The organism is Staphylococcus caprae, from assembly GCF_002902725.1.
GTDB lineage: Bacteria > Bacillota > Bacilli > Staphylococcales > Staphylococcaceae > Staphylococcus > Staphylococcus caprae.
Genome location: NZ_PPRT01000042.1, coordinates 1 through 42,233, shown reverse-complemented (window position 1 = coordinate 42,233; position 42,233 = coordinate 1). Strand labels below are relative to the sequence as shown.

General features: G+C 32.9%; 44 protein-coding genes. 30 read left to right on the top strand and 14 right to left on the bottom strand.

Annotated features, from left to right (window positions below):
* From CD155_RS09050 to CD155_RS09010, 9 genes are all read left to right on the top strand, one after another.
* Positions 1-643, top strand: a 643-nt coding sequence (locus CD155_RS09050; protein WP_103213123.1) for a Bax inhibitor-1/YccA family protein, incomplete at its 5' end; no start/stop codon positions are given.
* A gap of 293 nt (positions 644-936) precedes the next feature.
* Positions 937-3,102, top strand: coding sequence for an AraC family transcriptional regulator (locus CD155_RS09045; protein WP_044466939.1), 2,166 nt, complete (start codon positions 937-939; stop codon positions 3,100-3,102).
* 125 nt (positions 3,103-3,227) lie between these two features.
* Entirely contained in the window at positions 3,228-3,587 is a 360-nt protein-coding gene (locus tag CD155_RS09040; protein ID WP_037541163.1) for a transcriptional regulator, SarA/Rot family, read from the top strand.
* Between the two features lie 270 nt (positions 3,588-3,857).
* Positions 3,858-4,574 (top strand): YebC/PmpR family DNA-binding transcriptional regulator, encoded by a 717-nt coding sequence (locus tag CD155_RS09035; RefSeq protein WP_070832503.1) that lies wholly within the window; start codon positions 3,858-3,860, stop codon positions 4,572-4,574.
* A complete protein-coding gene (locus CD155_RS09030; protein WP_103213122.1) occupies positions 4,574-5,047 on the top strand; it encodes a cupin domain-containing protein in 474 nt (157 codons plus the stop codon). The genes CD155_RS09035 and CD155_RS09030 overlap by 1 nt, the downstream gene beginning before the upstream one ends.
* Positions 5,048-5,329: 282 nt before the next feature.
* A complete protein-coding gene (locus CD155_RS09025) occupies positions 5,330-5,935 on the top strand; it encodes a ribonuclease FAU-1 family protein (RefSeq protein WP_037541165.1) in 606 nt (201 codons plus the stop codon).
* Between the two features lie 92 nt (positions 5,936-6,027).
* Positions 6,028-6,882, top strand: coding sequence for a LysR family transcriptional regulator (locus tag CD155_RS09020; RefSeq protein ID WP_002441376.1), 855 nt, complete (start codon positions 6,028-6,030; stop codon positions 6,880-6,882).
* Between the two features lie 67 nt (positions 6,883-6,949).
* On the top strand, positions 6,950-8,158 hold the full coding sequence (locus CD155_RS09015) for a sugar efflux transporter (protein WP_103213121.1): 1,209 nt from the start codon (positions 6,950-6,952) through the stop codon (positions 8,156-8,158).
* Positions 8,159-8,164: 6 nt separating this feature from the next.
* On the top strand, positions 8,165-8,653 hold the full coding sequence (locus CD155_RS09010) for a DUF456 domain-containing protein (protein ID WP_103213120.1): 489 nt from the start codon (positions 8,165-8,167) through the stop codon (positions 8,651-8,653).
* Positions 8,654-8,730: 77 nt separating this feature from the next.
* On the opposite strand, the gene CD155_RS09005 is transcribed toward CD155_RS09010, so the two are convergent.
* The gene (locus CD155_RS09005; RefSeq protein ID WP_002441382.1) at positions 8,731-9,420 is read right to left on the bottom strand and encodes a DUF1129 family protein; all 690 of its coding nucleotides are present in this window, start codon (positions 9,418-9,420) and stop codon (positions 8,731-8,733) included.
* A gap of 145 nt (positions 9,421-9,565) precedes the next feature.
* Between CD155_RS09005 and CD155_RS09000 the strand changes: the two genes are divergently transcribed.
* The 4 genes from CD155_RS09000 (at position 9,566) to CD155_RS08985 (ending at position 11,669) form a co-directional block, all read left to right on the top strand.
* A complete protein-coding gene (locus CD155_RS09000; RefSeq protein ID WP_103213119.1) occupies positions 9,566-10,021 on the top strand; it encodes a GNAT family N-acetyltransferase in 456 nt (151 codons plus the stop codon).
* 57 nt (positions 10,022-10,078) lie between these two features.
* Positions 10,079-10,534 (top strand): SA0632 family lipoprotein, encoded by a 456-nt coding sequence (locus CD155_RS08995; RefSeq protein WP_002441386.1) that lies wholly within the window; start codon positions 10,079-10,081, stop codon positions 10,532-10,534.
* A 156-nt stretch (positions 10,535-10,690) separates the two neighbouring features.
* Positions 10,691-10,987: a hypothetical protein gene (locus CD155_RS08990; RefSeq protein WP_002441387.1), complete on the top strand. Its 297-nt coding sequence runs from the start codon at positions 10,691-10,693 to the stop codon at positions 10,985-10,987.
* Between the two features lie 121 nt (positions 10,988-11,108).
* Positions 11,109-11,669: a GNAT family N-acetyltransferase gene (locus tag CD155_RS08985; RefSeq protein WP_070832483.1), complete on the top strand. Its 561-nt coding sequence runs from the start codon at positions 11,109-11,111 to the stop codon at positions 11,667-11,669.
* Between the two features lie 275 nt (positions 11,670-11,944).
* Here CD155_RS08985 and CD155_RS08980 read toward each other — a convergent pair whose 3' ends face one another.
* The 4 genes from CD155_RS08980 to CD155_RS08965 all read right to left on the bottom strand — a co-directional run bounded on the left by CD155_RS08980 (position 11,945) and on the right by CD155_RS08965 (position 14,781).
* Positions 11,945-12,511: an LOG family protein gene (locus CD155_RS08980; RefSeq protein ID WP_037541529.1), complete on the bottom strand. Its 567-nt coding sequence runs from the start codon at positions 12,509-12,511 to the stop codon at positions 11,945-11,947.
* Between the two features lie 13 nt (positions 12,512-12,524).
* Positions 12,525-12,971, bottom strand: coding sequence for a YaiI/YqxD family protein (locus tag CD155_RS08975; RefSeq protein ID WP_070832480.1), 447 nt, complete (start codon positions 12,969-12,971; stop codon positions 12,525-12,527).
* Positions 12,972-12,977: 6 nt separating this feature from the next.
* Positions 12,978-13,664: a hypothetical protein gene (locus tag CD155_RS08970; protein ID WP_037541167.1), complete on the bottom strand. Its 687-nt coding sequence runs from the start codon at positions 13,662-13,664 to the stop codon at positions 12,978-12,980.
* 244 nt (positions 13,665-13,908) lie between these two features.
* Positions 13,909-14,781, bottom strand: a complete 873-nt coding sequence (locus CD155_RS08965) for an undecaprenyl-diphosphate phosphatase (protein ID WP_070832477.1) — start codon at positions 14,779-14,781, stop codon at positions 13,909-13,911.
* Between the two features lie 226 nt (positions 14,782-15,007).
* On the opposite strand from CD155_RS08965, the gene CD155_RS08960 reads away from it, so the two are divergent.
* Both CD155_RS08960 and cydC read left to right on the top strand, forming a co-directional pair.
* Positions 15,008-16,636 carry an ABC transporter ATP-binding protein/permease gene (locus CD155_RS08960; RefSeq protein WP_103213118.1) on the top strand — a complete coding sequence of 543 codons (1,629 nt, stop codon included), beginning with the start codon at positions 15,008-15,010 and terminating at the stop codon, positions 16,634-16,636.
* Positions 16,637-16,638: 2 nt separating this feature from the next.
* Positions 16,639-18,336 carry a thiol reductant ABC exporter subunit CydC gene (gene cydC / locus CD155_RS08955; RefSeq protein ID WP_103213117.1) on the top strand — a complete coding sequence of 566 codons (1,698 nt, stop codon included), beginning with the start codon at positions 16,639-16,641 and terminating at the stop codon, positions 18,334-18,336.
* Positions 18,337-18,477: 141 nt separating this feature from the next.
* On the opposite strand, the gene mgrA is transcribed toward cydC, so the two are convergent.
* Entirely contained in the window at positions 18,478-18,921 is a 444-nt protein-coding gene (mgrA, locus tag CD155_RS08950; protein WP_070832468.1) for a global transcriptional regulator MgrA, read from the bottom strand.
* 224 nt (positions 18,922-19,145) lie between these two features.
* On the opposite strand from mgrA, the gene CD155_RS08945 reads away from it, so the two are divergent.
* The 5 genes from CD155_RS08945 (at position 19,146) to CD155_RS08925 (ending at position 24,932) form a co-directional block, all read left to right on the top strand.
* Positions 19,146-20,072 (top strand): CobW family GTP-binding protein, encoded by a 927-nt coding sequence (locus CD155_RS08945; RefSeq protein WP_103213116.1) that lies wholly within the window; start codon positions 19,146-19,148, stop codon positions 20,070-20,072.
* 17 nt (positions 20,073-20,089) lie between these two features.
* Positions 20,090-20,386 (top strand): hypothetical protein, encoded by a 297-nt coding sequence (locus CD155_RS08940; RefSeq protein ID WP_002441409.1) that lies wholly within the window; start codon positions 20,090-20,092, stop codon positions 20,384-20,386.
* 135 nt (positions 20,387-20,521) lie between these two features.
* Positions 20,522-21,463 carry a malate dehydrogenase gene (gene mdh / locus CD155_RS08935; RefSeq protein ID WP_103213115.1) on the top strand — a complete coding sequence of 314 codons (942 nt, stop codon included), beginning with the start codon at positions 20,522-20,524 and terminating at the stop codon, positions 21,461-21,463.
* 203 nt (positions 21,464-21,666) lie between these two features.
* On the top strand, positions 21,667-23,217 hold the full coding sequence (locus tag CD155_RS08930; protein ID WP_103213114.1) for an SLC13 family permease: 1,551 nt from the start codon (positions 21,667-21,669) through the stop codon (positions 23,215-23,217).
* Positions 23,218-23,558: 341 nt separating this feature from the next.
* Entirely contained in the window at positions 23,559-24,932 is a 1,374-nt protein-coding gene (locus CD155_RS08925; protein ID WP_103213113.1) for a cryptochrome/photolyase family protein, read from the top strand.
* A gap of 76 nt (positions 24,933-25,008) precedes the next feature.
* Here the strand turns inward: CD155_RS08925 and CD155_RS08920 are convergent, their stop codons facing one another.
* The 3 genes from CD155_RS08920 to CD155_RS08910 all read right to left on the bottom strand — a co-directional run bounded on the left by CD155_RS08920 (position 25,009) and on the right by CD155_RS08910 (position 26,465).
* Positions 25,009-25,287, bottom strand: coding sequence for a hypothetical protein (locus tag CD155_RS08920; protein WP_002441417.1), 279 nt, complete (start codon positions 25,285-25,287; stop codon positions 25,009-25,011).
* Positions 25,284-25,901, bottom strand: a complete 618-nt coding sequence (locus CD155_RS08915) for a DUF1361 domain-containing protein (protein ID WP_172605875.1) — start codon at positions 25,899-25,901, stop codon at positions 25,284-25,286. Before CD155_RS08915 ends, CD155_RS08920 begins: the two co-directional genes overlap by 4 nt.
* Before the next feature lie 141 nt (positions 25,902-26,042).
* On the bottom strand, positions 26,043-26,465 hold the full coding sequence (locus CD155_RS08910; RefSeq protein ID WP_070832454.1) for a PPC domain-containing DNA-binding protein: 423 nt from the start codon (positions 26,463-26,465) through the stop codon (positions 26,043-26,045).
* A 246-nt stretch (positions 26,466-26,711) separates the two neighbouring features.
* Between CD155_RS08910 and norA the strand changes: the two genes are divergently transcribed.
* The 10 genes from norA (at position 26,712) to CD155_RS08860 (ending at position 38,602) form a co-directional block, all read left to right on the top strand.
* The gene (norA, locus tag CD155_RS08905; RefSeq protein WP_002441422.1) at positions 26,712-27,881 is read left to right on the top strand and encodes a multidrug efflux MFS transporter NorA; all 1,170 of its coding nucleotides are present in this window, start codon (positions 26,712-26,714) and stop codon (positions 27,879-27,881) included.
* 293 nt (positions 27,882-28,174) lie between these two features.
* On the top strand, positions 28,175-28,654 hold the full coding sequence (locus CD155_RS08900; protein ID WP_103213111.1) for a hypothetical protein: 480 nt from the start codon (positions 28,175-28,177) through the stop codon (positions 28,652-28,654).
* Between the two features lie 151 nt (positions 28,655-28,805).
* A complete protein-coding gene (gene ybaK, locus CD155_RS08895; protein ID WP_002441426.1) occupies positions 28,806-29,288 on the top strand; it encodes a Cys-tRNA(Pro) deacylase in 483 nt (160 codons plus the stop codon).
* A 215-nt stretch (positions 29,289-29,503) separates the two neighbouring features.
* Positions 29,504-30,262 carry a DeoR/GlpR family DNA-binding transcription regulator gene (locus CD155_RS08890; protein ID WP_103213110.1) on the top strand — a complete coding sequence of 253 codons (759 nt, stop codon included), beginning with the start codon at positions 29,504-29,506 and terminating at the stop codon, positions 30,260-30,262.
* Complete coding sequence (gene pfkB / locus CD155_RS08885) at positions 30,259-31,179, top strand: 1-phosphofructokinase (RefSeq protein WP_103213109.1); 921 nt, start codon at positions 30,259-30,261, stop codon at positions 31,177-31,179. The genes CD155_RS08890 and pfkB overlap by 4 nt, the downstream gene beginning before the upstream one ends.
* 5 nt (positions 31,180-31,184) lie before the next feature.
* Entirely contained in the window at positions 31,185-33,158 is a 1,974-nt protein-coding gene (locus CD155_RS08880) for a PTS fructose transporter subunit IIABC (RefSeq protein WP_103213108.1), read from the top strand.
* A 208-nt stretch (positions 33,159-33,366) separates the two neighbouring features.
* On the top strand, positions 33,367-34,542 hold the full coding sequence (gene nagA, locus CD155_RS08875) for an N-acetylglucosamine-6-phosphate deacetylase (protein WP_103213107.1): 1,176 nt from the start codon (positions 33,367-33,369) through the stop codon (positions 34,540-34,542).
* 234 nt (positions 34,543-34,776) lie between these two features.
* Complete coding sequence (locus CD155_RS08870; protein WP_002441437.1) at positions 34,777-36,129, top strand: hemolysin family protein; 1,353 nt, start codon at positions 34,777-34,779, stop codon at positions 36,127-36,129.
* 304 nt (positions 36,130-36,433) lie between these two features.
* Positions 36,434-37,273 carry an aldo/keto reductase gene (locus CD155_RS08865; protein ID WP_103213106.1) on the top strand — a complete coding sequence of 280 codons (840 nt, stop codon included), beginning with the start codon at positions 36,434-36,436 and terminating at the stop codon, positions 37,271-37,273.
* Between the two features lie 219 nt (positions 37,274-37,492).
* Positions 37,493-38,602 (top strand): glycosyltransferase family 2 protein, encoded by a 1,110-nt coding sequence (locus tag CD155_RS08860; protein WP_103213105.1) that lies wholly within the window; start codon positions 37,493-37,495, stop codon positions 38,600-38,602.
* Positions 38,603-38,671: 69 nt separating this feature from the next.
* Here the strand turns inward: CD155_RS08860 and CD155_RS08855 are convergent, their stop codons facing one another.
* The 5 genes from CD155_RS08855 to CD155_RS08835 form a co-directional block, all read right to left on the bottom strand.
* A complete protein-coding gene (locus tag CD155_RS08855; RefSeq protein WP_070873208.1) occupies positions 38,672-39,727 on the bottom strand; it encodes a sensor histidine kinase in 1,056 nt (351 codons plus the stop codon).
* Positions 39,728-39,729: 2 nt separating this feature from the next.
* Positions 39,730-40,419: a response regulator transcription factor SaeR gene (gene saeR / locus CD155_RS08850; protein ID WP_002441446.1), complete on the bottom strand. Its 690-nt coding sequence runs from the start codon at positions 40,417-40,419 to the stop codon at positions 39,730-39,732.
* Positions 40,394-40,867 carry a DoxX family membrane protein gene (locus CD155_RS08845; RefSeq protein ID WP_070832421.1) on the bottom strand — a complete coding sequence of 158 codons (474 nt, stop codon included), beginning with the start codon at positions 40,865-40,867 and terminating at the stop codon, positions 40,394-40,396. The genes saeR and CD155_RS08845 overlap by 26 nt, the downstream gene beginning before the upstream one ends.
* 53 nt (positions 40,868-40,920) lie before the next feature.
* A complete protein-coding gene (locus tag CD155_RS08840) occupies positions 40,921-41,358 on the bottom strand; it encodes a DM13 domain-containing protein (RefSeq protein ID WP_103213104.1) in 438 nt (145 codons plus the stop codon).
* Between the two features lie 419 nt (positions 41,359-41,777).
* Positions 41,778-42,233, bottom strand: a 456-nt coding sequence (locus CD155_RS08835; RefSeq protein WP_103213103.1) for a hypothetical protein, incomplete at its 5' end; no start/stop codon positions are given.

Sequence of the window (42,233 nt, the reverse complement as noted above, 5' to 3'; positions counted from 1 at the left end):
CAGTAGAGGTAATGCTCAAAGTTATACTAAAGATAAGCATAAGTCTCACGCTTATGGCAAAGTTTGGTTATTCTTTATGTATTATTGGATTATATTTGGGATTGGTTGTTACTTTGGCCAATATTTACCTATGTCTTGGCGAAGACCATTATCTATAGCATTATTTGTTATTTTACTAGCCACTTTATTTATTAAACGAGCACGTAAGTACGGGATAGTCATTTCACATATATATGCAATCATTGTTGGTTTATTGTCATATGCTATGTTCACTTCTTATTTGCAAAATTTAGGAGCAGAAGTATTTTATAAAAATATACTACTCGCAATCGGCGCTTTTGTAGCATTCGGAATTGTGGGATATTTCTTAATTAATGATGCTTCAAGTATTGGCAAATATTTATTTGTAACATTAATCGCGTTAATTATTGCAAGTTTAATCGGTTTATTTATTCATAATTCGCTATTTCATACAGTTATAACAGTCATAAGCTTATTGTTGTTTTTACTTTATACGCTTTATGATTTTAATAGAATGAAAAGAGGTCAGTTTTCACCAAGAGAAATGGGATTCAATCTTTTTATCAATTTATTAAATATAATAAAAGATATACTAAGATTAGCTAATCGCTTTAAAAATTAAATTATTAAATCTATAATATGTGATATTCAAGATGTGGGTGTATTGGTTCCTAATGAGAAGAAATGAAGTTATATAATTGACTTGATCATTGTTTATTTAAAGGAATTTTAACGCCCCATCTTTTTATATACTATATAATTAGATGGAATAGACACATAAAAAACAATTGATTATATATATAATTTCATTTTTGATATATCATTCGTATTGTGTTAGATTGGCGCTTGTTAAATATGAGTGACGTTTAAATCATTTTTATATTAGGCTATTTAAATAGGAAAAGAGGTAAAGTAATGACAAATTCCTGTTTGCATATACTTTCTAAAAGCGAGTATTCGACAACTCGTTGCCAAGATGGGATTCTTTTATTTTGGCCAATAGAGGGAAGCATGCACCTTCAACAATTTAGAAAACATAGAACCTTAACGAACGAATTATATATCGTTAATAATATGGATGTATTTGGTATTAATAGTAATGGTACAACACTAGAAATATATATTTCTAGCGATTGGTTTACAGAGTTAGGATACAATTTCTTTGATTATCATTATACTGCTGAACTGATTAAATCTACGAATGAAGTTAAATATCTAATGGCTGAACTTGCATTAAATTTTCTTGATGATAATACTGATAAAGAGCATGAACTTATTAATAAAATTGTTGAAACACTTGCGAAAGAGGCAAGTATCGATAAAAAAATAGCCGAAGATCAATACATATATGCATTTTATGGAGACTTAAAAGAAGAATTAGATTATATATATAACCATATGAGTGAAAGATTGACTTTAAAAGATATATCAAATCAATTATATGTATCCAAGTCTAATTTATCCTCTCAATTTCATATATTAATGGGGATGGGTTTCAAAAAATATGTTGATACTTTAAAAATTAGTAAATCGATAGAGATGTTATTGACTACAGATAAAACGATTAGTCAAATCAGCGACAAATTAGGTTTTAGTAATGCTTCAACCTATTCAAAACAGTTTAAAAATTATTTAAGTGTTACACCCAACGAATATCGAACGATGAAGAAATATGATAAATACAATGGCTGTTCTGATGATTCAATACCTGATCATCGTAAAGCGCCGCTAAGAAAACTTATTCGTTCTGTCACACCTAATAACGTTTCTGATGCTTACGATAAAATTAAAATTGATGCCTCCCCTCATACAGAGGCATCAACTTTTTATTCAGTGATTCAAATTAATACTGTCGAGGAAATCAAAGTTCTCTTCTTAGAGGGTTTATATAAAAGAATTGGCTTCAAAGATTCTAATATTATCTTTTACTTTATGCCTCATTTATACGAATATAGCAATGATTTAACAGAAAACGAAAAAAATTATATCAGTCAGACCATTATCGAGAATGAATTACATGTCGCATTTCATATTGAAGAAATTGAACGTGTCAATGAACTAAAAGAGAGTTTCATGTGGGGGCTAAATCAATTCAGTGACAAATCCTCTGTGATAGATAAAGATTATGAAGTTCAATTCATTTTTAATTTAAAAGAAAAAGAAATACGCGATATTTATAGAGATATCTTAAAAATGCAAAACATGCCGTTGAAATACAAAGTAGGATTAGATATCAGTTGTATGGTTGATGATCCTACTCAATTTAAAGCATTAGAATCTCAAATTAAGAGATTAAAGTTTGATTATCTTTATATAGATAATGCGCAGTTAACTTCTCCTTATTTGATGGGGAGCAACGGGGGTCTGTTCCTAAAGAATATACTCCAATTGCAACACTTGAATGTTAATTTAGAACAGTTTGATTTTGACAAAGAGAATCTTATTTTTCTAAATTTAGTGAACCACCAATTATTAAATAATGAAGAAATTGATTTAAGTAATAGTGCTCCACTTTTATATCAATCTGTTGCTAAATTGAAAGAAAGCTTTTCTGGTTATGGATTAAACTTATTTTCTCACCCCAATCTATTTAACGCAGTTCATTTATTTGATGAAAATGGCTTTAAAACAACATTAGGACTTATATTTAATGATTTAAGTTGGATGATTAATCAAAATAAGTGTGAAAAACGTTTCTATAATATTGTAGAGAATGAAGACAGATATTTGCTTTATCTATTTGATTGGCGCGTGATTGAAAGTGAATCAAAAGGAGACAATTTCAATGATATAGAAGTTGATATTAGTTTTGAGGATCCACAATTAGCAGATGAATACATTTGTGTAATGGCTAAAATTGATAATGAAAGTGGTAATATCAATCACATTATTTCTCAAGAATTGCGAAGCAAATACGACTGGTCTACTAAGTTTCTAATTAAAGTTGAAGATAATTTTAAACCGTATGTTGAGATTTTTGAGCATGATTTTAAGGATAAGTCTTTAAAAGTGAATTTAAAATATAACGCTGTTTATCTCATAAAGATTTATAAAAAAGATAACAGATTAAAAAAGGCGTGACGCAATTCAATTTAAATTTATTGGTAATTTTGACAAATGATTAAAAACAAATGCCAAAGACAATGACTCATATATTTAGGATAATGTTACTATACATTGTCTACTTATATTTGGAGGTGCACGTCTTGAATGAACAGAAACTAGAAAAGCTACTAGATTTTTACAAACGATATAAAGCATTATCTGAATATATAGATAAAGAATATAAGTTGACATTAAATGATCTTGCTGTATTAGATTTAGCTAGAAAATATTGTTTAGAAGAACAAGTGCTCATGCAGGCATTTTTAAAAACAGCAATAAATGAATTAGAATTGAGTAGAACAAAATTATTGGTTTCAATTCGTAGATTGATAGATAAAGAAAGATTAAGCAAAGTGAGATCAACTAGAGATGAACGGAAAATTTTTCTATATATGAATGAGGATAACTTAAAGAAATTTAATGCTTTATTTAATGATGTTGAGAAATTCTTAGACATTTAACTTAAAGGTGTCGATGCTTAGTAATAGGTTTCATCGACATTTAAAATATATTTATAATATAAGTCTAGTTCTCGATGATAGGCTGTCGTCAAAGGTGTTCACTTTGATGACAGCTTTTTTATATCGATCATTGAAACGTCATAGTGAATGGGGGATGTTTGACGTTTAAAATATTGATATGGCAATGGTTTACATTGAATTATGTGATTTTACAAAAATTCATCCAAAATATATAATGAAGAGCATAGAGTACGAAAGTGAGATGACATTATGGGACGTAAATGGAACAACATTAAAGAGAAAAAAGCCCAAAAAGATAAAAATACAAGTAGAATTTATGCCAAATTCGGCAAAGAAATATATGTAGCAGCAAAATCTGGTGAACCTAATCCAGAATCTAACCAAGCATTACGTTTAGTATTAGAACGTGCTAAAACATATTCAGTACCCAACCATATTATCGATAGAGCAATCGATAAAGCGAAAGGTGCTGGAGAAGAAAATTATGACCATTTAAGATATGAAGGTTTTGGTCCAAGTGGCTCAATGTTAATCGTTGATGCTTTAACTAACAACGTTAACCGCACAGCTTCTGACGTTCGTGCTGCCTTTGGTAAAAATGGCGGTAACATGGGCGTGTCTGGTTCAGTCGCTTACATGTTTGACCATACAGCTACTTTTGGTGTTGAAGGTAAATCTGCCGATGAAATTCTAGAAACATTAATGGAACAAGATGTTGATGTGAGAGATGTTATCGACGAAGATGGTCTTACAATTATCTATGCAGAACCTGATCAATTTGCGCAAGTTCAGGATGCATTACGTGAATCAGGAATTGAAGAATTCAAAGTTGCAGAATTTGAGATGTTACCACAAACAGATATTGAGTTATCTGCAGAAGACCAAGCTACATTTGAAAAGTTAGTGGACGCACTTGAAGATTTAGAAGATGTTCAAAATGTATTCCACAATGTAGATTTAAAATAATGCAAACAGCACAAGAATGGATTCAACAACTTGAATTGATAGCCCATCCTGAAGGTGGATATTACAGAGAAACACTTCGAGATAGTGATGTAAATAGAGCGCCATATAGTAGTATATATTTTCTATTAACGCATGAGGAGATCTCACATTTTCACAGAATTGATGCCGATGAAGTTTGGTATCATCATGCTGGAGAGACTTTAACTATTCACATGATTATGCCAGATGGGGTCTATCGTACAGCTCGCTTGGGACGCAATATTTCTGACGGTGATGTACTGCAGTATTGTGTTCCTAAGGGTACGATTTTCGCTTCTTCGTTAGATGATAATGAAGGCTATAGCTTAGTCGGTTGTATGTGCCAACCTGCATTTGAGTTTGAGCACTTTGAATTATTTGAACGAAATCAACTACTTGAGCAGTATCCAAATTTGGAAAACATAATAAACAAGTATGCTATAAAGCATAAATAGAAGGCATGTCCATTTATTTTGGACGTGCTTTTTTATATGTCTTTTAGTGGAGCTCGTACTACATTAGTAAGTAAAATAGTAGTTGTTAGTGTCTTCTGTTGTTTGCCATTTTTTGTATGATTAAAGCATAGTATTTTTGTCGATTTTAAGTAAATTGCATCAATCTATAGTAAAATAGAGTTAATATACTTTTGAGAATTTAAATGTAAAAGTCATCAATCTAAAACATAAGATGACATTAACTAACCAGTTTAATATAATAAAAACAAGGAGTTGGTGACTGTGAAAGTAAAATATATAGATAAACGTCACTGGCGTCGCCTGATAGAGAGAGAGTATACAGAGGTTAAAGTTAATAATAATAGATTTAAAGGTATTATCGGCTTGGTCACGATGAAAAAGGTTCGTGAGCCTTTAGAGGTGACGGTAGTTGGACAAAATATAATAGTCGCAGATGACAATTATAAATGGTTGCAGATACTACCAGAAAAAAAGCGATACAGCATCACTGTCATGTTTGATGATAAAGGTCATCCGCTAGAATATTATTTTGATATTAATATAAAGAATATTACTCAAAAAGGAAATGCACGCACATTAGATTTATGTCTAGATGTCCTTGTACTACCTTCAGGTGAATATGAACTTGTAGATGAAGATGATTTGATGTTTGCGTTACAGAATAAACAAATTTCTAAGAAACAATATCATGAGGCGTATATTATTGCGCATCAATTAATGATTGAAATTGAAGAAAACTTTTCAGATGTGCAAGAAAAGGTTATGCGTTGTTATCATAAGATTAATCATAAGGCTCAAAAGAACAAACAGAAACGTCCTTTCAAACCGAGAAATAAACATAGACAGCACCGACGTAAGACAAATTAAAATATAAAAAGGACAATATTTTAGAAAGTTTATCAACTGAAATCTAAAATATCATAGCAAGATTTAAGGACAGAAATATTTAGGGGGACGCTATGAAAATTGATGATTATCGTTTACTCATCACATTAGATGAAACAAAGACGTTACGGAAAGCTGCTGAGATATTATATATTTCTCAACCCGCTGTAACACAACGTTTAAAAGCTATTGAAAGTTCATTCGGAGTTGAAATATTTATACGTACAAAGAAACAACTTATCACAACAACCGAAGGAGCTATGATTATTGATCATGCACGAGACATGTTAAAACGTGAACGCTTGTTTTTCGATAAAATGCAGGCACATATTGGAGAAGTGAATGGCACCATTTCAATTGGTTGTTCATCATTAATAGGTCAAACGTTACTACCTGAAGTATTGAGCTTATATAATACACAATTTCCAAACGTTGAGATACAAGTTCAAGTCGGTTCTACTGAGCAAATCAAAGCCAATCACCGCGATTATCATGTGATGATCACGCGAGGAAATAAAGTGATGAACTTATCTAACACGCATTTATTTAATGATGAACATTACTTTATCTATCCGAAAGACCGTCGTGAGGATGTTACAAAATTACCATTTATAGAATTCCAAGCAGATCCAATATACATCAATCAAATTAAACAATGGTATAACGATAATTTAGGACAGGATTATCATGCAACCATCACAGTAGACCAAGTTGCCACATGTAAAGAAATGTTATTAAGTGGTGTTGGTGTGACAGTTCTTCCTGAAATTATGATGAAGAATATTGATAAGAATATGTTTGAATTTGAAAAGGTAAGTATTGAAGATGAACCACTCATACGTTCAACATACATGAGTTATGATGGAAGTATGTTACAACTTCCACAAGTTGATTCCTTCGTGAATTTAATGTTGAACTTTATTCGTTAGTTTTTTAAGCAGTTTTCTAATATACTACAGAAAGTATATTTTATATAGAAGAATAGAGGTTGGAAAGATGTTTACAGCACTGTTGCAAATTAAGAACTATAAGTTATTTGTTGTGAATATGTTATTACTTGGCATGGGTATAGCAGTGACTGTACCTTACCTCGTCTTATTCGCAACAAAAGATTTAGGAATGACAACAACTCAGTATGGATTATTACTCGCCCTTGCAGCGATAAGTCAATTTACAGTTAATTCAATCATTGCAAGATTTTCAGATACATATAACGTCAATCGAAAGATACTCATTATATCTGCTTTATTCATGGGCGCAGTTAGCTTTTCAATTTATTTTTACGTACATCAAATATGGTTATTTATTGTCTTATATGCAATTTTTCAAGGTTTATTTGCTCCCGCTATGCCACAACTATATGCCTCAGCAAGAGAATCAATTAATATTTCCAGTTCACGAGACCGCGCGAAGTTTGCGAACACCGTTTTACGTTCCATGTTTTCACTTGGCTTTTTATTTGGTCCCTTTATTGGTGCGCAATTAATTGAATTGAAGGGATATTCAGGGTTATTTGGTGGTACAATTGCCATTATATTATTTACGCTCATTTTACAAATCTTTTTCTATCAGAATTTACCAGCTGAACAACAAATCTCCTCTCAACAACATGTTGAAAAGGCTGCACCAAACATGTTCAAAGATAAGACGTTATTGGTTCCATTTATAGCATTTATTCTATTACATATTGGTCAATGGATGTATACGATGAACATGCCATTATTTGTTACAGATTACTTAAAGGAAAAGGAAGGCTATGTCGGTTATTTAGCAAGTTTATGTGCCGGTTTAGAAGTTCCTTTTATGGTGGTACTAGGTATACTTTCTGCTAAACTTCCAACACGTACATTATTGATTATTGGTTCAATCTTTGGTGGTGCATTCTATTTTAGCATTGGTGTGTTTAAAAACTTCTATATGATGTTAGCCGGACAAGTGTGTTTAGCAATTTTCTTGGCTATATTGCTTGGACTAGGAATCAGTTACTTTCAAGATATATTACCTGATTTCCCAGGTTATGCCTCAACATTATTTGCAAATGCTATGGTCATAGGTCAATTATGTGGTAATTTATTGGGTGGTGCCATGAGTCATTGGGTTGGTTTGGAAAATGTATTCTTTGTTTCAGCTGGCTCAATTTTTGTAGGAATGGTACTGATATTCTTTACGAAAGATCAAAAAATAACTGAAGAAAATATGGAGTAGATCATTATGTCTGTCATTTTATGGATACTTATTATCCTTATGTTTATTTTAGCATTTGTAGGATTAGTCAAACCCATCATTCCTTCCATCCTTGTGATGTGGATAGGATTTTTAATTTATCAATTTGGTTTTAATGATGGTCATTTATCGTGGGTGTTCTACGTAGCAATGATTATCTTTACAGTGTTTATTCTTATTGCGGATTTCATGATGAATAAATATTTCGTGGCTCGATTTGGTGGGAGCAAGTTAGGTGAGTATACTGCACTTGCAGGCGTCATAGTAGGGTGCTTTGTATTTCCGCCTTTCGGTATTATTTTAGTGCCATTAGTAGCAGTATTTGTCGTCGAGCTATTGAATGGCTTTGATGTAAAAAACGCTTTAAAGGTAAGTTTAGGTTCAGTTGTTGCTTTTTTAGCGAGTACAGTTGCTCAAGCTATCATCATGGTAATTATGGTGATATGGTTCTTTATCGATGTGTTTTTATTTAATTAAATCATCGTTTTCTAATTATGAAAAGACTTACTTTCGGTAGCCTCAATTGAGGTGATCATACCAAAAGTAAGTCTTTTTTATACGCGTGTATTCGCGTCTTTATTATAGAAATGATGGTTAATATAGAACGCAATTGGCGTAATTACAATAGCAATAATTATAAAAGTCCAATTACTAACGTTAATATAAGGTCCAAAAGCTAAAAATGATTGTGGAATAAAAAACACATAAAATAGCGCGACTAAAAGTAGCGCAATCACGCCATAAGTGAGCCACCATACCCAATACGAATTACTGAAACATTGCAATTGCACGGTTCGAAAGCTCATCCATATAAAAAGGAAAATAATAAACAATCCTACAATAACAGTAATTGGGAAAGTATAGAGATATAAATAGTTACTATCGCCACCAATAAAAAAGCCGATAAATCCCTTTAAAAAGCAAAATATCCCAATTAAGAAAATGAAATTATGGTATATATATTTGAAAATATTCCTAATCGTTTCGTTAGGTAGCGACTTAAGTTCTTTTTTAGCATGTGCCTTAGGATCATGATCGAAGAACTCCATCGCAAGCATTCCCTTATCTTCAGCACGAATTAAATGCTTTAATATGCGATTTAACATCAGCTCAGAGTCATGAGGATTGACACTTAAATCGGCACGGATATACGTCATGTAGTTTTCAAATATCTCACGATCGGTATTGTTAAGTCGTAAAGATTTAACATTATTCTCCTTTGTTAATTGTGCTGTTGATTTCATGATAATTGAAGTGCTCCTTTATTGTCTGAAAATAAAACCAGTTAGACATCATATATTGATAACTCATCTACGTTTTACATGTTATTATGACTAATAATATCATAAATGTATTCATCATATCATTAACGATTGAGGTGTTTTTAAGATGAAAGTCATTACCATAGAAGATGAAATATGGTTGAACGAAATTGCGAAAATACATGAACATTTAATTTCTGAAAATGAATCCAATTATCAAGTTACCACAACGTCTATCTCTCTAAGATATGAAATGCTTAAAGCCCGTCTAAAATATTCTCAAGACGCGATTTTTGTCAGTGAACAAAATACTACTCTCGAGGGGTTTATATGGGCACACTATGAACCGCAAATGAGCGTTGTTCAAATTGAGGTATTATATGTTAAACCCGAATATAGAAAACAGAGCATCGCCACACATCTTAAAAACACGATTGAGGAATGGGCAATTTCTATAGGTGCGACAGTGATTGAAAGTACAGTGAATATTGATAATCATTCCATGATACAACTGAATAATCATTTAGGATATCATACAACGCATTTGAAAATGACTAAAAATTTAAAGGGAAAAAATGAATAAATTAAAAAATCATGTTAAAATAAATTGTATTTATAAGTACTTACAAAGGAGTCTATCATGAAAAAATGGTTAACTTTACTCTTAGCCTCAACTTTAATGTTAACAGCATGCGGTAAAAGTAACGAAAAAGCTTCTTTAGAAAAAAGCATTAATCAATTAGAGAAAGAGAATAAAGATTTAAAGAAACAAAAGAAAGACTTACAAACTCAAAAAGATAAACTCAAAGATAAGCAAGATCGTCTTCAGAAAGATATTGATGAACTGCCTGCTGAAGATACTTCAAAAAAATCATCTAAAGAGAGCAAATCAAATTCTAGTAAGGAAAATGGTTCAGACGAGGCATCTTCTAACGATTCAAAACAATCAACAGAAACATCGAAGTCAGATCAATCTAAAGCATCATCTAAGGACGCTAAGCAGTCCAGTGAACAGAATCAAAATGTTGATAAAAAAACACAGGACAAAGCGTCAACAAATAAAAACAAAGATTCAAAGAGCACGTCTAACTCATAACTTGCCATTTAATCAACGTTTGATGGTGCATTGAAGCGGGTATTATAATTGATAAATTACTCTAATGAATAATCAAATTAAACATTTAACATAGTTTTGGATTCAAAATTTCAAAAGATGACTGATTTTATACATCTTTAAGAGGAGAGATTAACGATGCATGAACAAGATTTTAATATTTTAGAAGGTAAAAATCTTACACTGCCTGAATTAGGGAGAGAATTAGAAAACATTACAGGACGTACAATCGTCGATTCAACTAGTGAAATTAAACGTGTCATTGCGCACCTACCAAACTTTGAATCGGATACTGACACATTCGTTGCTACTTATCGTTTAAATCATCAAAATGATTTTATCGATGCAACGTTTACTGCACCTAAAGAACAACGTGACCGATTAAAAGAAATTCCAGTTCACGTGGAATTAATTAGTTATATCTCAAAGGCATAAATCACTAATATTAATATTATTCAATTAGCGCGATATGAAAGTGGGGACAGCTTCATAACGCGTTAATTTTGTATTAAAATAAGGATATATTAAGCTTTTTCGGTAAAATGGAGTGTTTAACATGGGAACTTACATTGAAACTGAACGTTTAAAGTTACGTGATTGGGAAGAAAAAGATTTATTACCTTTTCAACAAATGAACGCGAACCGTCAAGTGAGAAGATACTTTCCAAGTTTATTAAGTTACCGTCGTTCTGAATTAGATATGAGGAAAATGGATGAGATTATAAAAGAAAAGGGAATTGGACTTTTTGCTGTCGAATTAAAAGAAACAGGTGAATGGATAGGATTCATTGGAGTGAATTATCTTCCTAAAGAGAGTAAATATCCTTTTAAAGAACTACCATTATACGAGATTGGTTGGAGACTTATTCCTGAAGTTTGGGGAAATGGTATTGCCACAGAAGGCGCTGAAGCTGTAATGGATTATGCGAGGGAGAAAGGAATTACTGAATTATATAGTTTTACTTCTGAAACCAATTTACCCTCTAGAAAGGTAATGGAAAAAATTGGTATGACATTCTTAGATAACTTTGAATTTCCTGACCTCAGCAAATACCACCCACTCAAACGCCACGTCAGATATTATAAAGAGTTACTTCCTTCACAAAGTGAAGGTTAGTAACTCTTATGCAATAACAAAGTTATTGTAAACCTTGAATATACTTCCTTCACAAAGTGAAGGTTAGTAGTTCTTATGCAATGGGAGCGATACAGAATTCTAGAATTTAAGAATTCGTAGTATCGCCCCGGCAAGGATGACTAGAGTTGAAGAAAGCTTAGCATAAGCGCATTTTCAATTCAGTCAGCTACTGCCATATAGCCAACTAACTTTTTCAAAACCTAAATTAATAACGCATCTATAAGCGTGTTCAATTGCTTATAGATGCGTTTCATTTAATCGTATGTACGTACACCAAGAGGTTTATAGTTGTGTAAACCTTCTATCAATGCTTCTTTAGTATCAAACAGTGGTGCTAATTTTTTATATTTTTTATCAATAAATCCTTCTTTAATCATATGTTCAATTAAAGCTTGTAACGGTTCAAAGAAACCATTGAGATTGAAAACTCCGATAGGTTTTTGGTGAATGCCAATTTGTGCCCAACTATACATTTCAAAGAACTCTTCTAAAGAACCAGCACCGCCTGGAGCCATCACAAATGCATCTGCTAATTCTGTCATCTTATTTTTACGTTCATGCATGGAATCTACTAAAATGAGTTCACTCACTTTTTGACTGGTAATTTCTCGTTCATCTAACATCTTAGGCATGACACCTATAGCCTTACCGCCATGATCAAGTACGCCATCTTGAATAGCGCCCATAATACCAACTGATCCAGCACCAAAGACAAGTTCATAACCTTGTTCAGCCATATATTTACCTAATTCATAAGCCTCTTTAACATATGATGGATCATTTCCTTTGCTTGCACCACAATAAACTGCGATTCTTCTTATCATGTTTTACCTCCTAAAGTTGTTTAATAATTTTCGAAAATGCTTGTTCAAATTTTAATCTATCTTCTCTTGTGAAAGGTGGAGGACCTTTATGACGGCCACCTTGCTTTCTAATTTGTGCGTTAAGATAACGTTGGTCTAACAAACTTTGAATATTATCTGAACGATATATACTTCCTTTATGATGCATGACTACACGTACTTTGTCTATAAGTAAACTTGCCAAACCATAATCTTGAGTAATGACAATGTCCTCACTTGTCGCTATTTGTACAATTTTATAATCGACAGCGTCAGGTCCATCATCAACATACACAGTTTTAACATGTTCAGGTTGGATTTGATGTGAAAAGTGGCTGAAACTCCTCAACACCGTAACAAAAATGCCTGTCCCTTCGGTCAATTCAATCACTGAATTAACAACAGGACAAGCATCTCCATCTACGATTACTTTTGTCATCGCAATTTAGGCCTTCGAATCATCAGATTCTTTATTCTGTTTTACGACACTGTCAGCCACGTAATCATCATATTTTTTAAATTCTTTTTTTCTAGCTTTTTTAGCTTCTTCGCGTTGTTTTTCTTCTTTTTTGTGACGTTTTTCAATATTCTTTTGAAGCTTTTTATCTAATTTCTTCACATCTTTACGATTATCTTTTTCTAATTTTTCGCCTTTTTTCTCAGTTTTATCATCTAATTTACCAGGAGTTAAGCCGACTTTTTCTTCATATTTTTGAGATTTTTTCATATCTTTAATACGTTGTTTTTGATTTTCTTCACGTTGTTTGTCTTCTTCTTTGTGTCGTTTCTCAATATTTTTCTGAAGCTTTTTATCCATTTTGTCAGCTTCTTTACGATTTTTCTTGGCTAATTTTTCGCCTTTTTTCTCGATGTATTCAGGATCATTTTCTTTCGCAATTTTCTTCAATTCACGTTTGTTGTCATATTCTTGTTTTTTATCGCCAACATATTCTTTTACATCAGAAGCTTTATTTGAAATCGCAGATGTTGCCTTTGATGTTGCTTTAGACGTAGCATCAGTAGCTTTACGTACGTCGGGATGTTCTTTAATACGTTTACGTTCAACGACTAACGGTACGATCACGATAGGTAGTACATTGATTAAAGTCTTAATGAGTTTCTTATTGTCCATACTCGTTGCCTCCATTAATTTTTACTATTCTTATTCATACCCTATGATACATGATAGTAAACGAGAGTGACCAGTCGTTATATACATTTAACCTATAAGGCTTATTTTGAAAATGAAATAAAAAAACACTTGCGAGTTCGAATTTAACTCGCAAGTGTATATCAAAGGTACTTCTATAAAGGATTACAATGGACTGGTGTCCATTGCATAAGAAACACTAAGGATTACAAATCCAAGTGTTTCTTTAAATTCCTTTGCCGATGCCGAAACCGAAGTATAGAATTGCAATGATAACAACTAAGATGATTCGGTAAATCGCAAATGGAATCAATTTGACTTTACTAATTAAATGTAAGAATGTCTTAATCGCAATTAAGCCTACAATGAATGCTGCTAAGAATCCTAATAAATAGAATGGAATATGTGCTAAGTGAATGTATTCATAATGTTTTAATAAAGATAATCCACTCGCTGCTAACATAATTGGAACAGACATAATAAATGTAAAATCAGATGCTGCTTTATGATTTAATTTCATAAATACACCAGTAGAAATTGTAGAACCAGATCTACTGAAACCAGGCCACATGGCAATGGCTTGTGAAATACCGATGACAAATGCTTGGAAGTAATTAATTTGGTCTACAGTTTGAGGATGTTGCACCTTTTCAGAATATTTATCAGCTAAAATCATGTAAATTGCACCTAGGAATAAACCAATCATTACAGTAGGTACACTGAATAAATATTTTTCAATTAAATCATCAAATAAGAAACCTAGAATACCGGCTGGAATCATACCAACCAATACATGCATTAAATTTAAACGTTTAGGTTGAGAACGACGTTGTACAGATGCTTGATTATCAGGTTTGTGATGCCCGATATGTAATATTTCTAAGAAACGGTCACGGAAAACCCATGCCGCTGCGAATACAGAACCTAATTGGATAACCACTTTAAAGGTGAAGGCAGACTGCTCACCTAAAAATTTAGTGGACTTTAACCACATATCATCTACAAGTATCATGTGTCCGGTAGATGACACAGGGGCAAACTCTGTCAGACCCTCAACGATACCCAAGATGATGCCTTTTATCAATTCAATTAAAAACATAATTGACCCACTTTCATCAAACTTTTATATAGTCTTTCATTCACTAAAATTACCATATCATCATAGCACATTAAAGAAAAATAGTGGTAGCCTAATCCCATAAAACTAGACCAAAGTCTTATAAACAATTTATTTTGATATTTAAAATAAAACCTTCAAAAAATCAATGAGCGTATTAATTTATATTTACAACAAACCTTTTATAATGAAAGTAGGTGAGCTTATTGTGAAAAAACTAACAAATTTAGTGTTTAAATATAAAATATATCCAGTTCTCATGTGTATTGTGAGCATTTTTTTATCCATCACAGTTGTCATACAAAATATCTCAATTGCACGTTTTTTAAATCATGTACTTTACAATCATAAGCAACCATTAATATATCTATTTATAGTCATTATTGTAGTACTAATTGCACGTGCAACATTTAATATGTTGAATCAACGCATTGGTGACCACATGGCTTATAAAGTGAAAACTGATTTGCGTCGACAAGTTATAAATAAAAACAGTCCTCGAGCCATAGGAGAACAAATGAACATATTAACTGAAAGTATTGATGGCATTGCACCATTCTTTCAAAATTATTTACCTCAAGTGTTTAAATCAATGATGATTCCAGTTGCCATTATTATAGCGATGTGTTTTGTTCATTTACCAACTGCATTAATCATGATGGTTACTGCGCCGTTTATTCCCATGTTCTATATCATTTTTGGACTTAAAACCAGAGACGAATCGAAAGATCAAATGACATATCTTAATCAATTTAGTCAGCGCTTCTTGAATACTGCTAAAGGGTTAATTACGCTCAAATTATTAAATCGAACAAAGCAAACTAAAGCGCATTTATATGAAGATAGTACTCGATTTAGAGATTTAACAATGCGTATTTTAAAAAGTGCCTTCTTATCAGGCTTAATGCTCGAATTTATCAGTATGTTAGGCATTGGTTTGGTAGCACTTGAAGCAGCACTTAGTCTCGTGGTATTTAATTCAATCAACTTTGTAACAGCTGCCATTGCTATCATTCTTGCGCCAGAATTTTATAATGCGATAAAAGATTTAGGACAAGCCTTTCACACGGGTAAACAAAGTGAAGGTTCAAGCGATGTTGTGTTCGACTTTTTAGAAGCTGAAGATCAAGCCCCATCTCCTACTCCAAAAGTTAATAACAACCAGGAACCACAAATAAAGGTTGAAAATGTGTCATATCGTTATCCAGACAGTGAGCAATACGCTTTAAGAAACATTAATATAACAATCTATCAGAACGATAAAATTGCAATTGTTGGACCGAGTGGTGCCGGTAAAACGACGCTAGCGCATATTTTAAGTCAGTCTGTAAAACCTTCTGACGGTGAAGCGATATTTAATATGGAAGAAACACGGATTGGCTTTTTAAGTCAGAACCCCTATATTTTTACGGATACAATAAAAAACAATATTGCAATGTATGATCATGAGATTTCTGATGAAGACATTATTCAAGTATTAGATGAAGTAGGACTTAAAGACAAAGTACTTACACTTAAGGACGGTATTCATACACGAATCGGTGAAGGTGGGGAAATGTTGTCAGGTGGTCAGATGAGACGTCTTGAATTGAGCCGTCTACTACTTATGAAACCTGACTTCGTCATATTTGATGAACCAGCTACAGGTTTAGATATTGAAACTGAACGTACGATTCAAGCAGTACTTCAAGACCATTTCAAAGAGACTACAATGCTTATTATTGCTCATCGTGACACTACGATTAATCAAGCTGAACGACGTATTTATCTTGAAAATGGTCAACTCATCAAAGATGATGCAACGATATCTGTATCTCAAAGTGAGGTGAATCGTTAGAGATGAAACCACATATTCATTTTCGTATAGATAAAGATTTAATATTAGCAATTTTCGTAGGTGTCCTAGGAGGCCTTGTCGCATTGGCAATGTTCTTCTTAAGTGGGTACATGGTGACTCAAAGCGCACTTGGGGCACCCTTATATGCCTTAATGGTGCTTGTTGTCTCAGTCAAAATGTTTGGATTCTTAAGAGCCATTACACGTTACGTTGAAAGACTACTTTCTCACAAAACAACCTTTACGATGTTAAGAGATGTCAGAATTCAATTTCTTGAAAAATTAATTCCTGTAGTTCCTGATGTGTATCGTAAATTTAATTCAAGCGATTTAATTTCTCGTATGATTAGTCGAGTTGAAGCCTTACAAAACATCTATTTAAGAGTGTATTATCCACCCGTAGTTATCGGTCTAACTGCCATTGTGTCAATCATTACATTTATTTTCTTTACGCCGATGCATGCATTATTGATAGCTGTAAGTATGATATTGACGTTATGGATCGTGCCATGGTTGAGTGCGAAAAGGGCACGGACACTAAAACAACAAGTCGCTCTACAGCAAAGTGATTTTCTTCAACGTTTTTATGACTATAAAGAAGGAAACGAGGAGTTAAAACGTTTTAAACAAACCCATACGTTTAAATCAGATGTACTCAACCGTCTTGATAGATTTGATGCGTTGCAAGCAAGAGAACGTCGTTTCTTATCTTTATATGATTATATGCTTAATTTAATAGCCATGATCTCAATCTTTCTAAGTTTAGTCATCGGTGCACAACAAGTACATGCAGGTCATCTAGATGTCGTATATTTAACTAGTATTGTTTTAATGGTACTCACTTTATTTGAGCAAGCAGTGCAAATGAGTAATGTTGCATACTACAAAGCTGATACCGATCAAGCACTTGCTGAAATTAATGAAGTTATAGATGTATCTGAATCTCGTGATGATGCTCATTTTGAAAGTGAAAAAACGAAAACTGAACTATTTAAAGTAGAACATGTCACATTCAAATATTGGAATCAACAAACACCAGTATTCCATGATCTCAATCTAACGATAAAGAAAGGTGAAAAAGTCGCAATCATAGGTCCTTCCGGTTCAGGTAAAAGTACTTTACTCCAAGTGATGCTAGGACTTTATCAAATTGAACAAGGACATGTCACATTGAATGGTCAAGTTGTAACAGATATTGATAATGAGGAAAAATATCGTTATATCAACGGCATGTTACAGTCTCAGCATATGTTTGACGGAACAGTGCGAGATAATTTATTTTCAGATAAAGAAGATGCTGAATTAGAAGGCGTGCTTCAATCTGTTGGTCTAGGATACCTAGATTTAGATAGAAATGTGAGTTTAAATGGTGAGAATCTATCAGGGGGCGAGGTACAACGATTAAGTTTAGCCCGATTATTGTTGAGAGATGATGCACGTATCTGGATATTAGATGAACCGACCACAGCATTAGATATAGATAATACTAAGAAAGTAATGAATTTAATTGAAGAAGCTTCTGAAACATTAATTGTGGCAACTCATGATTTAGATGTACTGTCTCGCTTTGACAAAATTGTGGTCATGTTAGATGGAGAAATGAAAGAAATTGGATCATATGGTAGATTATTAAACGAGAATAGCTATTTACATCAAATGCTTGAATTAAATAATAAGACGAGTCATTCAGTTACAGATTAAATTGAGTTTACTAAGAAAGGGAATAGCTAACGAACTAGAGATAAAAAACTCGTACCCAAAAGCGGTACGAGTTTTTCATGTTTCATTTTAAAATGTATATCAATTTCTAAGCTTTAACTTTAATTTCATGACAGAAACTTACTATTTTTCTTTCGCTTCAGTAAATGCATCGATCACTTTGCCTAATAAACGGTTAAGTTCTTGAACTTCTTCTTTAGATAATGAAGAAGCTGTTGCGACTTTTTCCGATGCACTACTTAATTCAGGTCTAATCATTTCGCTTTTGTCAGTTAAGTGAATAAATACTTCGCGTTGATCCACTTCTGAACGTTCGCGTTTGATTAAATCAACTTGTTCCATTCGTTTAAGTAATGGCGATACAGTCCCTGTATCAAGTGCTAATTCTGTAACAACCTTTTTGACATTCACAGGTGACTCATCCCATAATATTGTTAATACAAGAAATTGTGGGTAAGTTAGATTGTACTTTTTAAAGACTTTGTTAGAGTAGTAGCGATTAACTTGTCTTTGAGCATTGTACAAACTAAAGCATAGCTGCTCTTTTAAATTGTGTTGATCAGACATTAAAGTTCTCCTCCAGACATTCTATCCGTGTTTTCTCTTTTTCGGATTGGAATCCGTCTATGTTGTGCAAAATTTAATTCGCGCAACACTTTGATTCAATGCCATGCTAAAATTAAAGTATGCTTAAATTTTAGAAGATATCTTACATTAAATCAAGTAAAAAGATAATTAAATATTTATGTTATCATTTTCAAAAATGCTTGTAATAGAAAAGGAAATATAAAATGAGAAATAATAAAGATGAAAAAATATCAATTTCTATCATTAGCGGTTTTTTGGGTAGTGGAAAAACTACTTTACTGACACATTATATGAGCGAATTATTAAAAATTGATGAGAAAATATCAGTAATTATGAATGAATTTGGCTCTTTCGATGTAGATGGTAATCATTTAACCGATGTGGTAGAAGTGTATTCTATATTAAACGGCTGTGTATGTTGTGATTTGAAGTTAGATTTAGTAAATCAAATAGAAGTGATTATCAATGAAAAAGATGTGAATCATATCATCATTGAAGCAACGGGCATTGCGCATCCTATTGAAATTATTATGGCATGCCAAGACCCTAGAATAGTTCAATATGTCCACCAACCACAAGTAATTGGTGTCGTTGATGCTGAACGATTTTTAAATAGGGAGCAGTATACTGAATCTACAAAAAGATTGATGGAAGAACAACTTGAAGTGAGCAATGTATTAATTGTGAATAAAATAGATCTTATCAATGAAGAAGAACAACAACATTTAGAAGATGCGCTTAACCGTATCAATGCCAAAGTTCCGCATATCTTAACGACTTATGGAAAGGTAGATGTCTCCAAATTATCACAATTTCGTGACGAAGTTGTTACACAACACACACATTCTCATCATCATGGTATAAATAGTATGCAATATACGTTTAGTGGGCCAATCGATCGTCAACTTTTTTATCAATTTATTTTACGTTTGCCTGATGAGGTCTTACGTTTGAAAGGTTACGTTCAGTTTCGAGACCATCCTAATGCTACATACGAATTCCAGTATGCATACGGGCTTCCCGATTATGGTGTCATAGATAAGGTGTTGCCATTAACGATAGTTATCATAGGAGAGCAACTAGACGTGAATAGACTAAGAAATAAACTTGATATGTTACAATTTTCATAATTAAGGAGAGTCAAAAGATGAACAATGAAGATAAACGCGAAAAGCAAATCAAATTCGAACGAAATTTGATTACTTTTCCATATTTAGGATTTGCCATCGTCGTACTATTATTTAATATATTTTATCCAGATATTAAAGTTACAATGGCGTTATTTGGTATATTTTTTGCATATAATTTAGGTATGCTCTTTATAGCATTTATTAGACATTTTAAGCGCACGCTTATCTTAACACTTATTTTAACGATCTTAAGTGGTGCAGCTTTCTTCACATTATTATATGTGTTCGGTCTAAGACACGATATATTTGGCTAGTCAGTTGGTCGCATCGAATTTATAGCTGAATAAGGATATTTGAAAAGCTTTGTTATTTCAATGTTATAATTATATTGAAATAGCAAGGCTTTTTAATTTTTAGATAGATAAATTTTATTTAGGAGGCTATTGTTAATGAGTACAAGAAGAAAGATTTCAATTATCGGCGCAGGTAACACTGGATCAACGTTGGCTTTTATTTTAGCTCAAAAAGAATTAGCAGATATAGTAATGATTGACCGTCCTCAATCAGAAGGGTTCGTTAAAGGTAAAGCGTTAGATATTTTAGAAAGTGGCCCTATATTTGGATTTGATACTCAGGTTCAAGGGTCTGTTCAAATTGAAGATATCCAAGATTCAGATATTGTTGTGATGACAGCTGGAATTCCTAGAAAACCAGGAATGACAAGAGATGATTTAGTACAAACAAATGAAGAAATTGTGTATCAAACTTCCCATAACATTGCCAAATATGCCCCGCAAGCGACGATTATAGTATTAACAAATCCAGTTGATGCGATGACGTATACCGCGCTGAAAGCTTCAGGTTTTCCTAAAGAACGTGTGATAGGCCAATCAGGTGTTCTCGATACCGCACGCTATCAAAGTTTTATAGCAGAAGAATTGCAAGTATCTGTGAAAGATATTAATGGACTTGTGCTTGGTGGACATGGAGACACGATGGTTCCACTTGTTGAATCAACTCAAGTAAATGGTGTACCAGTAAAAGATCTTATTTCTAAGGAAATCTTAGAACGTATTGTTGAACGTACGAGAAAAGGTGGCGCTGAAATCGTTGAATTATTAGGAAAAGGTTCAGCATATTACGCACCTGCGACTGCAATATATGAAATGATAGAAGCGATTTTAAAAGATCAAAAACGTTTACTACCTAGTATTGCTTATTTAGACGGTGAATATGGATTCTCAGATATTTGTTTAGGTGTGCCAACAATTCTTGGTAATCATGGTATTGAGAAAATCGTTGAAGTAAATCTGAATGATAAAGAGCAAGAACAATTGCAACACTCCGCTCAATCAGTTGAAAATGTTAAAAATGCTTTGAAAAATAATTAAATAATAATTTACTGATATAACCTACTTTATAGTTGTCAAAAACTATAGAGTAGGTTTTTAAATTCATTCATATTATTTAAGTATTCAAATATTTTAATTGTGAAAATATTTGATGATTATATGTACTTTCTTACGAAATCGCCATTTTAAAGCGCTTTCTTGATATAATTTAAGTGTAAATTTAGGTCAAGGAGATGATAGTGATGACTAAAGGGAATCATAAAGCTCAAACGCAAAGTCAACATTCACAAAGTAAAAAGGCATACAAGCCATTATGGATTATCATCAGTTTTGCTTTATTAATAGGCATTTTATTATTACCAACACCTGCAGGATTACCTATTATGGCGAAAGCAGCACTTGCTATCTTAGCATTCGCGGTTATCATGTGGGTGACTGAAGCAGTTTCTTATCCTGTTTCAGCTGTACTTATTCTTGGATTGATTATTTTATTATTAGGTTTAAGTCCAGTTCAGAATTTAAGTGAAAAGCTAGGCAACCCTAAAAGTGGCGATGCAATATTAAAAGGTAGTGAGTTGCTCGGTACTAATAACGCACTTTCACATGCATTTAGTGGTTTTTCAACTTCTGCAGTGGCACTAGTAGCAGCTGCATTATTCCTTGCAACAGCAATGCAAGAGACCAATTTACATAAGCGATTAGCACTACTCGTACTTTCTATAGTTGGAAATAAAACGAGAAATATAGTCATCGGAGCTATTTTAGTATCTATCGTTTTAGCTTTCTTTGTACCCTCAGCAACGGCACGTGCTGGCGCAGTTGTACCTATACTACTTGGTATGATTGCAGCGTTTAATATGAGTAAAGAGAGTAAGTTAGCATCCTTGCTCATTATTACCTCAGTTCAAGCTGTTTCAATTTGGAATATCGGTATTAAAACAGCTGCCGCTCAAAATATTGTAGCTATCAATTTCATTAATCAGAATTTAGGCCATGATGTATCATGGGGAGAATGGTTTTTATACGCAGCGCCATGGTCAATATTAATGTCAATTGCTTTATACTTCATCATGATTAAAGTGATGCCACCTGAAAGAGATGCTATAGAAGGCGGAAAGGAATTAATTAAAAAAGAATTGAAAGACCTAGGTCCCGTTAGTGCAAGAGAATGGCGTTTGATAGTCATCTCAATTTTGTTATTACTCTTTTGGTCTACTGAAAAAGTACTCCACCCAATTGATTCTGCTTCTATCACATTAATTGCGCTAGGCGTTATGTTAATGCCAAAAGTCGGTGTAATTACTTGGAAAGGTGTAGAAAAGAAAATCCCTTGGGGAACAATTATCGTCTTTGGTGTTGGAATTTCACTTGGTAATGTACTATTAAAAACAGGAGCAGCCCAATGGTTAAGTGATCAAACTTTCGGTTTAATGGGGCTGAAAGGTCTCCCTATTATTGCAACGATTGCGTTAATTACGCTATTTAATATATTAATTCATTTGGGATTCGCAAGTGCCACAAGTTTATCTTCCGCACTTATTCCAGTATTTATTTCATTAACATCAACATTGCATTTAGGAGATCATGCGATAGGATTTGTATTAATTCAACAATTTGTAATTAGTTTCGGATTCTTATTACCTGTAAGTGCGCCTCAAAATATGCTCGCATACGGAACAGGTACATTTACTGTAAAAGATTTCTTAAAAGCTGGTATTCCATTAACCATAGTCGGTTACATTCTAGTCATTATATTTAGTTTAACCTATTGGAAATGGTTAGGACTAGTTTAGAAAGATTTGCATACTATCTTATGTTTTGAATAGGAGGTTGTGACATCATTGATGATCTCAGCCTCCTTTAACATATTGGCAGTAGAGGACTGAATTGAAAATGCGCTTAAATCAAGGTCCTATCATTACTAGCCATCCTTGCCGACGGGACCCAAACATAGTAAATTTTTAAAAAAGAAATTCGGCAAACATGCGAATTGGGTGCAGACAACGAAATTAATTTTGTTAAAGTGTATTTCCGCTCCTATTTGTTGTCTATTTCAAAGGAAAATTGTGTAGTATTGGAGACTTCATTTTAGGGTATAAAGATAAAAAGATCTTAATGTTAGGTGGTAGCAACGATGACAGTAGGTGTCATTTTAAATAGAGTGTTTAGACTTGAAAATAATCCATTGTTTGAGTACATCTCTCAAAATAAGGAAGATATAGATCAATGCTATTTCATCATTCCTCAAGAAAAGTTTGATAAAGAAGCGGAAATGAAGGCAAATTATTATTATGGTACATTGCAAAAGTTTGTGGATACGTTGCATGACTACGATATTCAACCGTTTCTTGTAGATTATGATGAACTCACTCATTTTTGCAAAGATAAAGGGATATCCGAGGTTGTCTTGGCTGGAGATATTATGAGTTACCATGAAGAAAAGTATGATATTTTACATCAAAGCGCGTCCTTCAAAAAAGAAGACATATCTGTGGTTTCAGTAAGAGCGAATCATTATTTTAAACCGAGTAAAACACGCAATAATAAAGGAGAACCATATAAAGTATTCACAAGTTTTTATAAAAAATGGCGTCCTTATTTAATGAAAAGATCAGTATTTAGCTATGATATTAAAGATATCGCAAAAATGGGTGTCAAATCACAACAAAAGGTAAAAGGTGACTATAGTCAATACGGTATAAGTGAGGCAGATGCTCAGTATCGATGGTCTGACTTTTTAGATAAAGATATTGAAAACTATAATACTAATCGAGAATATTTGCCTGAAGTGCTCACAAGTCAGTTAAGTATTTATTTAGCTTACGGCGTTTTGGATATTATTCAAATATTCAACGATTTGCTTGAGAATTATGACAAGGATGAGCAGAATTACGAATCTTTTATTCGTGAGTTAATTTTTAGGGAATTTTATTACGTATTAATGACGTATTACCCTGAAACAGCGCATCAATCATTTAAAGACAAATATCGTGATTTGCAGTGGTCATATAATAAAGAAAATTTCAATTTATGGAAAGAAGGGAAAACAGGATTTCCTATTATTGATGCGGCTATGGGAGAACTTAATACGACAGGTTATATGCATAATCGTATGAGAATGGTCGTTTCTCAATTTCTCACTAAAGATTTATTTATCGATTGGACATGGGGTGAGGAGTACTTTAGACAAAAACTCATTGATTATGATTCTGCTTCAAATGTGCACGGTTGGCAATGGTCGGCTTCAACTGGCACAGATGCGGTGCCTTATTTTAGAATGTTTAATCCAGTGAGACAAAGTGAACGCTTTGATAAAGATGCTTTATATATTAAAAAGTTCGTACAAACACTGAATGATATCGATGCAAAATATTTACATGATACACATAAATACGAACGTCAAATCAAAGAACAAGGGATAGAACTAGGTAAGGATTATCCTAAACAAATCGTCAATCACAGTGAAAGCAGAACACACGTGATGTCAGAATTTAAGGCGTTAGAATAAAGAAAATTATGCCCCTCCATTATAGTGATCGATAATGGAAGGGCATAATTTATGTTCTGATTGCTATGCTTTTAAATTATTTTAATATGAAAAGACAAATATATACTGCTACATACTCCAGTAAAGTAAGAATATACATATATTTAAGTCTTAATTTAATGTTAAGTGGCACTTCCCAGTTCGGATAACGTCTTTCGTAGTAAAAGACTTGCATAAGAAATAAACCGATACCTAAAGGTAAGCACATTAATAAGATGCTTTGAGTATAACTAAAACCTATATCATGCCAAAAATGCCCGACGATAAGCTGTAGAACGATGAGAATAATGATTAAAAGCGTAATATTGAAAATCATTTTTGTAATCTCACCCCTTTAACAATTAAGGCCAGTACAGCTTGCATCAAGACCATTAAAAGTACAAACATGAAAGTTTTTAAACTAAATACTGAGAGGACTTCTGTCACGATTTTTAGTGGTTCATTAATTAAATAAACCGTATGAAGTCTTAAAAATCGGCCTATATAAATACCTAATCCATTTAAGAACATAAGTACAACAATTAGTGCGCGGTTCAACCATACATGAGATGTAAAATGTTCTATCTCCATAAATATGAGAATCATGACATACATTGCTAAAAAGACACCTAGCATAAGATATGTGAAGAATATCCATTCAGTAAGATTCAATTCCACTAGAAAGTTAAATTGAAATTGGTTTAAATGTATTAAATCAGTAATCATATAAAAGGTATTAGGTACTAATAGTAAGAATACAAGTCCGAAAATAATAAATAACGGCCACTCGAATGCTTTTTTAGGTTTAAAGAGCTTTAAAAGTAAACATAATTCAAAAGGAATATATGCTAAAAATAAATTAAGCGTCATAAAGTTAAAGACTCTCGTTTCTGCTAACGAGATGGTAAATAAAATAATAAAGTATATCCTTGCAATATAACGTGGTTGCACTGTCATGCACTACTTTCCTAAAGTTTTAAAAAATTTGATAGTCGGATTTTAATGATAACTTTTAACCTAAGGCATATCAAATAATATGAGTATCGAATGATTTACAGTCTATCATTATTAAATGAAAGGTTAAGAAAATAGCTATGAAGGGTCTAATAAATTTAAACCTATCTCTTTGTTATGGATGCGATTGATATCGAGTGAAGTCATTGTAATGATAATTTCAGCAGTAGCAGAAACAATTGCTTTAGTCAGATGACCGCTGAGGGTTTCATATTGTTGAGTTCCAAATGTAGCGTGTAAATGTGCAAATGGTTTATCATCAATGTGTGAGATATTGCCTAGTAAGCTTATTAATTCTAATGGTTCTTTAATGTCTTTCGCTTCATATTCTTGTGTATTTAAGTTATAGAAATTTAAAGTTACAGCATCACATGCACCAATGCCACTTACTGAACCGAATTTACCATTATATTGTTGTGCGATTTTTGTGACTGAGTCTATAATGTCTTCCCCTTTTTCTAATACAAGTACAATTGTGTTGCCTTCAGTTTGATATTTCATAACATAACCCCCTTTGTTTGATAACTTTTATAAGTAAAAGTATACAGTGAAAAAAGGTGAAATACTTAAATTTTAATGATGAGCTATTGTATTATGATATTGAAATAGTATACAATGTAGAAACTTTTAGTTACTTAAGTAATGAAACTACGTTTATTTAACTATTTAAAAATATAAAGAATTAGCTAAAACTAAGATTTAATATGAAATATCTTCAGAAAATTTATCTAGAGAGGAGGTCACTTTATGAAAAAACAATTATTTACACTCTACTTCAATATTTTCCTTATATTTTTAGGAATAGGTCTTGTGATTCCAGTGTTACCCGTTTATTTAAAAGATTTAGGATTAAAAGGTAGTGATTTAGGTTTACTAGTTGCTGCATTTGCTTTGTCTCAAATGATTATTTCACCATTCGGCGGAACATTGGCAGATAAATTGGGAAAGAAACTCATTATTTGTATAGGACTCGTTTTATTCTCAATATCTGAATTTATGTTTGCTGCAGGACAAACATTTACAATATTAATCATCTCTCGTGTACTAGGTGGATTTAGTGCAGGAATGGTAATGCCTGGTGTCACAGGTATGATTGCTGATATTTCTCCAGGTGCAGATAAAGCGAAGAATTTTGGCTATATGTCTGCAATTATTAATTCAGGATTTATTTTAGGTCCTGGATTTGGCGGTTTCTTAGCTGAATTTTCTCATAGACTTCCGTTCTATTTTGCCGGAACTTTAGGTGCCATCGCGTTTATCATGTCTCTTGTTTTAATTCATAATCCTAAAAAAGAAACGACAGATGGTTTCCATCAATATCAACCTGAATTACTCACTAAAATCAATTGGAAAGTCTTTATCACGCCTGTCATTTTAACGTTAGTATTAGCCTTTGGTTTATCAGCATTTGAAACATTGTTCTCTTTATATACATCAGATAAAGCTAACTATACGCCTCAAGACATTTCTATTGCGATTACAGGCGGTGGAATATTTGGCGCATTATTCCAAGTATTCTTCTTTGATAAATTTATGAAGTATTTATCAGAGCTTAACTTCATTGCCTGGTCATTATTATATTCAGCAATTGTTCTTGTTATGCTCGTTGTTGCTAATGGTTACTGGACGATTATGGTTATCAGTTTTATTGTGTTTATTGGATTCGATATGATACGTCCTGCACTAACCAATTATTTCTCTAATATAGCAGGAGATCGACAAGGTTTTGCAGGTGGACTTAACTCGACATTCACGAGTATGGGGAATTTCGTCGGTCCACTTGTAGCAGGTGCATTATTCGATATTAACTTAGAATTTCCGATTTACATGGCCATTGCAGTGTCTTTATGTGGAATTGTAATTATCTTTATTGAAAAGGGCCTAAGATCAAAGCGTAAGAAAACACAGCAATCATAATAATGAAGTATTTTAATCTCAAAGAAACAAGATTTAAGTTTTCTTTGGGATTTTTTAATACGTTTGCGATTGAGGAACATTTATAATGATTTCTACATATTTTATAGTCAAAAACCGAAAAATTAAATTTGATTAAGCATGCTTAATGCGTCTTTTATGTAACAAAAATAACAACTTCAGTAAAATTCATGTTACAAATATTACAATCTATTTAAATTGCAACCTACATATCTTTTTATGAAAATTATTATGTTAAGATAGATGAAAATCTCAAGAGAAATGTGGGTAAGGAGATGAATTTGAAAAATTTATTATTAAGTATTGTAGCAGTTATACTATCTATTTGTTTAGTAGGATTAATCTTCCTAGCTACAAATCAAAATGCTTTAGCAAAAGTACACCAAACGATATGTACATTTTCAAAAGCAAATAAAGTTTCTTACATCGAAGATACATTTAATTTACATTCAAACTATACTGCAAAAGCATCAGAAAAAGACGAAAACGACAAGAGTAAGCAAATCAATAATAAAAACTACAATAAAAAAGTTGATAACGGTCAAACTTCTTATGATTTCACACCACAAGAGTGTAATGTTATTGCTTTGAATTATGCAAACAATCATTTGAACACGAATTATGAAATTGACCATATGCACAGTCAATCACCAACTTCAGAATATGCATTTACAGATATGAATGGTAAACATGAAACAGATATTACTGTCGATAAAAATGGTCACGTGAATACTAAAAAATCGTATACACATTAACAATCACTCTTTCAGATTAAATAGGAAGAGTGATTTTTATTATGTGAATGTCCAATGCGTAGTTGAAATGACTGTATGACTGGTTAAATGATTCTTCCATTACATGATAAAATAGTTATCGAATGAAGTTATAATATTGAAGGTGAAAAAGATGGCTAAAACGAAAAAGACCAATGCGATGCGTATGCTAGATCGTGCAAAAATTGATTATGAAACTAACACTTATGAAGTAACCGAGAAACATCAACACGGTGAGCAAATTGCCAAAATGGTAGGGGCAAATGTTGAAGAAGTTTATAAAACGCTTGTATTAGAAAATGCGAATCATGAACACTTTGTCTTTGTTATTCCAGTCAATGCATCATTAGATATGAAACAGGCTGCGCACGTAGTTAACGAGAAAAAGCTTAATTTAATGCCACTAGATCAATTAAAACAAGTTACTGGATACGTAAGAGGCGGATGTTCGCCAATTGGGATGAAACATTTATTCAAGACCACTATTGATCGTTCTGCTCAAAATTTGGATAAAATTTATGTGAGTGGTGGTCAACGTGGTATGCAGATTATCATTAAAGTCGAAGATTTAATTAAAATGACAGAAGCACAAGTTGCACATATTACACACGATTAACTTGTAAAATATAATATTGTGATTGATTTTGAAAGTATGAATCACAACCATTTAAATGGTTTAAACCTTGATATTACAGTCAGAAATAAAAACACCTCATAAAAAGGGTGTTTTTTATTTTGTCACAAAATGAATGTTTTTGATTGTTTTTGGCAATTTATGATTGAAAAATGTAAGCGTACTCATTATAATAATGATTGAGATGGGGTGACAAGATGATTTCAGAAAAACGTCATGATTTGATATTACAAGAATTAACTAAAAAAGACTTTTTAACACTCCAAGAATTAATTGATCGCACGGATTGTAGTGCCTCAACGATTAGAAGAGATTTATCTAAACTACAAAAGATTGGGAAATTACAACGTGTTCATGGTGGTGCAACGCTCAATCAAAATCGAGTAGTAGAACCTGGCTTATCTGAAAAATTGACTCAGAATTTACGTGAAAAGCAAGAAATAGGTAAACGTGCTGCGCAAGAGATACAAGATAATGAATGTATCTTTTTAGATGCAGGGTCTTCAACTTTTGAAATGATTCAATATATAGATGCCAAAGATATCATCGTTGTAACAAATGGTATGACGCATGTTGAGCAACTTTTGAAATATGGGATAAAAACACTAATGATAGGCGGACAAGTGAAAGAAACGACCATGGCAACAGTTGGTGCAAATGTATTGGAAACGTTAAGAAGATATTGTTTTGATCGCGCATTTATCGGAATGAATGGTATTGATTTGAAATACGGATTTACCACTCCGGATGAACAAGAAGCGTTGATTAAAGAAACGGCAATGAAACTTTCAAATGATAAGTACATATTAGTAGATCAAACGAAATTTAACCAAGTGTACTTTGCAAGAGTACCTAAGTCAGAAGGGATTAAAATCATTACATCTCAGAAGGCATTTAAAAATAAAGTGACAGAGGAATATCTAAGCGAATATCACTTTGTAGGAGGTAAGTCATGATTTATACAGTAACATTTAATCCTTCCATCGATTACATCATGTTTACGGATGGGTTTAATTTAAAAGGATTAAATAGAGCAACCGCAACATATAAATTTGCAGGAGGTAAAGGTATCAATGTCTCAAGAGTACTTAAAACTTTAGATGTTGATTCTACTGCATTAGGTTTTGCTGGAGGATTTCCAGGAGAATTTATTTCTAAAACATTAGAAGATAGTCAAATCCAAACAGATTTTATTCAAGTAGATGAAGATACGCGTATTAATGTGAAACTTAAATCAGGTCAAGAGACCGAAATCAATGCACCAGGACCTAAAGTCACTGATGAACAATTTCAAGCGCTTCTAACAAAGATTAGAAATACAACAAGTGACGATACGGTCATTGTAGCAGGTAGCGTACCCAATAGTATTCCAAGTGATGCATATGCTCAAATAGCTGAAATCACTAAAGATACTGGCGCTAAACTTGTTGTAGATGCGGAAAAGGATTTAGTCGAAACAGTATTACCTTATCAACCACTTTTCATTAAACCAAATAAAGATGAACTCGAAGTGATGTTTAATACAACGGTAACGAGTGATGAAGACGTTGTTAAATATGGTAAGGAAATTCTTAAAAAGGGTGCTCAATCCGTCATTATCTCGTTAGGTGGCGATGGCGCAATTTATGTAGATAAAAAGCAAAGTATTAAAGCCGTGAACCCTCAAGGGCAAGTAGTCAATACAGTTGGCTCTGGCGATAGTACAGTTGCAGGGATGGTTGCTGGCTTAGCCTCAGGTTTATCTATCCAAGACGCTTTCAAACAAGCAGTCGCTTCAGGAACAGCTACTGCATTTGATGAAGATTTAGCAACGAGGGATGCTATAGAAAAAATTAAATCTCAAGTTACAATTTCTGTACTTGATGGGGAGTGAAATAAATGAGAATCACAGAACTATTAACAAAAGACACAATCGCAATGGATTTATCTGCCTCAGATAAAAATGGTGTCATCGATGAGCTTGTAAATCAATTAGATAAAGCAGGAAAACTAAGTGATGTAGCGTCATTCAAAGAAGCAATTCACAATCGTGAAACACAAAGTACAACAGGTATTGGGGAAGGTATTGCTATTCCTCATGCCAAGGTAGCAGCGGTTAAATCACCAGCAATTGCCTTTGGGAAGTCTAAAGAAGGCGTGGATTACCAAAGTTTAGATATGCAACCCGCACACTTATTCTTTATGATTGCTGCACCAGAAGGTGGCGCTCAAACACATTTAGATGCACTAGCTAAACTTTCAGGCATTTTAATGGATGAAAATGTTCGCGAAAGATTAATACATGCTGAATCACCTGAAAAAGTATTGCAAATTATTGATGAAGCAGATGATGAAGCAACAAAAGAGGAAGAAGCAGAGGCGCAAGAGAATGAATCAAATGCAGTAGGAGCTACTGCTGGAAGTACAGATTCAAACCAAAGCGATGAGCCATATGTATTAGCTGTAACGGCTTGTCCAACAGGTATTGCACATACGTATATGGCACGTGATGCTTTGAAAAAACAAGCCGAAAAAATGGGTGTCAAAATAAAAGTAGAAACTAACGGTTCAAGTGGTGTTAAAAATCACTTAACAGAGCAAGACATTGAACGTGCTACAGGAATTATCGTAGCAGCTGATGTTCATGTTGAGACGGATCGTTTCAATGGAAAAAATGTGGTAGAAGTTCCAGTTGCGGACGGAATTAAACGTCCAGAAGAATTAATTAACACAGCATTAGACACAAACCGTAAACCATTTGTTGCTCGTGGCGATAGTGCTAGAGACAATAAAGATGAAAACGAAGAAAAACTGAGCCCTGGTAAAGCATTTTACAAACACTTAATGAATGGTGTTTCAAATATGTTACCACTTGTTATTGCTGGTGGTATTATTATGGCTATTGTATTTATTATTGGACCAGATTCATTTAAACCTGAGAGTCCTCAACACAATGCATTTGCAGAACAACTATGGAATATTGGTAAAAATAGTGCCTTCGCATTGATTATCCCAGTATTAGCAGGTTTCATCTCTCGTAGTATTTCAGATAAACCAGGTTTTGCTGCAGGTTTAGTTGGTGGTATGCTAGCTATTTCTGGCGGATCAGGATTTATTGGTGGTATTATTGCTGGTTTCCTAGCAGGTTACTTAACACAAGGAATTAAATATATTACACGTAAATTACCACAAGCAGTTGAAGGTTTAAAACCAACATTAATCTATCCATTACTATCAGTTTTAATTACTGGTTTATTGATGATTTATGTATTTAACCCTCCAGCTTCTTGGCTCAATCATTTATTACTTCATGGTTTAAATAGTTTATCTGGCTCAAATATCATGTTACTAGGTTTAGTGATTGGTGCAATGATGGCTATCGATATGGGTGGACCATTTAACAAAGCGGCATATGTTTTCGCAACTGCTGCACTAACTGAAGGAAATCTTGCTCCAATTACTGCAGCTATGGTAGGTGGGATGATTCCACCGTTAGCGATTGCGACAGCAATGTTAATCTTTAGAAAGAAATTCACGAAAGAACAAAGAGGTTCAATTGTTCCAAACTATGTGATGGGATTATCATTCATTACTGAAGGTGCTATCCCATTTGCAGCTGCCGACCCATTACGTGTGATTCCATCAATGATGGTTGGTTCAGGTGTTGCTGGTGCGCTTGCTTTAGGTCTAGGTTCTCGCATTCATGCACCTCATGGAGGCATCATCGTAATAGGAAGTACAGACTTTAGTCATATCTTACAAACATTGCTTGCATTAGTTGTAGGTACATTGATTTCAGCATTATTATATGGTTTCTTAAAACCTAAAGTAACTGAAAATGAAATTCAAGCTTCTGAAGCAATGGATGAATAATAGAATTACGACAAGCTCTTGCCAAAATTAATGTAGTTGGCAGGGGCTTTTTATATTAAATGAAACTTTATGGAACATGATGACAATGTTAATCTTCAGAAAAAGTTGAGTAGATTCAAATAGAAATAAATGATATAGCGCGTAAAGAAAGCTATAATAAAATAGCTGAAGAATCATTAGATAATACAAAGAAAAGAAGGTTTCAATCATGTCAGAATATGTAATTACGAACGGTAAAGTATATACAGAAAATCAAGTGATCGACAAAGGATTCGTTCATATTAAAGACGGAAAAATCGCAGACGTAGGTGAAGGGCATTTTCAAGGAGTGGCCTCTCAAGATTCAATTCAACGTATTGATGCGGAGGGTCGACATATTGTGCCTGGATTTATAGATATCCATATTCATGGCGGATATGGAGAGGATGCAATGGATGAGTCTTATGAAGGATTACAACATTTGGCAGAATCTTTATTATCAGAAGGAACAACATCTTTCTTGGCAACAACGATGACACAGTCGACTGACAATATTAATCGTGCACTAAAAAATATTGTCGCATATCAAACGAAGCAAGATGAACATTCTGCTGCTGAAATCGTAGGAATTCATCTCGAAGGTCCATTTATTTCTGAACATAAAGTAGGCGCACAACATCCAAAATATGTACAAAGACCTTCAGTTGAACAAATTCATGCCTTTCAAAAAGTGGCTAATGGTTTAATCAAAATTATCACATTTGCACCTGAGGTAGACAATGCTAAGGAAACGTTGAATGCTATGAAAGATGATATTATTTTTTCAATAGGCCATACCGTAGCAACATTTGATGAGGCAAATGAAGCTGTTAAACACGGCGCGAAACATATCACACATTTATATAATGCAGCAACAGGATTTGCACATCGTGAACCAGGCGTGTTTGGTGCTGCTTGGTTAAACAAAGGTTTAAATACTGAAATGATTGTAGACGGTGTGCACTCACATCCTGCGTCTATAGCGCTCGCATATAAACTTAAAGGCAATGAACATTGTTATCTAATTACAGATGCGATGAGAGCTAAAGGAATGCCTGAAGGAGAGTATGATTTAGGTGGTCAAAATGTCGTCGTTAAAGGTAAAGAAGCACGTCTTGCTAGTGGCGCACTAGCTGGTAGTATCTTAAAAATGAACGAAGGCCTTCAAAATTTAATGACATATACTGATGATAAACTAGAGAACTTATGGAGAGTAACAAGTTTAAATCAGGCAATTGCTTTAGGTATCGATGATGTTAAAGGAAGTATAAAAGTGGGTAAAGATGCAGATATTGTGATATTAGATGATGATTGCAATGTCATCAATACAATTAAAAATGGTGAGTGCCATCATTTTGATAAATAAAGTGTTTTATTGAATGGGGTAATTGTTTCCATTATAATGTAGCATTAGGTTTATATTTAACATTCTAGAAACGAAATATGATAAAATAGAAGAAATTACATTTTTTTCGGGGGTGTCACAATGGGAAGGTCTTAACATGTAGTCGTCGCTTGAGTATAAAAGATGATTTCAATACGTGTTACCCATGGGTGGCACATATAATATGGAGGTGAATCCCTAGAAATAGGGAATTAATTGGAAACTTCGACCATAATTAGTTTAATCACATTTTTTCTTTTGATTGCATTAACAACGGTATTCGTTGGATCAGAATTCGCACTTGTTAAAGTGAGATCGACACGAATTGAACAATTAGTTGAAGAAGGAAATAGAAGCGCTAAAATAGTAAAAAAAATGATTGCTAATCTAGACTATTATTTATCGGCATGCCAGTTAGGTATTACGGTGACTTCATTAGGTTTAGGTTGGTTAGGGGAGCCTACATTTGAAAAGTTATTGCATCCTCTATTCGATTTATTACATTTACCTGATGCGTTAACAACGACAATTTCGTTTGTTATCTCATTTATTGTAGTGACATATTTACATGTGGTATTAGGTGAATTAGCGCCTAAATCATTTGCGATTCAACACACTGAACAACTTGCATTACTTTATTCAAGACCACTTTATTACTTTGGTAATATTATGAAACCGTTAATTTGGTTAATGAATGGTTCAGCACGTGTAATTGTTAGAATGTTTGGTTTTGATCCTGATGCGCAAACCGATGCGATGTCAGAAGAAGAAATTAAAATTATTATAAATAATAGTTATAACGGCGGAGAAATCAATCAGACAGAGCTTGCATATATGCAGAATATCTTTTCATTTGATGAACGCCATGCCAAAGATATCATGGTGCCACGTACTCAAATGATCACCCTTAATGAACCATTTAACGTGGATGAATTACTTGAAACAATTAAAGAACACCAATTTACTCGCTATCCAATTACAGAAGATGGGGATAAAGACCATGTCAAAGGATTTATTAACGTTAAGGAATTTTTAACAGAATATGCTTCAGGAAAGCCTATCAAAATTGCAAATTACATTCATGAATTACCAATGATTTCTGAAACAACACGTATAAGTGATGCGCTTATTCGTATGCAAAGAGAACATGTCCATATGAGTCTAATCATTGATGAATATGGTGGTACGGCAGGTATCTTAACAATGGAAGATATCTTAGAAGAGATTGTTGGTGAAATTCGAGATGAGTTTGATGATGATGAGGTCAATGATATCGTTAAACTTGATGATTCTACCTATCAAATTAACGGTCGTGTACTACTAGACGACTTGAACGAACAATTTGGTATTGAATTTGAAGATTCCGAAGATATTGATACGATTGGCGGTTGGCTTCAATCACGTAATACCAACTTACAAAAAGATGATTACGTAGATACAGAATTTGATCGTTGGATTATTACTGAAGTCGATAATCATCAAATTATATGGATTAATTTAAAATATGAATTTAACCAATCAAGACCAACGATGGATGAAGAATCTGATGATGATCATTCTGAATCATAAAAGTAAAGCCTTAATAGGTTGAGAATTAAACTTAAATAATTATTAGCTTCTAGCCAGCTTGGCTCTAAGGTGATTTCTTATATAGAAATCGTCTTAGAGCTTTTTCGATATTTAAGTGATGAAAATGTGCAAATAAACACTTTATTTGTGTGGTAAATAGGCCATAGGTTATGCTTATTGAGACGTACAGAACTATAGTTAAGGATGAATCATACTTATTTAGAGAAAGGTTTTCATTTTCAAGATGAATCTGCATCGGTAAGTATTTAAATGAAGATGTATAAATAAAGGAGAGATACATAGAATGGTTAATGATACGCAAGTCTTAAATAACGGGTACCCAATGCCGTCGATCGGATTAGGTGTATACAAGATCACTGATGAAGAAATGGACAATGTAGTAAAAACGGCATTAGACGCTGGTTATCGTGCATTCGACACTGCATATTTCTATGGAAATGAAGTGGCTTTAGGTAAAGCTTTAAACAATTCTGAGATGAATCGTGACGAATTATTTATCACTTCAAAGTTATGGAATGATTATCAAGGTTATGACAGTACCATTGAATACTTTAATCGCTCACTTGAGAACTTAGGTTTAGATTACATTGATTTATTCTTAATTCACTGGCCTTGTGAAAAGGATGGCTTATTTATTGAATCTTATAAAGTGTTGGAAAAGTTATATGAAGAAGGTAAAGTAAAAGCGATTGGTGTATGTAACTTTAAGGAACATCATTTGAAAAAGTTAATGGACGCAACGGATGTTGTACCTCAAGTCAATCAGATTGAATTGCATCCTTATTTTAACCAAAAAGAGGTGCAAGAATTCTGTGATGAACATGATATTAAAGTCACTGCGTGGATGCCTTTAATGAGAAATAGAGGTCTCTTAGATCATCCAACCATTGTAGATATTGCACAACGTCATGGTAAAACACCTGCCCAAGTTGTATTACGTTGGCATTTGGCACATGATCGTATCATTATTCCAAAATCTAAGACGCCAGAACGTATTCGAGAAAACTTTGATATTTTAGACTTTAATTTAGAACTTACGGAGGTAGCGGAGATAGATAGTTTAAACAAAAATGCACGTCAGGGTAAAGATCCCGATGACGTAAGTATTGGCGATTTAAAGTAGTTGGATAGGTAAGTCTTTTTAGTAATGAGGTTAAGGTTAAAAACTTTGATTAATTACATTATTTTTTGAAGTGAAAACGTCTATTATTTAATAATAATGAACAATTACAAATATTTAGCTAAAGTTAAGATTATGTAAATGAATAGTTTTGGCTAGAATATACTATTAAGAAATTGATAAAATATTATTAAATAACTTTATAGAAAAGGATGTAATTAAATGAAAATCAGAGTCATCGTTCCGTGTTATAACGAAGGCGAAGTCGTATTAAAGACATATGACAAGTTGACTGAAATTATGACAGAAGATAGTTTAGTCAAAAATTATGAATACGATTTACTGTTTATTGACGATGGTAGCAAGGATAATACAATCGATCATTTACAAAATCTTGCTGCTTATGATTCTCATGTCAAATTCCTTTCATTTAGTAGAAATTTCGGTAAAGAAGCCGCGATGATAGCTGGTTATCAAAATAGTATCAATCATGATGCAGTCGTAATGATTGATGGTGATTTACAACATCCTCCAGAATATATTCCTCACATGATTGAAGGGTTTATAGAAGGATATGATCAAGTTATTGCTAAAAGAGATCGTGAAGGTGAGAACTTCGCACGTAAATCCATGTCTCAATTATATTATAAAATAATCAACGCTTTCGTGGAGGACGTTCAATTTGAAGATGGCGTGGGTGACTTTAGATTACTTAGTCAACGCGCAGTTCAAGCACTGACATCACTTGATGAATATAATCGATTTTCAAAAGGATTGTTCGAATGGATAGGATATAATACTAAAGTCTTTACCTATGAGAATGTGACGCGTGAAGCAGGAGAGTCAAAATGGACGTTTAGAAAACTTTTAAATTATGGTATTGATGGATTAATATCATTCAATAATAAACCTTTACGTATGATGATTTACTTAGGTATGTTTACATTTTCAATTAGTATCTTATACATTATCTATCTATTAATTAATATTATAATCTCTGGTATCAATATTCCAGGATATTTCACTACAATTGCTGCCATACTCTTACTGGGAGGAATACAACTGATATCTATTGGTGTGATAGGTGAATATATCGGTCGTATTTATTATGAAGTTAAACGCAGACCGAAATATATTGTTCAGGCGACAAACCTTAAACCATCTGATAATGAAAATAAAACTGAAAAATCACGTTCTGACAATCAAACGTCTCATTTTAAAGCTAAAGATGATTACTATCAATTTAGCGATTACCATAAAGATAGTGCACTTAAACAATCAAGTCATCAAGCTAATAATGAAGAAGAACAATATAAAGAACATGTCCATTAAAATAATGAAAAGGACAAAAATATTAATAGCGATAAGACGGTTTCAAATAGAAATCATCTTATCGCTATTTTAATGTGATGTAATATCAAATTTCTTTAACTTGAGTGTCATTGTAGTTCCGACATTAAGTTCACTTTCAACAATGATTGATCCATCAATTTGTTGAGCAAGTTCATTAGCAATGTACAATCCTAATCCTGAACCACCTGTTTTAGTATTTCTTGAGTCTTCTACTCTGAAAGTCCGCTCAAAAATACGAGATTGAAGTTCAGGTACAATTCCAATACCTTCATCTTTAATTGCGATGTTGATACAATCGTTTTCTTCATTTTCAGAAATAATAATATCGATGCGACTACCGTAATTAGAAAACTTTAAAGCGTTCTCTAATAAATTAGTCAAAATACGTTCTAATGGAGGTCGATATTGGTAGAATGCATCAATATTGTTACTGAAATTGACCTCTAGTGTTCGATTCTCTTGCTTAATTCGTTGTTCATAAGTTTGAAGAATAGTGACTAGTAATTGGTCGAGTTGAATTAATTCCAAAGGATAAGAACGACCAGTGTTAAGTGAAATCACGTGCGTCATGTCATCGAATAATGTAGAAAGACGATTTGCTTGTTTAATGAGTACGTCATAAGCAGCGTGAACTTCTTGTTTCTCACTAATGACCCCGTCGCGTAATCCTTCTGTATATGAGAGAATTCCTGCGAGTGGCGTTTTTAAATCATGGGCAAGATTTTGAATAATTTCCGTTTTTTCCTGTTGTTCGTTTTTAATCATGTCCATTTGTTTAGTGATTGCGTCTGCCATCTTGTTAAATGAATCATTAAGTTCTTTAATTTCTCTTGGAGATTGAAATGTATCATCGTCAATTAAATGCTCGTCGTTAACGAATTGCTTTGTCTTGATGTTGAATTGTTTAATTTTCTGGATTAATGGCGTAATAAAAATACTACAAATTGAAAGTGTTAAACAACTTGTTATCATTGTCGTAATGGTTAATGTTAAGGTCATATGACCGTTGAACCACATCAGTTTGTATGCAATGACAAGTATAATGGTAGTTAAGAGTACACTTGAAATGACGCCGATGGTAATTTGGCTACGAATAGAGAACATGCTTATCGGCTCCTTTCAAATTTATATCCTAACCCCCATACCGTTGTAATTGTATATGTGATGAAATGATGTTTCTCTAATTTTTCACGTATTCTATGGATATGAACGTTGACAGTATTGGCGTCTTCATAATAGTCATATCCCCAAACCTTTTCTAAAAGTTCGGATTTAGATATGACATCATTTTCTCGCGAAGCCAGATACCATAGTAATTCAAATTCTTTAATACGCATAGGAATTTCTTGATTATCTATAGTTAATGTTTTACTTGAATTATTTAATATTAATCCATTAAATTCGAGTTGTTCTATTCTATTAGAAGATTGATATTTACTAATTCGCGTGAGTAGGTTATTTGTTCGTAATACGAGTTCTCTAGGACTAAACGGTTTCTTAACATAATCATCTGCGCCTAGTGTAAGTGCATAGATTGTGTCGTGTTCCTGTGTTTTAGCCGTTAAGTAAATAAAAGGAATATCAAGTTGCTTTGCTTTCATTTCTTTAACAATATCGTAACCAGAAACTTCAGGCATCATGATATCTAAAATCATGACATCGATGTCTGATGATAATAATTGGATTGCTTCTTTTCCATTCGTTGTCGTAGTGACTTGATAGCCCTCATATTCAAAGTATGTTTGGCATATATCTACAATGTCTTGCTCATCATCCACGATCAGTAAGTGTGTCATGCTTGTCTTCACCTCGGTTGTTACGTTCTCTCAAATGAGTGATAACTTCTTTAAGTGAAACTTTATTTAGTAATGAGTGACTCATCAATAAAATAATAAAGAAAGCTAATTGTAGAGGGTACGTAAAAATCATATCTGCTAAGATATAATTTATCATAACAAAGGCGCCAAAGAAACTTGCAGCATATGCGAAGACGCCTAAGATGAGTCCTAAACCGATGGCCATTTCTCCTAACGGAATGATAAAATTAAATAAACCTGTTGAATGTGAGACGATATTTTCAAAGAACCATTTATACCATTGAGGTGAATCGGTATTATCACGAATGACAGGCACTAATCCATTTAAAGTAAAATCTCCCGTGAATTTTTCCAAGCCTTGTCTGAAAATCACAATACCTGAAATAATACGAATGATAATAATGATTAATAAACTTAATTTCTTCATAGTTAATCCTCTCTCTTTCTCTAGTTGCAAACGTATGAATAAGCTAATTTAAGTTATTTCAATTGCGCTCCACCGAAAATAACATGTGCCTTTTCGCAATAAATTGTAACTTCATTGTATTTATTTAAATCAACATTTTTTAAATTAAAAGTTTGTTTGGATTTATTGTAATCTACAGTTGAGATTTTCTTACCTGATTTGATATCACCGTCTTTAGTTAAGAAGACATATAAATCTGGACCTTTAGATGACTTATAATTTTCTAACATTAATTTACCATTTTCAATTTTAGCCGTGCCTTCTACTTTTTCACCATTTTTGGATTTAAACGTACCGGATAGTTTTTTCGTTTTATCAGTTTTAACTTTACTTTCTTCTTGTTGCTTATCTTTGTGTTGAGAATGTTCTTGATCAGAATTAGAATTTCCACACGCACCTAATGTAAGTGATGTGACAATTGCGCCGATTGCAAATAAATATTTTGTATTCATGATGTATTCCTCTTTTCTATATGTATTTAAGATTAGTTTAAGCGGGATAACATTTTTAAACCATTAACTATTTCTTAACTACATTTAAAAAAGAATTAAATCAAAATTCTTTTTATTTATACTTTTGATAATGAATGTATAAATAGTGTGATGGTAGATAGAGGGGATTAAAAGAAGAAAAAATATATCTGCTTAAATATCAAGCAACAGTTTATTAGGAAATTTGTGTCTTTAAAGAGATTAAAACGAACAATGATATAAAATAAGCTCTAAGACAATTTCTATCAGGTAGTGAGCACCATAAAGTTAAATTTTAAACTAACTTTTGGATTGCCCACCAAATTAGAAATGATCTTAGAGCTAAATATTTTGGGATTGATAACCCAATCTGAGTAATTTATTTAGAATAAATATGAGTGCTATTGTTTTCTTTTTACGAAGAAAATGCCTTGCCATAAAATAAATGCTATGAATAGGAAGTAAACAATCACGTATACATACCAAAACGGAGTTAAAATCATCATTATTATAAAAGATAAGATGATGACAAGGGTTCCGGTAGTAATAGGTCTTTTAACTTTGGTTAACAAAGAGATGTGTTCAATTTCAGACATCTTAAAGGTCCCGATAAATACTAACACTGCACCGAAGATAAATATTGCTGGTGCTAAATATGGTATAGACATGTATACAGATTGTTCACTAGAAATATCAGTGATAAATTGGGAAAGGCTTATAACAATAGCAAAGATTGTAGCTATAAATTTTTGTTCTGTAATCTGAAATGGATATAATTTTTTATTTAAATATATTTGTAAAAATGTCCATATTAAAAATAACAATACAGTAGATAAAGTAATGAAATTAAACTTATA

Bases quoted from the DNA above. Each gene is read 5' to 3' on its own strand.
- CD155_RS08970 (WP_037541167.1), bottom strand. From the start codon at position 13,664: ATGGACAATAAGAAACTCATTAAGACTTTAATCAATGTACTACCTATC.
- CD155_RS08975 (WP_070832480.1), bottom strand. From the start codon at position 12,971: ATGACAAAAGTAATCGTAGATGGAGATGCTTGTCCTGTTGTTAATTCA.
- CD155_RS09000 (WP_103213119.1), top strand. From the start codon at position 9,566: ATGAAAGTCATTACCATAGAAGATGAAATATGGTTGAACGAAATTGCG.
- CD155_RS08855 (WP_070873208.1), bottom strand. From the start codon at position 39,727: ATGTTCTCTATTCGTAGCCAAATTACCATCGGCGTCATTTCAAGTGTA.
- CD155_RS08840 (WP_103213104.1), bottom strand. From the start codon at position 41,358: ATGAATACAAAATATTTATTTGCAATCGGCGCAATTGTCACATCACTT.
- CD155_RS08890 (WP_103213110.1), top strand. From the start codon at position 29,504: ATGATTTCAGAAAAACGTCATGATTTGATATTACAAGAATTAACTAAA.
- CD155_RS08990 (WP_002441387.1), top strand. From the start codon at position 10,691: ATGCATGAACAAGATTTTAATATTTTAGAAGGTAAAAATCTTACACTG.
- CD155_RS08945 (WP_103213116.1), top strand. From the start codon at position 19,146: ATGAGAAATAATAAAGATGAAAAAATATCAATTTCTATCATTAGCGGT.
- CD155_RS08900 (WP_103213111.1), top strand. From the start codon at position 28,175: ATGAATTTGAAAAATTTATTATTAAGTATTGTAGCAGTTATACTATCT.
- saeR (WP_002441446.1), bottom strand. From the start codon at position 40,419: ATGACACACTTACTGATCGTGGATGATGAGCAAGACATTGTAGATATA.
- norA (WP_002441422.1), top strand. From the start codon at position 26,712: ATGAAAAAACAATTATTTACACTCTACTTCAATATTTTCCTTATATTT.
- CD155_RS08920 (WP_002441417.1), bottom strand. From the start codon at position 25,287: ATGATTTTCAATATTACGCTTTTAATCATTATTCTCATCGTTCTACAG.
- CD155_RS09005 (WP_002441382.1), bottom strand. From the start codon at position 9,420: ATGAAATCAACAGCACAATTAACAAAGGAGAATAATGTTAAATCTTTA.
- CD155_RS08845 (WP_070832421.1), bottom strand. From the start codon at position 40,867: ATGAAGAAATTAAGTTTATTAATCATTATTATCATTCGTATTATTTCA.
- nagA (WP_103213107.1), top strand. From the start codon at position 33,367: ATGTCAGAATATGTAATTACGAACGGTAAAGTATATACAGAAAATCAA.
- pfkB (WP_103213109.1), top strand. From the start codon at position 30,259: ATGATTTATACAGTAACATTTAATCCTTCCATCGATTACATCATGTTT.
- CD155_RS08985 (WP_070832483.1), top strand. From the start codon at position 11,109: ATGGGAACTTACATTGAAACTGAACGTTTAAAGTTACGTGATTGGGAA.
- mdh (WP_103213115.1), top strand. From the start codon at position 20,522: ATGAGTACAAGAAGAAAGATTTCAATTATCGGCGCAGGTAACACTGGA.
- CD155_RS08910 (WP_070832454.1), bottom strand. From the start codon at position 26,465: ATGAAATATCAAACTGAAGGCAACACAATTGTACTTGTATTAGAAAAA.
- CD155_RS09020 (WP_002441376.1), top strand. From the start codon at position 6,028: ATGAAAATTGATGATTATCGTTTACTCATCACATTAGATGAAACAAAG.
- CD155_RS08940 (WP_002441409.1), top strand. From the start codon at position 20,090: ATGAACAATGAAGATAAACGCGAAAAGCAAATCAAATTCGAACGAAAT.
- CD155_RS09045 (WP_044466939.1), top strand. From the start codon at position 937: ATGACAAATTCCTGTTTGCATATACTTTCTAAAAGCGAGTATTCGACA.
- CD155_RS09010 (WP_103213120.1), top strand. From the start codon at position 8,165: ATGTCTGTCATTTTATGGATACTTATTATCCTTATGTTTATTTTAGCA.
- CD155_RS09035 (WP_070832503.1), top strand. From the start codon at position 3,858: ATGGGACGTAAATGGAACAACATTAAAGAGAAAAAAGCCCAAAAAGAT.
- CD155_RS09015 (WP_103213121.1), top strand. From the start codon at position 6,950: ATGTTTACAGCACTGTTGCAAATTAAGAACTATAAGTTATTTGTTGTG.
- CD155_RS08865 (WP_103213106.1), top strand. From the start codon at position 36,434: ATGGTTAATGATACGCAAGTCTTAAATAACGGGTACCCAATGCCGTCG.
- mgrA (WP_070832468.1), bottom strand. From the start codon at position 18,921: ATGTCTGATCAACACAATTTAAAAGAGCAGCTATGCTTTAGTTTGTAC.
- CD155_RS08965 (WP_070832477.1), bottom strand. From the start codon at position 14,781: ATGTTTTTAATTGAATTGATAAAAGGCATCATCTTGGGTATCGTTGAG.
- CD155_RS09030 (WP_103213122.1), top strand. From the start codon at position 4,574: ATGCAAACAGCACAAGAATGGATTCAACAACTTGAATTGATAGCCCAT.
- cydC (WP_103213117.1), top strand. From the start codon at position 16,639: ATGAAACCACATATTCATTTTCGTATAGATAAAGATTTAATATTAGCA.
- CD155_RS08880 (WP_103213108.1), top strand. From the start codon at position 31,185: ATGAGAATCACAGAACTATTAACAAAAGACACAATCGCAATGGATTTA.
- CD155_RS08860 (WP_103213105.1), top strand. From the start codon at position 37,493: ATGAAAATCAGAGTCATCGTTCCGTGTTATAACGAAGGCGAAGTCGTA.
- ybaK (WP_002441426.1), top strand. From the start codon at position 28,806: ATGGCTAAAACGAAAAAGACCAATGCGATGCGTATGCTAGATCGTGCA.
- CD155_RS08995 (WP_002441386.1), top strand. From the start codon at position 10,079: ATGAAAAAATGGTTAACTTTACTCTTAGCCTCAACTTTAATGTTAACA.
- CD155_RS08925 (WP_103213113.1), top strand. From the start codon at position 23,559: ATGACAGTAGGTGTCATTTTAAATAGAGTGTTTAGACTTGAAAATAAT.
- CD155_RS08930 (WP_103213114.1), top strand. From the start codon at position 21,667: ATGACTAAAGGGAATCATAAAGCTCAAACGCAAAGTCAACATTCACAA.